This window comes from Apibacter muscae (assembly GCF_007845635.1).
In the GTDB taxonomy this organism is placed as follows: domain Bacteria; phylum Bacteroidota; class Bacteroidia; order Flavobacteriales; family Weeksellaceae; genus Apibacter; species Apibacter muscae.
On the sequence record NZ_SELG01000024.1, the window covers coordinates 57672 to 115342 of the forward strand.

A 57671-nucleotide genomic window follows, 5' to 3' on the forward strand; every position below is an offset into this window, starting at 1 on the left:
TCCAACTTATCTATCTCGATAACAGGAATTTCATTATCCCTTAAGTATTTAGCTGTACCTTTTGTTGCCATAATGGTATACCCAATATCATAGAATCTTTTAGCTATGGGTAGAGCTTCGGGCTTGTCTTTATCTGCAACTGTAAAAATTGCATTCCCTAGAATTGGAATGTTTATATGGCTTGCTAAAAGTGCTTTGTATAAAGCTCTTTCGTACGTTGTATCTTTCCCTATAACTTCTCCTGTTGATTTCATTTCTGGACCTAAGGTTATATCTACAGATCTCAATTTTGCAAATGAAAAAACAGGGGCTTTTACATAGATGTTTTTGGGTTCTGGATAGTATTCCATACTTAACCCTTGGTCTATTAGGGAGCTTCCTAGTACAGCTTTTGTTGCTACCTGCGCTAAAGGTATTCCTGTAACTTTACTCATAAATGGAATGGTACGACTGGAACGAGGATTCACTTCTAAAACATAAACTTTCCCTTTCATCAACACAAATTGGATATTCATCAAACCAACAATTTTAAATCCTTTAGCCAAGGCTTTCGTTTGTCTTATAATCTCCTCTTTTTCTTCTTGAGATATCGTTTGGGTAGGATATACAGCTATGGAATCTCCGGAATGAACTCCTGCTTTTTCTATATGTTCCATAACTCCAGGAATAAAAACGTTTGTACCGTCACAAATAGCATCAACCTCAATTTCTTTTCCGACCAAATATTTATCTATCAGAATCGGTTGCTTTTCATGAACATTAACCGCTTCTTTCATATATCTTTCCAACTCTCTATCGGAGTAGACGATCTGCATGGCTCTGCCCCCCAATACATAAGAAGGGCGAATCACTACCGGATATCCTATAGAGCTTGCAACTTTTAAGGCTTCATCTAAATTGAAAACCGTATCTCCTTTGGGGCGAGCTATGTCTAGTTCGTTTAACTGAGCTTCGAATTTTTTACGATCCTCGGCTCTATCAATATCTTCAATACTTGTTCCAAGAATTTTTACTCCTGCCTCCCTAGCTGCCTCAGCTAAATTAATTGCTGTTTGACCTCCAAATTGAACTAGAATTCCATCTGGCTTTTCTAAGTCTAAAATAGTGGTTATTGACTCTCGCGTAAGAGGTTCAAAATATAATTTATCTGAAATACTAAAATCAGTTGATACTGTTTCCGGATTGCTGTTGATAATTATTGCCTCATAACCGGATTGTTTTAATGCAAACACGCTATGCACAGTTGCATAATCAAACTCTACACCTTGTCCTATGCGTATAGGTCCTGAACCTAATACTACTATTTTCTTTTTGTCTGTTCTTAAGGATTCATTCTCTATTCCATAAGTACTATAAAAATAAGGGGTAGATGAGGTAAATTCAGCCGCACAAGTATCTACCATTTTAAATACGGGAACTATATTTTTTTCCTTCCTTAGTTTATAGATAGATTTTTCGTCTGCCTTCCAAAGTTGAGCAATTTCAAAATCTGAAAACCCATATTTTTTTGCCTTTTTAAGAATTTCAATATTCTCTGGCTGAGCTTCTAATTCTTTTTCTATTTCAATAATATGCTGCAATTTGGCTAAAAAGAATTTATCTATTTTACTAGCCTCTTGTATTCTTTCAATACTTTCCCCGTTTCTTAATGCATCTGCTATTAAAAATAAACGTTCATCATCTGCTTTTTTTAATTTCTCTTCTAAGGTTGAAGGATCATAAGGTTGAATATCTTTTTTTCTAATGTGTAAACAGCCTATTTCTAAGGATTGTACTGCTTTAAGTAAAGATTCTTCAATGGATGTTCCTATTGCCATAACTTCTCCTGTTGCCTTCATTTGAGTTCCTAATTGACGATTGGCACTTTGGAACTTATCAAATGGCCATCTCGGTATTTTGGCTACTACATAGTCTAAGGCTGGTTCAAAGCAGGCATATGTAGTGTTGGTAACTGGATTTTTCATTTCATCCAATGTTAATCCAATCGCAATTTTTGCTGCTAATTTAGCAATCGGATATCCGGTTGCTTTGGAAGCTAATGCAGATGATCGGCTTACCCTAGGATTTACTTCAATAACTATATAATCTCTACTATAAGGATCTAAAGCAAATTGAACATTACAACCTCCTTCAATTTCTAGGGCTCTGATTATTTTTAAAGCTGAATTTCTAAGTAACTGATATTCCTGATCTGCTAAGGTTTGACTTGGAGCAAACACTATGGAATCACCGGTATGTATTCCTACTGGATCAAAATTTTCCATGTTACATACCACAATGGCATTGTCGTTAGCATCTCGCATAACTTCATACTCAATTTCTTTGTAACCGGCGATACTTTTTTCAATTAAACATTGATGGACAGGACTGTATTTTAAGCCTGATTCTGTAATCTCTCGCAATTCAAGTTCATTTTCCGCAATTCCTCCTCCGGTTCCTCCTAATGTAAATGCTGGACGTACAATAATTGGGTAACCGATTTGATTGGCAAAATCAAGAGCTGCTTCAATGTCATTGACTATAACACTCTCTGCTATTGGCTCGTTAATGCTTTCCATTAACTGTTTAAACAAATCTCTATCTTCCGCTTGTTCAATGGAAGTTAACTTAGTACCTAGAACCTCTACATCGTACTGATTTAAAGTTCCTGACTTGGCCAATTCTACCGCTAAATTTAAACCTGTTTGTCCTCCTAAGGAAGGTAGCAGTGCATCCGGACGCTCCAAAGCTATAATTTGCTGGAGAAAATCTAAAGTTAAAGGTTCCATATAAACGGTATCCGCGATCTCCTTGTCCGTCATTATAGTGGCTGGATTGGAATTCACTAATACAACATGGTACCCTTCTTCTTTTAAAGCTAAACAGGCTTGTGTTCCTGCATAATCAAATTCTGCTGCCTGACCGATGATAATGGGTCCAGAACCGATTACTAATATTTTTTTTATATCTGTACGTTTTGGCATTTTTTAATTTTTAATTTTGATTAATGAGTATTTTTAAAATCTCTAATCAGGTTCATAAATTGATTAAACAAATATTCATTATCGTTAGGCCCTGGGCTTGATTCAGGATGATATTGAACGGTAAATGCATAATTTTCTTTGTGACATAACCCTTCAATAGTTCCATCGTTTAAGGCTCTATGGGTAATTTCTAAAGGTGTATTTTTTAGTGAGTCTTCCTCTACTGCATAACCATGATTTTGGGAAGTTATATGTACTCTATTGGTTTTTAGTTCCTTAACTGGATGATTGGCTCCTCTGTGACCAAATAACATTTTATAGGTTTTCGCTCCATGTGCTATTGCGAATAGTTGATGACCTAGACATATTCCAAAAATTGGAACTTTACCGCTTATTTGTTTTATTATTTCTATAGAATCGTTAAGTTCCTGTGGATCTCCAGGCCCATTGGAGAGCATTATACCATCTGGATTTAACTCTAAAATAGATCTAGCATTAGTATTATACGGAACTACGACTACATCACATTTACGTAAACATAGTTCTTTTAATATACTTTTTTTCATTCCGTAATCAATTAAAACAATTCGATATCCTTCTCCCGGAGCACTGTAAGCTCTAGGGGTTGAAACTTCCGGTACGTGATGTTCTAGTATTGTATTTTGTAATTTTTGGGCTACCTGAGCAGTATCTTCTGATAAATCACAAAATTTTCCTTTCATACTTCCCTTGGTCCTTATCATCTTTACTAAGGCTCTGGTATCAATACCGCTTAACCCAGGGATATTTTGTTTTTTAAGAAAGTAATCTATATTCATTTGACTTTGCCAATGAGATTCTGTATGGGCAAATTCATGAACAACAACTCCTCCTACAAATGGATTTAAGGATTCAAAATCACTGGGATTAATACCGTAATTACCAATTAATGGATAGGTGAAAACAATTATTTGTTTATGGAAGGAAGGATCAGACATAGTTTCTTGATAACCTGTCATACCAGTAGTGAAGACCACTTCTCCTACGGTAAACTGATCGCTCCCGAAACCTTCTCCAATAAATTCCATTCCGTTTTCTAATACTAATTTTCGTTTCAAGGTTATATGTTTATTTAAATTTTATGATTTTTATTTTAAATTTAATGAATTTCTATGAATTAAATACATAGTTAAGTACAGAAATTCGCGCAAAAACACCATTAGTCATTTGCGTAAAAATCCTTGATTTTGGAGATTCAATCAAATCTTCATCTATCTCAACTCCTCGATTAATAGGGGCAGGATGCATTATAATGGAATGTGCTTTCATATTACTTGCCCTCTCTTTGGTAAGACCATATAGGGAAAGAAAATTTCCTTCATCGTATTGCTGAGAATGTCTTTCATTTTGATTTCTTAATAACATTACAACATCTGCTTTTGGAATTGCCTCATCTATAGTTGTATATCTGCCCATTGTCATTGTTGAGTCTCTCCAAAATTCTGGCGTTGCAAAACTTATATTTGCTCCTAATCTTTGTAAAATTTTGGCATCTGAATGTGCTACTCTACTATGTACAACATCTCCTACTATCACTACGTTTAAATCCCTAAACTCTCCGAATTCTTCTTGTATGGTTATTAAGTCTAACAAAGATTGTGTGGGATGATCACCGCAACCATCTCCTGCATTAATTATTGGAACATCAAATTTTGAAATTAAATTTTCATAAAATCGATCTTCCCAATGTCTGATAACAAAACATTCTACACCAATGGAATTAAGCGTTTTCACCGTATCATACAGGGTTTCTCCTTTCTTAATACTTGAACTTTCTGCATCAAAATAAATAATTTCCATCCCTGTCTTTTTCTCAGCCATTTCAAAACTTAATTTTGTTCGTGTGCTATTTTCAAAAAATAAGTTGGATATATAATGATTGGATAGATTGGGATAAGCGTTTCTTTTTTTAAAGCTTATTGCATCTTCAATTAATTCTCTAATTACTTCAATGTTTAAATTTTCTAAAGAAATAAAATGTTGCATAAAATTATTTATATATAATTTTTGTTAAAGTCTAGTTCTACTAAAGCAAAAAAAAACATCTTAATTATTAAGATGTTTTTAAATATAATATTATTATTTTTTGAATCTCCCAATGGATGTTGTGTTTGATCTAAAACTAAAAAAAGAAATTTTATATTCTGAAAAGGTAAAATACTTTTCTGAGATAAAATCTTTTTTATACGAATAATTTTTTTCAAATCTTTATATATCCTTAACTATAAGGTCTAGCAAAGATAATAATTTTTTTTGAAAACTATGCTTTATTATAATTTATTATATTTTTTGCAGTATAACTATTCTAAGTTAGTATTTTTGCAATTGTATAAATATCTGCAGTTCAAAATGGAAAATTCTTTAACAACCAAGCCTAAATGGATTCGTGTAAAACTTCCAACTGGAAAAAATTACAAATCCCTTATCAATATTGTAGATAAGTACAAATTGAACACGATTTGCCAGAGTGGTAGTTGCCCTAATATGGGTGAATGTTGGGGAGAAGGAACTGCTACTTTTATGATATTGGGCAATATTTGCACTAGAAGCTGTGGATTTTGTGGAGTTAAAACCGGTCGACCTTCTGAGATTGATTGGGAGGAACCTGAAAAGGTTGCTCGCTCTATTAAATTAATGAAAATAAAACATGCCGTTCTAACTTCAGTTGATCGAGATGATTTAAAGGATATGGGTTCTATCCTTTGGGCTGAAACCATAAATGCTATAAGAAGAATATGTCCTGAAACTACTATGGAAACTTTAATCCCTGACTTTCAAGGAATCACCAAGCATTTAGATCGTTTAATAAACGCTTCACCGGAAGTGATTTCTCACAATATGGAAACTGTAAGCCGATTAACTCGTGAAGTTCGTATTCAAGCCAAATATTCCAGAAGTTTAGATGTATTAAGATACTTAAAGGAACAAGGACAAAGAAGAACTAAAACAGGAATTATGTTGGGGCTGGGTGAAAAAGTTTCTGAAGTTTATGAAACTATTAAAGATATTCATGATGCTAAGGTAGATATTATCACTATTGGACAATATTTACAACCGAGTAAAAAACATCTTCCTGTCAAAGAATATATTTCTTTGGAATTGTTTAAAGAATATGAGGATTTTGCTAAAAGCCTAGGCAATTTTCGTCATGTTGAATGTGGACCTTTAGTTAGATCATCTTATCATGCTGAAAAGCATATACATTAAATTAAAGTATTGGTTGCTTATATTTGTTTGATATTTTTATTTATTGTCCTCTTCTGAAGCGTTCCATATTTTGATTTTATCATTAATGTTTATTCCATGTACCTCTACGTATAAACCATCTGATAAGCCTAGAGTTATATCTTGTTTTTTGTATTCTCCATTGGGTTGCAAAATTTCTACAAATGGTTTGTTTTGTTCATCAAATTGGACTAATGCTTCTCTTACGGATAAGACGTCTTTTCTTTCATTTAAAACTATTTCTGCATTTGCACTGTAACCTGCTCGTATTAATACCCCGTTAGGAATTTTAAGATCTGCTTTTATATTATATTTAACTGCTCCATTTTCGTCGTAACCCTGTGGTGCTATAAATGATAAATTCCCTTGCAATTTTTCATCTTGTAAAGCTCCTATCACAATGTTCATGGGCATTCCAATTTTCATCATACCTGCATCTGATTCATCTACTTTACCTTCAAAAATCATCTTGTTTATATCTGCTATTGTTGCAATCGTAGTACCGGCATTAAAGGTATTAGCCTCAATTACTTGGTTTCCAACTTCAATAGGAAGTGCCAATATCATACCTTTGGTTGTAGAACGAATTTGTATACTTGCTAAATTTTCCAGACCACTGGCAACACCTTTAGTTGCAATATCATATTCTTTTTCTGCTTGATTTAGTGTTTGTTTTGCTAATTTATATTGAGTCTCCGCGTTTTCATATTCTTGTTTAGAGATTACTCCTTGTGTAAATAACAATTTTTCTCTTTCAAAGATTCTCTTTTGATTACTCAGCTGAATTTTTGCAGAATTGATGGATTGCATAGTTGAATTAACTGTTGCTACCACTGGAACTACTTTAATAGTTGCTATTAATTGCCCAACCTCCACTTGATCTCCTTCTTTGACGTAAATCTCTTTAATTATTCCCGATATATTAGGTTTTATCTCTATTTTTTCTTTTGGGTTTATCTTCCCCGTAGCTATAGATTTTATTTCAATGGTTTTAATTAGAGGTGTTTCCGTAAGAAATTTTTCGCTTTTATTTGAGTTTGCTTTAATTATATAACTTATGCAAAAAATTAGAAGTGCTATAAAAATAACTATTAATGATATTTTCAAAATTTTCTTCTTCATGTGTAATTTATAATTATATAATAACGTGGTTGAATGATTAGTGTAGCTTTAAACCTTTTTGTTACATTTATATAATGGATTTACAATTTAAAAATTCATTTTAGTTATCTTTGTATTATCATGGATATGTCTCTTCCTAATCAGGTATTGGAGTATTATTGGGGATACAAAGATTTTAGATATCCCCAAAAAGAAATTATTCTTTCAATTTTAAATAATAATGATACTGTTGCTTTACTTCCAACGGGTGCAGGAAAATCCATTTGCTATCAAGTTCCCGCTTTACTTAAAGAGGGGGTATGTATTATCATTTCACCTCTATTAGCTCTTATTAAAGATCAAGTTTTTCAACTTAAAAGGCGTTATATTCCTTCAGATTTTATTTCTTCCGAGCAAACAGCTGATCAACATCATATCATATACAATAAACTTAAAAATAATGAATTAAAATTACTGTATATTTCCCCTGAAAGACTTTTGAATAAACAGTTTTTAGAAATTATCTCTGATATTAAGGTTTCTTTTATTGCGATTGATGAAGCTCATTGTATTTCAGAGTGGGGAAACGATTTTCGCCCATCGTATCAGCAAATTCATTCATTTAGAGAATTTATAGGATCCCACATTCCTTGTATTGCTCTAACTGCCACAGCCACAGAGAAAGTTCTTTCTGAAATAATTATCAAACTTAAACTAAAAGATGTTGAAGTTTTTAAAAAATCATACAAAAGAGAAAATTTATCTCTTCAAGTTGTAAAAGCTGAGGATAAAATTTCTCAAATAGTTAGGATTCTTAACAAGTACAGGGGATCAGGCATCATATATTGTAGAACAAGGAGTGAAACTAAAAACTTATGCTCTATTTTAAGAGGTAAAGGGTATTTGGTTGATTTTTTTCATGCGGGTCTGTCTCCTAGTGAAAAAATTAAGAAACAAAAAAATTGGACTGAAAGTGATTCTTTAGTTCTTATATCCACCAATGCTTTTGGTATGGGTATTGACAAAGAAAATGTAAGATGTATCATTCATTTTTCACCTCCTTATTCATTAGAAAATTACTACCAAGAAGTAGGTAGAGCGGGTAGGGACGGAAATCTATCTCATGCCTTCTTATTATGGAACGATTATGAATTTTCTAATTTATCTTCTTTTTTATTACAAACCATTTGCTCTTACAATGATTATAATAAGATTATTAAATACTTATATACATTATATGGAATAGCCCCTTCAGAAACTCCTGAACATATATTTGACTTTGATCTTAACTATTTCCAAAAATATACTAAAATTCCTTCCACGAGAATCATACCTATTTTAGAGTTTCTTAATAATAGCTCAATTATTAACTGGAGATACGAACCTGGGGATAGTATTATACAATTAAAATTCCCAATTGAAAGACTTGATTATCAATCATTTGGTAAGGATACTTGGATTTTTGACGAAATTTCTAGAAAAATTACCGGTGTTTTTTCTTACCAAATTAAATTCAATGAATCTAAACTTGCAAACGTTTTAAGAATTTCTTTGGAAGAATTGCGTAAATTTTTAACTAAATATAGTCAAAGTGGTGATATTTTTTATGTAGATGGAAATAAGCAAAAAATACAATTTCTTACTGCTAGAAATGATTCTGATCTTTTAAATGAATTCTGGAAAAAATTTAATCAAATACAGAATAATAAATTATTAAAATATAAAGAATTAGAATTTTTTATTCAGAATAAAAAGTTTTGCCGTATGCGATTAATTCTAGGTTATTTTGGAGAAAAAGAAAAAGAATCTTGCGGTAAATGTGATATTTGTTTATCTAAACAAACTTATAATTCTCTAACAAATTCTGAAAATTTATTTCAATTTATAAAAGTTAGCCCTAGGACTAGACAGGATATTTATGATGAATTCTATTGTCATACTTCTGATGAAATTCATGATCTCTTACAAGAACTTATAGGTGAAAATAAAATAAAAGTATTAAATTACAATACTTATTGTGTAAATAACTAAATCATTAATCGCCTAGTTTTATTTATGGATATTAAAATTGAAAAATCTTGGAAAAAAGTATTAGATCAAGAATTTGAAAAACCATACTTCAAAAGTTTAATTGAATTTGTTAAAAGTGAATATAAAAACCATGTTTGTTTTCCTAAGGGCAAAGATATTTTCAAAGCTTTTGAATTAACCCCTTTCAATGATGTTAAAGTGGTTATTCTGGGACAAGATCCTTATCATAACTTTAATCAAGCTATGGGATTATGTTTCTCTGTACCTGAGGGCACGGTTTATCCTCCTTCTTTAAAAAATATTATAACTGAACTGAAAGATGACATGGGTACCGTTTTAAAATCTGGAGATTTATCTTATTGGGCAAACCAAGGTGTTTTTATGTTAAATGCTACTTTAACTGTTAGGGCACATATAGCAGGTTCTCATCAAAAAAAAGGTTGGGAAATTTTCACGGATAAAGTCATTGAGAAAATATCTGAATTAAAAAATAACGTTGTATTTATTTTATGGGGGAGTTATGCACAACAGAAAACTAGTTTAATAAACACAGATCAACATTGCATAATTAAATCTGTTCACCCTTCTCCTTTATCTGCATACAGAGGATTTTTTGGATCTAAACCATTCAGTAACGCAAATAAATATTTAGCATCTAAAAATTTATCCCCAATTCAGTGGTGAATCAGGGATGTGTCTTAATTATTTATATGAACTTTCTTTTTTTAAATCTTTCTCTAATTGTTTCTTAATCTTTTTCTGATTTTTTTCATATTGCTTTCTATCTTTCGGAGACATCGAATTTACATCTGGACTAAATAACTCGCTTATATCTTGGTCTTTTAAATCTTCTGCTGTTATTATGATATCGCCAGGTTGACTAACGGCAGTGGTCTCTGATAAATTTATTGTGCTTTTAAGTTCACTAGCATTGGTTTGATCTACGGGCTTAGTAATATTTGTTTGGGAAGAGATATCTGAATTTGTAGACTTTTCTAATTTTATATCTTTGTTATCCGTAAAACTTTCTTTTTTCTCTTGTTTGTTAGGTACTGCAGCCTCTTCAGTTACGTAGGATTCTTGTTTGTTTGAAATATTATCCTGTGTTACAATATTTTCCTGCTGTGATTCTAATTTTGGGATGACTACTTCTTCTAATTCAATATTTTTCGTTGTAGTAGTTATATTTTCTTCATAAACTTCTGAAGGTTTAGATATAGGTACGTTTTTAACCTTTACGCCTTCTTTAGAACGTAAAACTGACATGGGTTCTTTTGAATAGTTGGATTCTTGAGTAACATTTCTAACTACTACACCATTACTTAATACCCAAAGCTCATTACCGTTTGCATCTGTAGTTCTAAAAATTGTTGGATTGGCTGGGTTTTCTGCTTTCTTACCACTATTCTCTGCTAACAAAATTTGTTGCTGAGTCATTATTGCTTCCTTCTTTTCAACATCTATAACACTACCTTCTTGCTTAAGAATATATCCTTGCTGGGAACTAGTTTCTTCTTGTACTTCCTCAAGTTGTGCATAAGAAGTTATAGACAATAATATAATAGGAAGAGTATAAATTTTTTTCATAACCACCAATATCAATTACTTATATTTAATTTTACTAAATTACAATTTTTTATATTTAAATGAACAAATATAAATATAAAAAATTGTAATTTATCTTTATTCTTTATCTACTTCATTATTATACGGTAAAGTTCCTTTATTATTTTTAAGTTTAAAATTTTTAAAATCTTCAGTTGCTTCGATTCCGTTTGAAGATATATTTGTTGTCACTCCATCCGCTCTATATATTTTAACTGTATCGTCTGAATATATTTTCCTCAACTTCTTATCCCAAAATAGGTGATTTGTTTTTAAAGTATCTTTGTCCGAATTTATTACCACTACATTATTCTTAGCTTCATACCACCCTTCAGATTCAATAATTTTAGCATAGTTAGCCATTAAATATATGGGTTCATCTTTATCTCTTTCAATAAACTCTACTTTTAAACCTTTGGGAAATAAGGTGAAGGGTGTTTTTGTAAATTCATATTCTTCAATCAAAGGAGATTTAAGTTTAACTTTTATATATACTGAATCATGCAATGTTAAATTTGCGTTTAATATCTGCCTTGATGGAAATTCTAAATTCTTTTTTTCTAATTTTTTAGATTCATCGTCTGTGCAAGAGTTAAAATAAAATAGTAGGTAAATAATTAAAATTATAAATGATAATTTTCTACTAATTTTAAACATAATGTTTTTTAATTACAAAATCTTTTGACTTATTTCAAATTCATTTTATTTATAAATATACAATTAAAAAAGGTTATTCAAGAATTGAATAACCTTTTTTATTATATACTGAAAAATTTTATGAGATTTGTGTTAACCTTAAGGTATTGGTTAATCCATTTCCAAAAGAAGGCATAGCATTTAAATTAATTACATAATCTTTAGATTTGATTATACCCCTTTCTTTGACCATTCTATTTACTTCTACAACTGTTTCATCGGTACTTTTTAATCCTTCATACAAGAATGCTTGCACACCCCATAAAAGATTCAACATAGTAATGATTCTTTTATTACTTGTAAAAACGATGATATCAGCTAAAGGTCTATGGGAAGAAATTTGAAAAGCTGTATATCCTGATTGGGTCAACGTAATTATTGCTTTAGCATTCACTTGACCAACCATATCTGCAGCATTATAACAAATTGTATCCGTAATATATCTTTCAGAACCTTGAACTGGTTTATGTTGTGGAATTCTTATACATTCATCTTCTTCAACGCTGTTAATAATTTTTGACATGTTTTGTATTACTTCTACCGGATGTTTTCCTACAGATGTTTCTCCACTTAACATTACTGCATCTGCTCCATCTAATACTGAATTTGCAACGTCATTTACCTCAGCCCTGGTAGGGGTCAATCCGTCAATCATACTCTCCATCATCTGAGTTGCTATAATTACAGGTTTGCATGCAATTTTACATCTTTTAACTAGATTTTTTTGAATTAATGGGACTTGTTCCATTGGAATTTCAATTCCTAAATCACCTCTTGCGACCATAATACCATCTACTGCACTTACTATCTCTTCAATATTTTTTACAGCTTCTGGCTTTTCAATCTTAGCAATAATTGGAATTTTATGATTGCAATGCTTTTGTATTAATTTTTTTAGATCATTTACATCAACTTCATGCCTAACAAAAGAAAGTGCGATCCAGTCAAAATCTAATTTTATTGCAATTTCAGCATCTTTTATATCTTTTTCTGTTAAGGCTGGTAAAGATATTTTTGTATTTGGTAAGTTAACTCCTTTTTTAGATAATAATGGTCCACCTTGAATTACTCTTGCTTTAACTTTATCTATTAAATTGGTTTCAATTACTTCAAATATCAATTTACCATCATCTAATAATATTCGCTCACCGACCTTTACGTCCTTAGCGAATTCATTATAGCTCATATAGACTTGTTGAGCGTCTCCTTCTATTTTCTCATTGGTAAATGTGATAATGTCTCCTTGATTTACAACAACTCCAGGCTTAACTATTCCTAATCTAAGCTTGGGGCCTTGTAAATCTGCCAATAGAGCCACACTAAATCCATGCTCTTCATTGATTTCTCTTACTAACGTTACCCATTTCTCTGCTATAGATTCTTCTGCATGTGAAAAATTAACTCTAATCACATTTACACCAGACTTAAACATATTTATTAATGTTTCTTTGTCTTCTGATGCTGGTCCTATAGTTGCTACTATTTTTGTTTTTTTATTATATAAATTCATTCTTCTATTAATATCAAATTTTCAAGATTATTTTTTTTTATTCTATTTAAATCAACTACTTCATAATTACTTATAAAATTAAATTTCTTCAAAGTTACATAAAACTCTTCACTCAATAAGAAATCATATTTTAAGAAGTAGTTAAAAAATTTATATTCCGGCACTAATATTTCAATAATTTCTGAATGGTCAAACAATTCATTTTTTTCTTCTTTAAATAACGGATAAGATGCATTACTTATTAATTCAATGTTTTGTTTAGTTTTAATATCATAAAATTTATAGGCTGAAAAACTGTATTCATGTTCATCTTTATAGATTTTGTGATCTCTAATTCTCTTAAAACTAAATGAAAAAAATTCATTAAGTAAAAAAACAAACCTGTAGTCTTTACTTACATTTGTCTTTATACCTAGTAATTTAAAATCAAATATTGGATCATCATCCTCCCATGTAAGGGAATACAATTTCATAATTTATTTGATTTTATTACTTAATTTATAGTATGCTCTTTTTGAGGCTATTTCTTCTGCACTTTTTTTTGAACTAGCCCTACCTTTAGAAATGATTTGATCATTAAGCTTAATGACAGAATCAAAAATTAAAATATTTTCTGCATTATCCTCTTGAGAGGTTTCAAAAGTAATGTTAAATTTATTTTTTTGAGCCCACTCAAGTATATAACTTTTATAGCTGGTTATCTTGTTTTCTAAATTTATAAGATCATCATTATTAATTAATGTCCTTTCGATAAATTTTTTTGAGAAAATAAATCCTTTATCTACATAAATGGCTCCAACTAAAGATTCGTATAAATTTCCTTCAATATTTTTACCTAAATTTGTGTTTTTTCTTTTGCTTAAATATGTTGATAAATTTAATTTTTTCCCTAGCAGGTTTAATGCACTCCTATTAACCATTTTAGATCTCATTTGGGTTAAATAACCCTCATCTTTATTGGGAGCTTTATGGAATAAAAAATCAGAAACTACCGTTGAAATGATTGAATCACCTAAAAATTCAAGTCTTTCAAAATTTTTATCATCACTATTTAATGAAGTATGCGTAAAACATTCATGAAAAATTTCTATACTAATTGGTTTATAACCAATTAAAACTTCGATTTGCTTTTGAAATGTTTTTTCTTGGATTGAAAAGTTTTTCTTTTTAGATATTATGGAATGGAAAATATTTTTCTTCCAAAAATTCATTATTTAAAAAAATATTTTAAATCTTTTTAAATATCACACATGCATTGTGACCTCCAAATCCGAAAGTATTACTTAACGCATAGGTAATATTTTTTTTCTTTGCCTTATTAAAAGTCAAATCCAGTTTTTCATCTATTTCCTCATCATCTGTAAAATGATTAATTGTTGGAGGGACGATATCGTTACGAATTGCTCCTACACAAGCTAATGCTTCAATAGCCCCAGCCCCACCTAAAAGATGACCTGTCATAGATTTTGTAGAATTTATTTGAATATTATATGAATGCTCTCCAAATAATTTTTTTATCGCCTTTATTTCAGCTAAATCGCCTAAAGGAGTTGATGTGCCATGAAGATTTATATGATCTATATCTGTAATAGAAATATTTGCATCATCTAAAGCATTTTTCATTACATTATAAGCTCCTAGTCCTTCTGGATGTGGTGCTGTCATATGGTACGCATCGGCACTTAAACCACCAGCAACAAGTTCAGCGTATATAGTTGCGCCTCTTCTTATCGCATGTTCGTACTCTTCAAGAACTAAAGTCCCTGCTCCTTCCCCTAAAACAAAACCATCTCTATCTTTATCAAACGGCCTAGACGCTGTAGAAGGATCCTCATTTCTTGTAGACATTGCATGCAATGCATTGAAGCCACCAATACCACTTTCACAAATTGCAGCCTCTGATCCGCCAGTTACAATTACATCTGCCTTTCCTAAACGAATAAGCATTAAAGAATCAATAATTGCATTAGACGAAGAAGCACATGCTGACACTGTAGCATAATTAGGCCCCATAAACCTATATTCCATAGAAATAAGTCCAGGTGTCATATCAGCAATCATTTTAGGAATAAAAAAAGGATTAAATCTAGGCATACCATTTCCTAACGCAAATTCACTAACTTCATGTTGAAAAGTAAATAACCCTCCTATTCCTGAACCCCAAATCACCCCAACTTTAGCTTTATCCAAGTCAGAATATTCTAAAAGTCTACTATCTTCAATAGCTTCTCTTGAAGAAATTATTCCTAATTGTGCACATCGATCATACTTGCGAATGTCCTTTTTCCCGAAATAATCTTCAGGATTATAATTTTTTACTTCGCAGGCAAACCTTGTCTTAAAATTTGTTGCATCAAATAGAGTAATTGGACCTGCTCCACTAACACCATTAAGTAAAGCCTCCCAATATTCTTGAAAAGTGTTACCTAATGGGGTTATAGCACCAAGTCCAGTCACTACTACTCGCTTTAAAGCCATATTTTGATGTCTTTGTGTGAAATTATTGTTTGTTTACTTCTTCGATGTAAGAAATTGCTTGTCCTACAGTAGATATTTTTTCTGCTTGATCATCAGGGATTTGAATATCAAATTCCTTTTCAAATTCCATAATTAACTCCACTGTGTCTAATGAATCAGCCCCTAAGTCATTTGTAAAACTTGCTTCTGGAGTAACCTCGCTTTCATCTACTCCTAATTTATCAACAATGATAGCTTTTACTCTTGATGTAATGTCAGACATAACCTTTAAAATTTTATTTATTATAGTTCAGTTGGCAAATATAAAATTTTTTTTTCTAAAATAATATTTTTTCAGCTTTTTGAATTATCAATTTATTTAAATATTATCAATTAAACTTTTTAATAGAATATTGAAAAGTTAATATAAGGCATAAAGTAGATGTTTTATTGATTGGTCTTTAACTCCTTTTTATTAAACCATATAACATAATCATTATTTTCTTTATATATATTGTACAAATTTTTCTTAATGGTAGGGTTATCTTTAACTTTATCTATATATTTCTGCCCCTCGAAAATGGATGGAATATTTATGTTTAAATTATGAAATTCAAATAAACCTGCCGTCATAATGTTTGCTCCTGCATCATTCCCAAAAGAATTAAGAATAAAAGGTGCTTCCATAAATTTATTTTTTTCCGTGAACTGAATAACTTGACTTGGCATGGGAGCTCCGTTAAGCAAATATACATTATCATCATCTTTAATATTTAAGTTATTTAAATCATAACTTATCTGTGTGAATAGATATTCATTGTAGGTTTTCATTATGGACAATGAAGCTCCATAGGAATATGATAGTGAAAAAAAATATAAATATGGAAGTACTAAAAGAAATTTCCAATATCCTTTCAAAAATGCGTTAATATAGTAAAATAAGAAAACTATGAAAATAGATGTTGCTATTAACATTCTTGGCATGTAAGCTATATTTTTCATGAATAGCAAAATACCTGGAACACAAAGTGCAATCGCTAAAGGAGATAATATAAAAATGATCTTATTTAACTTGTTCTTATTTAATCTTATGTTTTTAAATATAAATATATACGAGATTAGGAATAGAACTATTAAAACTATTAAATATAAAAAACTAAAGTGAAAATAAAAATTAGCTAAAATTGTTATAATATTTTTGAAAAATAGGATTAATCCATCCAAATTAAATGGAATATTTTCTTTCATCCCTTTAATATAAAAATTCTCACCGCCGTTTAAGTATAATTTTATTACCAATACATAATATAAAATATAGGCAATTATGGCTATTAAAATGGATTGTAATAAATTTTTAGCTGAATTCGGGTGTGAGTTTTTATAATCTGAAATATAAAATAGAAAACATACTGAAAAATATATATTTATAGAGGCTTGATACATTCCTAAGGCTACAAAAACCATTAGAATTTTAATAACTATGTATTTCTTTCCTTTAATTTCGGAAGAAAGAATTGCTAAAAGAATTGAAAATGCCATAAAAACACTATCAAATCTATAGGATAAATTCTCTAAGAATAAAGGGCTACACAAAACTGGGAGTACAATTAAATATGAAATTATATTAAATTTCATATTCATCCTTTTTATAAGAATCATCAATGCTATTGTTATAAAAATGCATGACAAGATTGTCGTTAATGGAAACAAGTCAACCGGCGCTCCCAAAGATATAATTGTATACAAAACATCTGCAAAAGGTCTCCCTATGTAAGACCAGTATTGAAATTTATTGACTCTAGACATATCATCAATAAAATATACATTTGCTAATATTAGAGGAAAGACATAAAATATACTTAAACCTAATAATATGAAAAACGAATTTCTGTTTTTATAAAAAAATACCATATAAACATTAAATTTGCCCCTAAAATTAAAAAATTTATCATTATTTTTAATTAATCCATGATTTTTTTAATTCATTTACAAAAAATGTCATTTGTACAATTAAAAAAGATCTGATTAACAATACCTTAACCTTGTATTCATTTTTTTTAGAATTTTAACTATTAATATCAGATTATTTTTAAAAAAATATGACTTTTAACAATTTTTTATCCTTGATTTAATAATTCTATATTTTTGAAATAAAAAATATTCTTAATCCATGATATCTACTTTACCTTTAAAAAATATATTGTTCATTGATTTAGAAACGGTTCCAGAGCATGAAAATTGGAATGAATTGTCTGACAGAACTAAAAAGCTATGGGAAGTAAAAACTCAATTTCAAAGAAAGGAAGAAATCTCTGCTGAAGAATATTATTATGATCGTGCCGGTATACTTTCTGAATTTGGAAAAATCATTTGTTTAAGTTGTGGATTAATAACGGATGATAATAAAATAAAAATTAAAAGCTTTTACGGTTCAAACGAAAAAAATATCCTTAATAGCTTTAATGAAATGCTAAAGGCTAAATATTTTAAATCAACTTTATTATTATGCGCCCATAATGGGAAAGAATTTGACTTTCCTTTTATTGCAAGAAGAATGTTAATTCATCAAATTAAGCTTCCGAACATTCTGAAAATTCAAGGAAAAAAGCCTTGGGAAATCCCCCATTTAGACACGATGGAATTATGGAAATTTGGAGATTATAAACATTATACTTCGTTAGATTTACTAGCACATATATTCAATTTACCCTCCCCTAAAAATGAAATGGATGGTAGTGAAGTTTCAAATGTATTTTATAAAGAAAAAAATATTGATAAAATAAAAAATTATTGCGAAAACGATGTTGTAACATTAATTAATATTTTTAGAAAAATGAGGTATGAAACACCTTTAAATAGAGAATAAACTGAAAATACAATTTTATTTTTGATGTTTTTTTCTAAAATACATTTATCTATAGATAAATTTTGTTTAACACTTTTTGAAAAACATCTGTTAATTAAAATTTTATGTATTTAAAGTTACTCAACCAAAAATTAACTCAATGCATAATTCATATTTATTAACTTTGTTAAAATACCTAAAAATGACAATTTCTAAAGCAAGAGAATCAACCGATATAATTGAAAGACTATACATAACTATGCGCCATCTTTTTAATAGAGGCGGATTTAAACCCTCTGGAACTTCTGGAATTGAACTTAGAAATTATTTATTAAAATTAAATCCAGAAATCTATGGTACCCTTGCAGAACCTGAAAAAGTTGAGCTTAATGGATTGATTTATGTATTAGATCGTTTGCCCAAAGGAATTGAAGAATGTTCATATATATATCTTTCTTCCAACGAAGGCTTAGATAAATCTACTTTCGAACCTATTTATCCTAAAAAAAGAAGGAGAACTTGTTATAGAATTGATGATCATCAAATGAACATTGAAGTTTTATTAGGTCGTTCTGAAATATACGACATTTTAACACATTTAACTTTTTTATATAACGAAGCTGATAAAATCCGAAAAAAAACACATGACTTTAAAGGCAAAGCAGGAAGAATATGGAAATCCATTGAAAAAATTGCTTTAAACCAAGAACCACTTGAAAGAATTGAAAGAGAAATTGTATTAGCACATTTATCAACAATACTAGGAAGAAGCTTTAATGAAATCGTTCAAACTTACAATAGTTTTAGTGAAAATAATGATCCTGATCGTTTTATAAAAGTTATCTATCATTTGGGAAATGTTAGTAAAAATGATTTTAACAACACGCGTAAAAGAGAAATATTTTTTAGTTCAATTTTAAAGGAACGTGTAGGCCATCACCTTTTTGGTGAAAGATGGGCATTAAACCTAAAAAAAACGTTAATTAGCAATAATTTTATAAATAAAAAAATACATATTATAAGTTCAAATATGCATAGTGTATGCAATATGCTTTATGCACATGAGGCTTTAAACAAAAAATATGATCTTTCGAATGAATTGAAACTTTATGAAGAATTAAGCAAAAACTTTAATTTAGTTTCTAAAGTAAACGAACATGCCAAAGAGCATGGTATGATATATATACATGACGATAGTGGTTCTAATATTGATGTTCAAATCTTTGATTTATCAAAAATTAATTTAGATAACTCTCCTTTTAAAAATCTTAAAAATATAAATTCCGATGATCTACTCATCGTTTTTGATTATGCGTTCGGTGAACAAGCTTTTGAAATTATGGATGAGCTATTACGACCTTTAGAAATTAATAATGAAAAAAAGAATCTTAATGTAGAATCGATATCTATATTAGGAAAAGCAGGAATTTTAGTAGGAAATAAAGGAGATATAATGATTCCAAATGCTCATATTTTTGAAGGAACTGCTGATAATTATCCCCTTCATAATGAATTATCTATATCGGATTTTGACGGATACAACGTTCAAACTTACAAAGGTGCAATGATAACCGTTCTAGGTACATCTTTACAAAACAAAGACGTACTCACCTATTTTATGGATACATCTTGGAAAGCAATAGGTCTGGAAATGGAAGGAGCTCATTACCAAAAAGCCATTCAAGTAGCTTCTAAAATAAGGAATCACATCAATAAAAACGTTAAGCTGCGTTATGCTTATTATGCTTCTGACAATCCTTTAGAAACCGGGAGCACTCTAGCCTCCGGAGGATTGGGACTAACTGGAGTTAAACCTACTTATTTAATTACCCAAAAAATATTAGAACAGATATTCTCAGACAAAAACCAATAAGAATTGAATCACTGGCTAATCGTAAATGTTTTAAAAATAAAATAAATTTTTCTAATAATGAAATTATTATCGCAGCTAGGAATTATTCTATTCTTCTTTTTTATTGGAGAATTTATAGTTTTCATCTTAAAATTAAAAATTCCAGGAAGTATAGTAGGTATGTTGCTTTTGTTAATCTCTTTACAACTAAAGATAATTAAAGTAGAAAGTATAAAAGAAGTCTCAACCTTTTTCATTAACAATATGCTCATTTTATTTATTCCATTAGGCGTAGGCTTAGCAGCCCAATGGGATCTAATTTCTAAAGAATGGTTAACGATTATAGTCTCTATTTTTATCAGCACTTTTATAGTTTTATCCGTAGTTGCCCTAATAATAAACAAGAAAAAATGAATGAATTGCTAAATACCCCACTGTTTCATATTTTAATAACCCTTATAGTTTTTGGTTTATCAAATCTTTTGTATAATCAATTTAAGTACAAAATTTTACATCCGGGCATCATTTCTATATTATCCTTAATCATCTATCTTAAAATTTCTGAAACTTCTTTTGAAAATTATAATAAAAATACATACTTAATTAGCTTTTGGCTGGGTCCATCTGTGGTAGCTTTAGGTTTACCCTTATACTTATATATTAAACATTTAAAAGGCAGCTACTTAAGAGTATTATTAGCTATGTTGGCAGGTAGTATTTTAGGAATCGTTTCTGTGGTAATAATTTCAAAGCTGTTAGGTGCTTCCGATGTAATTGCTTACTCCCTTAGCCCAAAATCTGTTACCACTCCTATAGCCATGGAAATATCCAAAAGCTTAGGAGGAATACCTTCGTTAACCATTGCTATTGTTTTTATTACCGGTTTTACTGGGGCTTTATTTGGATGGAGTTTTCTACAATTTTTAGGCATAAAAGATCAAAAAGCTATTGGAATTGCAATGGGTACTGCCGCCCATGCCATAGGAACCGCTGAAGTTGTAAAAAAAGGACAAGAATTTGGAGCCTATGGAGCTATAGGAATTGCTTTAAACGGTATTTTTACTGCTATTTTTGCTCCTTTAATAATTCCTCCACTCTTACATCTTTTAAATTTTTTGTAAATCCTACCGTTTTCATTAGCAAAAATCTATTTTTAAAATTTAAAATAGTATCTTTATCTTTGAAAGATAAAAAAACTTTTATATGTTTTTTTATTGATTGAGATATTATGACGAATAAAAAGAAAAGAATCCCTGCCAAGCATCAGGAAAAGCTAAGGGATTTAAAAAAAGAAATACTTACACTCTTTACTAAAAATCCTAACAAACAATATAATTATAAGCAAGTTGCATCTTCTTTAGATAAAAAAAATCCTAGACAAAGAGAATTAGTAATACAAGCCCTACAACAACTTACCTCTGAAAAACAATTGCTGGAGATAAAATTGGGCAAATATCAAATAAATTTTAAGGAAGACACACTTGAAGGTAAGATTGATTTTAATAGTAGTGGCAATGCATATTTAATTGTTGAGGGTTTAGAGAAAGATTTGTTTATTCCGAAAGGAAAAACAGGAAAGGCCTTACAAAACGATCTTGTTAAAGTCATCGTTCACCAATTTAAAAATAAGAAATCTGAAGCCCAGGTTATAGAAGTTGTAGAACGCTATAAAAATCAGTTTGTAGGTAAACTTGAATATACAAAAGGTAAAAATTTTGGCTTTGTGATTGTAAACAAAAATGCAATTCACACTGACATTTTTGTTTCAAAAGATCAATTAAATCATGCCGAAAATGGACAAATTGTATTGGTTGAGTTACTTAGCTGGGATGAAAAATCTGAAAGTCCTTCTGGAAAAATTATTGATGTTTTAGGTGAACCGGGTGAAAATGAAACAGAGATGCATGCTATTCTCGCAGACTACGGATTGCCTTATGACTTTCCAGAGGAAATAGAAGAAGAAGCTAAAAAATTAGATCTAAGCATATCGGAAGTTGAAATTGCTAAACGCAGAGACATGCGTAAAATTACTACTTTTACCATAGATCCTGCGGACGCTAAGGATTTTGACGATGCTTTATCCATACAAAAACTTGACAATGGGAACTGGGAAATAGGTATTCATATTGCAGATGTATCACATTATGTGAAACCCGGAAGTCCCTTAGACCAAGAGGCATATTCAAGGGCTACTTCTGTTTATTTGGTTGATCGAGTTGTGCCCATGTTGCCTGAGATTTTAAGTAACAATGTATGTTCGCTTAGACCCCATGAAGATAAATATACTTTTTCCGCAGTGTTTGAGTTGGATGAAAATGCAGATATTAAACATCAATGGTTTGGAAGAACTGCTACCCATTCAGATCGGAGATTTTCTTATGAAGAAGCCCAACAAATTATTGAAGGGAAAGAAGGAGATTTTAAGGAAGAATTACTTGTATTAAATAAACTTGCTAAAACTTTAAGAGAAAAAAGACTTAAAGCTGGCGCTATTTCTTTTGATAAAGTAGAGGTGAAATTCAATTTAGATGAAGATAAAAACCCTACAGGTGTATTTTTTAAAGTTTCTAAGGATAGTAATCACCTTATAGAGGAGTTTATGCTCTTGGCAAATAAAAAGGTATCTGAATTTGTTAGCCTAAGAAAGGGCAAACCTACAGATCGCACATTCATTTATAGAATTCATGACGATCCTGATCCTACTAAGCTACTTACCTTTAAGCAATTTGTGAATACTTTAGGCTACGACATCAATATTACTGAGAAAAAGCAAACCTATTTATCCATTAATCAATTACTCATGGAAGTAAAAGGAAAAGGGGAAGCAAATATGATTGAAACCTTAGCTGTACGAACAATGTCTAAAGCTAAATATTCTACGGATAATGTGGGACATTATGGTTTGGCTTTTGATTATTATTCGCACTTTACTTCTCCTATACGAAGATATCCTGATATAATTGCTCATCGATTGCTACAAGATTTTCTAGATAAAAAACCCTCTGCTAAAAAAGAAGAAATTGAAGGTATGGCCAAACATTCCAGCGAGATGGAAAAACTCGCAGCCGATGCTGAAAGGGATAGCATTAAATACATGCAAGTAAAATTCATGGAACAACATGTGGGTGAATGTTTTGAAGGGGTTATTTCAGGAACTACTGATTTTGGAATTTATGTAGAAATCCGTGAATTTGGTGCAGAAGGGCTGATTCGTCTACGTGATATTCGTGATGATGACTATCGTTACGATGAAAAAACTTATTCAATCACTGGACAAAGAACTGGAAATCAGTATCGTTTAGGAGATACCATCCTTGTAAAAGTAATTAAAGCCAATTTAGAAAGAAAACAACTGGATTTTGAATTGGTTCAGGAATAATTTTATTCTTTAATACTAACTTTCCTTTAAAGTTTTTTTAAAGGAAAGTTAGTACGAATGATTATTAATTTTAAACCATAAGCTATAGCAAAGAGCTATATTATTTAAAAATATTCATCTGCTCATTATAAATCGGGCTTTCAATATTTAAAAAGTTTAAAACACTATGGAACACATGGTTTTGAGAAAGCATATCATTGGGTTTGAGTTGTCTATAATTGTCTGATGTCCATACGATAAAAGGGATTTCGTATTGCTCTTTAGGGGCTATACTCATTGGAACTCCATGCATATATAAGTTTTTTTCTCCTAATGATTCTCCATGATCTGAAACAAACAAAAGGGTACTATGATAATCCTTTAAATCTTTCAAATCATTGATAACAGATGCTAAAAGATAATCCGTATATACGATGGTATTGTCATACGCATTGATTAGTTCTTCTTGTGAACATTTACCTAGTTCCACACTGTTACAAACCGGTTTGAAAACTTCAAATTTAGAAGGATATTTTTTACTATACGTAGGTCCATGGCTTGTACTGGTATGCAAAACTACTAGTATTTTATTCTTATCGCTTGCTAAAATTTGTTCTTTTAATCCATTAAGCAAGATTTCATCGTATTGGCAGTTTTCACCTTCGCAGGTAGTCCTTAAAGCATCCTTATCTAAATAATTCTTGATATGTAAAGGCGGTTGCCCCCAGTTGGTTGATCTCCAAATTACCTCAACATTATTTCTATATAAGTAGTTAGGTAAAATTTCATATAATTTATTAGAATTTATATGTTCTAAAATACACTTTACTCCAGCAGTTGTATATGTTCCACAGGAATTTGCTTTAAAAGGATGTATATTTTCAATTTTAGATAGTAATGGATTGGTATTTTTTGTATATCCATACAAAGAAAAATTTTCTCTTCTCGCTGATTCACCAATCACTAAAACAAAAATAGATTTTTCATTATCTTTTATTTTAGCCTCTGGCAATAATATCTCTTTCTGATTCTCTTGGTTCTTATGTATAAAGTAAAGCGGTATATTAACGGAATAAGACCATGGCATAGCAAGCCCTCCTAATGTTTTTGAATTTTTATCTATCCATAACCAGTTACTTGCATTGGCAAAAGATAAAATTATGAGAAATAATAGAGAAAGAGATGATCTAACTAAAAACTTTTTTGTGGTTGCTTTTAGAATCTTAATTCTAGCTATATATATACTAGGTAGTATTCCTAATATAAGAATAAACAACAACAATTTTATGGAAAAAAAGCTACTGGATTCTTCGTAATTGGTATTAAAAATATTGCCTATCATACTTTCATCTATGATCACTCCGTATGTGAGTATAAAATAAACGGCAATAGAATTGATAATAAAAGTCAATATAATTAAAGTTTTTCCTATATACCTTGATAAAAAGGTTAGCAAATAGAAAACAAAATAATTAGCCACTAGCATAACGACTACTAAACTCGCAATAAGAATAATACCTGATAAGCTTTTATAGTCTATATTTTTAAAAACAAATTTAAAAAATGGTAAATGGTAGAGTAAAAAATTTAATAGACTAACTAATAAGGCAAAATTTGATATTTTAAGACTATTTTTTAACATATGCATTTATGATTGTATAAAGTGAGATGAGTAGACTAACTATAGAAATATAAAAAATTAATAATTGTGTATGATAAATTTTTACACCTAAGATAATAATTGAAATTAGAAATAATGATATAAAGATTGGGTAGTATTTTTTATTATTTATCCAATGCCAAAATTTATACTTTTGATAAGAAAGAATGCCTAGTATTCCACAGATAAAACCTAATATACTTCCTGAAATTACATCTAATGGATAATGAGCACCCACACCCACTCTAGTAAATGCTAATATATAAGCCATTAATAGTACACCCACACACCAAACAATTTTATTTATTGTTCTTTGAGGCATAAAAGCAATCATAATTACAGTCAATACCGTAAATATAGTAGTGGAATGCCCGGAGGGAAAACTATTATAACCTTTTAATGTTTTCCCAATTATTGTAAAATCACTAAGATCGTAAATAGCTGCAGGTCTCGGAACTTTAAAACAATTTTTAAACAATGGTGTTAGTATTCCAGAAATAAGTATTGACGGTATTAGCCCTTTCCATAATTCGGGAGCGTAAACTATAAAAACTGCTAAAAAGGATAGAATAATTAATACGTCTCCAAACTGTGTTAAATTATATATGAGATTTGGATAATTGGATAATTCTTTATTGATCCATTGAAAATAATCTTTTTGTATGAAGCTATAATAATTATCAATTAATAGATTTTCACTTATAAAGAAAACCGTCATTCCCAATAACAAAACAATGGGTATAAATAATATTTTAGAATTTAGAGAAGAAAAATTTTTGATTATGGTAAGATTCATCAAATTCAAATCTTTTTTACACATTAATATTTATATCTATCTTTCATAGATAAACACTTGGATAGATTTGTGGTTAAAATTAAGATTTTTTATTGATATTTAATGATTTTGAATAAATTGACTAAATAAATTTTCTTTTATGATTAATGGAATTTGAGGTATAAAAAACATCGATTAAAAAATCGATGTTTTATTTTTCTTACTTTAAAAATTCTTTAGCTATTTCTTTATAAATTTCAATACCTTCTAAATAATTTTCTATTTCGATGTATTCATCCGGCTGATGTGCCATTATAGGTTCACCCGGTCCTAATACTATAATTGGTAAATTCTTTTGAGCTTTCACAAACTGAGAACCATCTGTATAACCACTTACACCTAAGGGTTTAACTTCTTCTCCTTTCTTTTTGGACACTATGGAAGTTACTAATTTAACAATCTCGGTATTTTCATCGGTTTTAACTGGATCTAAATCATTAATTACTTCAATTTCTAAACAAAAGTTTTTAATTTTTTCAGACATTTCTTTATTAAGCTGTTCCAGTTCTTTTAAAAATTCTTGATGATCTTGGGATTCAATCGTACGAATATCTATTTCAACGATGCATTGATCGGGGATTACATTGGTAGCATTTCCTCCTTTAAAAACATTGATCGTTGATGTTGAAGGTCCGACCATATCATCTTTGTATTGAGAAAAGTTAAATTTCTTATTAAATGCTTCAATAAAATTTAACATATGCTCAACCGCATTAATTCCCTCTGATGGCGCTGAACCATGTGCGGTTTTTCCTTTTGTTTTTAAACGTAACCAAATCGCTCCTTTATGCGCTATAACTACATAATTTCTTGTAGGTTCACCAATTATTAATGCATCTAAATCTTTGGCATATCCTTTTTCCACTAATTGGCCAGCGCCTATGGCAGAAGTTTCTTCCCCAACAGTTGCTAGCAATTGTATATCTCCATTCAATTCTACATTATTTCTCTTCAATTCAATCATGGCAACTACCGCAGCCATTAATCCCCCTTTCATATCACTTGCACCACAGGCATAAATTTTTCCGTCTTTCTCATCAGCATCAAAAGGTTTATGTTCCCATTCCTGCTCTCCTACAGGAACAACATCCATATGTCCTGTAAAGCCAAGTATTTTGTCAGATTTTTTTCCTTTAAGAGTTGCAATCAACTGATTTCTACCTTCAGAATATTCAATTTGCTCAGTTTCAATCCCCTCTTCTTTAAAGAGCTTTTCTATATAATCAGCAACTTCTTTTTCATTGTCTAAAGTTGAATCAATTTTCAGGATATCTTTAAGCCAATCTATTTTTTCCTTTTCCATGATTTTTATTTTTCATGTTTTACAACATAATTTATACCAAATTAAAAAATAAATATAGTTAAATCTGAGCATTTATTATGCATTTGACATAATTTATTAACCTACAATCATTAACTAAATTAGACTAAAAAAATTTAAATCGATTTTAAAAACTTTATAAGTTCTTACTAAATTTTTATTTATATCTATGTAAAAACCTTAAATGATATTTATTCTTTTAAACCATTAATTAATTTTTGTATGGCTTTATCTATAGAATTAGTATCTTCTAACAACGAGATAAATTTACTTCCAATAATAGCTCCGTTAGAGTTTTTTTGTGCAGCATCTAAGGTTTCCTTGTTAGAAATTCCAAAGCCTATTAATCTTGGATTTTTCAAATTCATTGCATTAATTTTCTGAAAATATTCTTGTTTTTTTTCATCAAAACTTTTCTGTGCTCCGGTAGTGGAAGCGGAAGAAACCATGTAGATAAATCCATCCGTATGTTCATCTATAAGGCGAATTCGTTCTTCTGAAGTTTCCGGAGTAATTAGCATTATTATTTTTATATCGTATTGATCTGCAATGGGCTTGTATTCTTTAATATAATCATCAAAAGGCAAATCGGGAATAATTGCTCCATCCAACCCTATTTCTTTACATTTTTTACAGAAATTTCCGAAACCGTATTGCATAATCGGGTTTAAATAGCCCATCATAATTAAGGGTAAATTGGCTTCTTTTCTTATATTTTCCAATTGCTCAAATAGGATTTTCAGTGTCATTCCATTCTTTAAAGCTTGGGTTCCACTGGCTTGTATAGTAGGTCCGTCTGCCATAGGATCAGAAAAAGGAATTCCTATTTCTATTAAATCAATTCCATTGGATTCTAATTTTTTTATTATCTCCACCGTACTATCCAGATTAGGATAACCTGCTGTAAAATAAATGGATAGTATGTTTTTAGGTTTATTTTTAAAAAGTTGATTGATTCTGTTCATATTCTTAGTATACTACTGATTATACCTTTTTATTTTGTTTAAAAATTTATCTAGCTGTTTTATGTCTTTTAAACCTGGCTTTAATTCAAACTTGCTATTTAAATCTAAAGCATATAATTTTTTATGTTGAATTTTTTGTATTTCTTCTGTATCCTCTAATGAAATTCCTCCACTAAGAAAAAAAGGTGTTTCTCCCTTATAGTTATTTAATATAGTCCAGTCAAATTTTTTTCCGGAACCTCCATGTTGTGGCGTTTTCGTATCAAAAAGTAAATAATCGCAAACCTCTTCGTATTCTTCTGTTTTTTCTATATCTTCAATTTCTGCAATACTAAAGGCTTTAATAATTCTTAGGTTTGGAATTTTAATTCTAAGTTCTTTTATATATTCTACGGTTTCTTTTCCGTGTAGTTGTACATAATCTAAGAAATATTCTTTTACTCTATTCTCTACCTCTTGTAATTCTGCATTTACAAAAACACCTACTTTTTTTATATTGGATGGTAGATTAGATAGATGTTTTGGATTTAATTCTACAACATATCTGGGAGATTTGGAATAAAATATCAACCCCATAAAATCAATAGGTAACTGTATTAATTGTTGTATGTTTTCAGGATGCTTCATCCCGCATACTTTAATTTTCATCTTCTATCGTAATTCTTTTATAAACTGTTCTAAGGCTTCTCCCGGGTTGGAAGTTTTCATAAAGTTTTCTCCCATTAAAAAACCTTGATATCCTACCTGTTGTAATTCTTTTACAGTTTGTGAGGAAGAAATTCCACTTTCTGAAATTTTCACAAACTCATTTGGTATTTTTTCTACTAACTGAAAGGATACTTGCACATCGGTAACAAAGGTTTTTAAATTGCGATTGTTCACTCCTACTACATCCACATATTCATTTATATGATCCAATTCCTGTTCATTATGTATTTCCAGTAATACATCCAACCCTAATTCTTTCGCTTTTTTTGCTAAATTTTTGGTTTCTTCTATGGTTAAAGCTGCTGCAATTAATAAAATAGCACTAGCTCCATAAAGTTTTGCCTGATAAATTTGATACTCATCTACCATAAAATCTTTGCGAAGAAGGGGTGTATTCGTCAATAAAGATGCCTCTTTTAAGTCGTTTAAATTTCCTCCAAAAAAATCAAAATCCGTCAATACAGAAATTGCACTTGCTCCTCCTTTAGAATAATAGGGAATTACTTCTTCAATTTTTGCCTCTTTAAATATCCAATCTTTAGAGGGGGATCTTCTCTTAAATTCGGATATAATTCCGGTAGATGATTTTTGTAAAGATTCTTTAAAAGAAAATTTTTGGGTTACTTCTTTTACTTTATTTTCCAGTTCCTGCAAGGATATTTCTTCTTTGTGTTTGGATATTTCTATTTTCTTATTGGCTATAATTTTATCTAGTATGGTAGACATATTTGCGTTATATTAATTATTCAATTCCAAAAATTTCTGAAATGTTTTTTTAGTTTTTCCACTCTCTAAAGCTTCCTTTGCTTGAGCTAAACAATCTTCCAATCTAAGATTGGGTTTAACCGTTTGAATTGCAAATGCTGAATTGGCTATAACTACGTTTTTTTGTGCAAGTGTTGCCGTATTATTTAGGACATTATCAAAAATACGAGAGGCTTCCTCAGCGGTTTGTCCACCGTCTAAATCCATAGGTTTATAGAAATCAAAACCTAAATCCTCAGGAGAATAGAGATATTCTCCTAATTTGCTTATCGTTTTAAATTTATCCGTTAGAGAGATTTCGTCGTACCCATCCAAACTATGCACTATAGTATAATCACAATCCATATTTTGGTAAATATAGTAGTACAAACGCGCCATCTTAAGGTTGAATACTCCTAATACATTTCTTTTAGGTCTTATAGGGTTTACCACCGGACCTAACATATTAAAAAAAGTACGTACGCCTAAAGATTTTCTTATGGGTGCCACCACTTTTAAAGCATCATTAAAAAGTGGGGCATGAAGATAGGCTATATTTGCTTCTTCTAACGATCTTTCCAATCTATCCAAATCCGAAGTAAACTTTACACCGTGTTGTTCCATAACATTAGACGCTCCGCTTACAGATGTAGCTCCATAATTTCCATGTTTAGCTACTTTATATCCGGCACTGGCTACCACAAAACTAGATAGGGTAGAAATATTAAAGGTGTTTTTATTATCTCCTCCAGTACCTACAATATCTATGGTATTATATTTTTGTAAGGGTGAAACATCTTTGCATAGATTTAATAAGGCATCTCTAAATCCTAAAAATTCTTCAATGCTGATGTTCCTCATTAAAAAAACACTGATAAAGGCTGCAATTTGGGATTCATTATATATTCCTTCTGCCATTTGCGTTAATATTCGGCTTGCCTCTTCTCTATTTAGATACTGATGTTCAAATAACCGATTTAAAATATCTTTCATACTTTGATTTCTAATCATAATTATAACTTAGGAATTCACCCTTCTAAAAAGTTTTTGATCATAATTTTTCCATGGGGTGTAAGTATAGACTCCGGATGAAACTGTAAACCATGCACATCGTACAAACGGTGTTTTAAAGCCATTATTTGGTTGTTTTCATCCACAGCTGTGATGATCATATTTTCATGCGGGAAATCTTCTTGACTTACAATCCAGGAATGATATCTCCCTATTTCAAATGAAGAATTTAATCCTTCAAAAATATAATCTTTTTCTATAATTTTTGCTTGGGTAGCTACCCCATGATAGACTTCTTCCAAATTCTTTAATTGGGCTCCAAAGGCTTCTCCAATGGCTTGCTCTCCTAAACATATACCTAAAATTGGTTTGGTAGACGCATACTCTTTAATTAAAGGCAGTAATATTCCTGATTCGGAGGGAATCCCTGGGCCAGGTGAAAGTATAATTTTATCATACTTTTCAATTTCTGAAATTGAAATTTTATCATTTCTAATCACATCAAGTTCAGCGTATCCTAAATCTTTAACTAAATAAGCTAAGTTATAGGTAAAAGAATCATAATTATCAAATAATAAAATTTTCATCTATTTATTATTAGCTTGTAAATACTCTTCTGTTGTTTTTATCTCTGCATAATAATAGGACAATGCAGATAAAAATGCGGTTTGGACTTCTTGTGCAGTTGCTTTTTTTCCTGAAAATTCTAATTCTCGGGTGGCACATGCATCTTCAATTAAAGTACATTGATAACCAAAATCTTTAGCGGCTCTTACAGTAGCATCCACGCACATATGGGTCATCATACCACATATCACCAATTCATTTACTTCATATTTTTGCAAATGTTTTTGTAAATTAGTTTTGATAAAGCTATTAGGACTGTATTTGGTAATAACAATCTCTCCGTCTATAGGCTTTACATTTGGATGAATTTCAGCTCCTTCTGTATATGGCTTAAAAAAGATGGCTTCTTCTTGAAGAGATATATGTTGTATATGAATTACCGGCAAATGCAAAGATCTAAAATTTTCCAAAATCTTTTTGGTTTGTTCACTCGCTTGCAATGCTCCTTCCAAAGGAAAATTCCCATTTTCAAAATAATCTTTTTGTACGTCTATAACAATTAGTGCTTTCATTTATTTAATTTTTTAAGGTTTCTGCTAAATTTACAGCTCTTTTTAGAGCTCCTAGTTTGTTATTCACTTCTTGTAACTCTTCCTCTGGATTGGATTTAGAGACTACGCCGGCTCCTGCTTGATAGTAAAGTGTATTGTTCCTACTCATAAAGGAACGAATAGTTATGGCTTGGTTTAAATCTCCGTTTATACCTATATATCCTATGCATCCTCCATACGCTCCTCTTGTATGTTTTTCAATATCATAGATCAATTGCATTGCTCTTACTTTAGGAGCTCCTGATAAAGTTCCAGCCGGAAAAGTATCTGCAAAAACTGCTATATTATTTTTTCCTTCTTCTACTTTACCACTTACTCTAGACACTAAATGAATCACATGTGAAAAATATTGTACATTTTTATAAAAGTCTACCCGAACTTGAGAACAATTTCTACTTAAATCATTCCTTGCTAAATCGACCAGCATTACATGCTCTGCATTTTCTTTTTCATCTTTAAGCAACTTTTCGGAAAGAATCTTATCTTTTTCATCCTCACCGGTTCTTTTATACGTTCCTGCAATAGGATCTATATATGCATGTCCTTGGGTTATTTTGCAATGGGTTTCTGGAGATGATCCAAATATGCGAAAGACTCCAAAATCAAAATAAAACAAATAAGGAGAAGGATTTACTGAACGTAAAGCTCGATATACTTTAAAGTCATCCCCTGCAAAGGCTTGGGAAAAACAACGAGACAAAACAATCTGGAAAACATCTCCTCTTTTACAATGGGCAATCCCTTTTTTTACGGCATCTAAATATTCCTCACCGGTGGTAAAAGAATTTTCATCTCCAATTTGCTTAAAATTGTAAGAAGCATAATTGTTGTTTTGCAACAACGCTTCTAATTGCTCCATTTTTGAGTTTTCTCCTTCAGGAATATTTTCTACAATTATTAGCTCATTTTTTAAATGATTGATAACAAATATAAATCGATAGAATATATAATAAAACTCAGGTATATCTGCGTTATTCAGTTTTTGGTTTTTAGGTTGTACAGTTTCAAAATACCGAATACTATCGTAAGAAGTATACCCAAAAAAACCATTAACATTGGTAGGATTATCTCCCTCTATCTTAAAACTTTTCATAAAGTTATCAAAAGCTATTGGCAATGAGATCTCTAACTTTTGTTTATTTTCAACGCCATTAATTTCTGTTATAACTTCATGATCTTGCACCTTAAATTTTGCTAGGGGTTCTAAAGCTATAAATGAAGAACTATCTTCACCTCCATGAAAATCTGAACTTTCCAATAATGCTGATTCCGGGAATAAGTCTCTTATTTTTAAGTATAACCCGACTGGGGTTTGCAAATCTGCAAGTAATTTTTTTGTGATTAGTCGTATATTCATTCGTTCTAATATTTTTTATTTGAGAATAAGATCTTTTTCTAATTCTTTTCTCTATAACTTACATAGGTTTCCATATCTTTATCTCCTCTACCAGATAAACACAATACAACAATATCCTCAGGTTTGAATTTTTTTTGTTCTAAAACTCCTAAGGCATGGGCTGATTCTATAGCGGGAATAATTCCTTCCATACGAGTGAGTTCAAAGGCAGCTTTCATTGCTTCTTCATCCGTAACCGCTAATACTTCCGATCTCCCTACGGTCGCTAAATGCGCATGCATAGGACCTATGCCTGGATAATCCAAACCCGCAGATATGGAATATGGTTCTTGAATCTGACCATCATCGGTTTGCATCAAAAGGGTTTTACTGCCGTGTACAATCCCTAGCTTACCTAAATGTATGGTTGCTGCAGATTCTCCTGAATTCACTCCTTTTCCAGCGGCTTCTGCTAAAATAATGTTAACTTTCTCATCATCTAAATAATGATAGATAGTTCCAGCGGCATTACTCCCTCCTCCAATACAAGCTATTAAATAATCTGGTGCTTCTCTTCCTTCTTTTTCTAATAATTGTTTTTTTATTTCTTCACTAATTACTGACTGTAATCTTGCTACCATATCAGGATATGGATGCGGACCTACGGTGGAACCTATAATATAATAGGTATTGGAAGGGTTTGAACACCAATCTCTAATCGCTTCATTGGTAGCATCTTTCAACGTTTTGTTTCCACTTTCAACCGGAACTACTGTTGCTCCTAACATATGCATTTTTTCAACGTTTAATCTTTGTCTTTCAACGTCAGTAGCCCCCATGTATACGATACATTCCATATTCATTAATGCACATACCGTAGCTGTAGCCACCCCGTGTTGCCCTGCTCCGGTTTCGGCTATAATTCGAGTTTTACCCATTTTTTTTGCCAACAAAATCTGCCCAATGGTATTATTAATCTTATGCGCGCCGGTGTGGTTTAAATCTTCCCTTTTTAAATATATTTTGCAACCATACTTTTTGGATAAACGCTTTGCTAAATACAAGGGAGAAGGACGACCTACATAATCTTTTAACAAATCATAATATTCTTTTTTAAAATCTGGGCTTTCTAAAAATTGTAAATAATTTTTTTTAAGTTCCTCTACATTATCATATAAAATTTCAGGAATATAGGCTCCTCCAAATTCCCCATAAAAACCTTTTTGATCTACGTTATACTTTTGCATTCATTTATTTTTTATACAAAAAAGCCTATCGTGAGTACGATAGGCTTCTGTTATTTATAATTATCAACATAGCAAGATTCACTCACAATTTTTGAAATTGAAAGCACCACCACCATGATATGTTTAATATAGTTTTCACTTTTAAATCTTAATGATAACAAAATTATTATTTTTTTTTTAATCTCAATAACATTTACTTAGAAAAATTTTAAATTCTGTTTTTCTCTTTTTAACAGGAAATTAAACTTACACTATTTAATTATTTACCTAACTAATAAGTAAAAAAATTTTTAAATATAATTGGCTCTTCCTATATTTAAAAATTTGTATTTTTAACCGATTAATACCTTGCAATTATGCAAACCTATGATGAAATTTTAGAATGGTTATATTCACAAGTTTCTAACTTTCAAAATGTCGGCCAGTCTGCTTATAAACCTGGATTTGATAATATTTTAAAATTATGTGAAATTTTAGATAATCCACATAAAAAAATTAAAACCATCCATATTGCTGGGACAAATGGTAAGGGCAGCACTTCTAACATGGTCGCTTCCATTTTAAAAGAGGCTGGATATTCGGTTGGTTTATTTACTTCCCCTCATTTAAAAAATTTTACTGAAAGAATTAGAGTAAATGGAGAAGAATGTGAAAATGATTATGTTTTCAATTTCCTTACAAATATTAGAACGTATTTTACTAAAGACTTCAATCCTTCATTCTTTGAATTGACTACTGCTATGGCTTTTGATTATTTTACTAAAAAAAAGGTAGATATTGCAGTTATTGAAGTTGGTTTAGGAGGTCGACTGGATTCCACCAATATAATTAGCCCCCAAGTTTGTGCTATCACTAGTATTTCTTTAGATCATACAGAACTTTTGGGTGACACTCTTGAAAAAATTGCTTGGGAAAAAGCTGGAATAATTAAAACTAAAATCCCTGTTGTCATTGGAGAGGAAAAGGAAAATATAAAAAATTATCTTATTGACATCTGTAAGGAAAGAAATGCCCCTTATATAGACGCAACTTCTATAAATAAAGAATATATTTCTGACATTACGGGAATTTATCAAAGCCAAAACAAGAGAACGGTTTTAGGTATTATTCATTTTTTAAATGAGCAAGGTTGCTCTATTAAGGAGGAACATATAAAAAATGGATTCCTTAGTGTGAAAAAAAATATGCATCTGCGTGGACGATGGGATATTTTACAAGAAAAAAATCCATTAATTATTTGCGATACAGCCCATAATGAAGACGGTTTTAAAAAAGTTACTGATCAACTCTCCAAAATGAGTTTTAATGAACTCCATATGGTTCTAGGATTTGTTAAAGGTAAAAATTTAGATAAAGTATTCCCATTATTGCCTGAAAATGCAAATTATTATTTTGTAAAACCTTCCATTGCTCGAGGTCTTCCACCCAATGAATATGAAGAAAAAATCAAAAAATTTTTCTCTAAGTATAAAATTTTAAGTTCTGCACATGATGGATTAAATTACTCTAAATCAATTGCTAATGAAAATGATTTAATATTTATTGGTGGTAGTAATTTTATTATTTCTGAAATTATTTAAAAAAATATTTGCAAGTCTAAAAAATAGGCGTATATTTGCAATCCAATTACGAAACAAAATAAATTAAAAACAAAAGTTCTTAAATATAATTGTTTTGAAATGGGCGATTAGCTCAGCTGGTTCAGAGCACCTGCCTTACAAGCAGGGGGTCGCAGGTTCGAACCCTGCATCGCCCACAATAAAAGCCTTTTCTTTTTAGTAGAGGTTTTTTTATTGGTGAAGACCTATGGTGTAACGGTAGCACACCGGTTTTTGGTACCGTTTGTCGGGGTTCGAATCCCTGTAGGTCTACAAACGTTAAGTTATAAAAAACGTTTGCCTGTTAAGTTTAAATGTTTTACATTTGCTCGCGGTAAACAAAAATGAATAGAAAGATTTTAAAAAATGGCAAATCATAAGTCAGCATTAAAAAGAGTAAGACAAGCTCAGGTAAAAAGATTGCGTAATAGATATTACCATAAGTCTGCAAGAACAGCTATTAAAGAATTGAGAGCTGAGACTGAGAAATCTGTTGCTTCAGAAAAGTTACCTACTGTTTTTTCTAAAATAGACAAGTTAGCAAAAAGAAATATTATTCATAAGAATAAGGCTTCTAACTTAAAATCTAAATTAAATAAGTTTGTAAACACTTTAGCGTAAGCATCTATATAAGATTATGGCCCGTTCGTCTATCGGTTAGGACTTCAGATTTTCATTCTGGCAAGAGGGGTTCGACTCCCCTACGGGCTACTTTAAACCACTAATTATAATTTAATTAGTGGTTTTTTATATTCTAATTCTATCACAATCTTAACCATTTAACTTTTCTATACAACATTTACATTAATATTTGAAAATCAAATTTTTATATAATTTTTTGCTAAATAAATATGGGTTGAGATTAATTAAAAAAATAATTTCAGTGATTTTAAAGTCTAGATATCCAAATCAATAATTTCACTTTTATATTTCTACTAAATATTACTTATTTACTCAAAATTTAGTTTAATCCAAAACATAATTTAAATTTAATTAAAATATACTATTATATATATTCTTATTTAGATTTTATATTAATAGCGCATTTATGATAATTATTAGTTTTTATTTTTAATAAAATAAATATTTTTATATCCTATAATCATATTTATAATACTAAATATAAAAAATAAAACTTTTATTATGTTAAAAAAAATATACCGCTGCTTTATTGGATTATTTATGATTACAAATTGTATCTTATGTCATAAAAACAATCCAGGTTCTTCATTATCCAATACCTTAAAATCCGAAGAAATAGAAACCCAAGGAAGCGTAGAAGAAGCTGAAATTACTTCTCCTCCAAATGTCCCTAAGCCTACCGGGAATAGAGCTGCAAAAAAAATAATTGTCAGACTGGAAACTATTGAAACTGTAAAGGAACTTGCCCATGGAGTAACCTATGATTTTTGGACTTTTGATGGTACAGTGCCAGGTTCATTTGTAAGAGCAAAGGTTGGCGACGAAATAGAACTTCATTTAAAAAATAATGAAAATAGCACCTTCCCTCACAACATTGATTTACATGCTGTCAATGGTCCCGGAGGAGGGGCTGCTGCTACTTTGGTACCCCCCGGCAAGGAAGCTACCTTTACTTTTAAAGCATTGAACCCAGGTTTATATGTTTATCATTGTGCAACCGCGCCCGTGGGTATGCATATCGCCAATGGAATGTATGGATTAATACTTATAGAACCCGAAGAGGGTTTACCTAAGGTAGATAAAGAATTCTATATCATGCAGGGAGATTTTTATACTAGCGGTAGCTTTGGAGAAAAAGGTTTTCAAAAATTTGACATTAACAAAGCCATTGCTGAACATCCAGATTATGTTGTTTTTAACGGGCATACCAATTCATTGATTGGTGAAAATGAATTAAAAGTAAATGTCGGAGAAACTGTACGAATTTTTGTCGGTAATGGTGGTCCAAATTTAACTTCGTCTTTTCATATTATTGGAGAAATTTTCGACAAAGTATATATGGAAGGTGGTAATCAAATTAATGAAAATGTTCAAACCACTCTTATCCCTCCGGGTGGTTCTGCAATTGTAGAATTTAAAGCTACCGTTCCTGGAGAATATGTAATTGTAGATCATGCAATTTTTAGAGCTTTTAATAAAGGTGCCTTAGGAAAAATTAAAGTATCTGGAAAAGAAAATCCTAAAGTATTTTCTGCTAATTGAGAATTATATCTCTAAAAATTTTAGCTCATGAATATTCAAGGTTCAAGTATTTTAATCGTTTTTTTTATAATTATTTCGTGCTTTCCAAATTCCAATCATGAAAGTTTAAAGGAAAATAAACAATTAGTACCTAATAAAACTTTTTCTTCTAAAAAAATGAAAATAATTGAAGAAGGATATTTACATTCATTTTTTAGCAAAGATTCTACGAATAAAATATATATCCAAAGCTTTCTTCTAGATGAGGCCCCTGTAACTTTAAAAGAATATTTAAGGTTTGTTAAAGAAAATCCTGCTTGGGCTAGAAGCCGAGTTATAGAACTATATGCAGATAAGGATTATTTAAAAAACTGGAAATCTGATTTTGAACTTCCTGAACATATCAGCCCTGAAGCTCCAGTCACCTATGTTTCTTGGTTTGCTGCTAAAGCTTATGCTAAAAGTTTAGATCAAAGATTGCCTACTACCGATGAGTGGGAGTATGTTTCTTCTGCCGATGAGTATACAGCTAATGCAACTGATAAAGAAGAATTCACCAACTACATATTAGCTTCCTACCAAAAAAAGTTTAGAAATAAACTTCCTGTAAAGCAAAACCATCCAAACTTTTATGGAATTTATGATCTATATGGTGTTGTCTGGGAATGGACGGAAGATTTTAACTCTGTAATGATTTCCGGAGAATCAAGAAACGATAATACAATTAATAATGAGAATTTATTTTGCGCAGGGGCTGCATTGACCACTTCTGATCTTAAAAATTATGCAGCATTTATCAGGTATGCAATGAGAGGGGGAACAAAAGCAAATTATTGTATTCAGAACATGGGCTTTAGATGTGCAAAAAATCTTTAAAACATTTTACTAATGAAAAAAATTATATATGTAATTCTGTCCCTTTTAACTTTTTTTTCTTGTACAAAAGAAAATAATCTAGCGATTCTTCCCAACTCCATTTATAATTTAACTTCTAAATGGGAAAATCAAAACGGAGATACTATTGCTCTTTCGGATTTAAAGGGTAAAGTAGTTGTATTAACAATGATTTATACTTCATGTAAAACAGCTTGCCCTAGATTAACTGCTGAGATGAGGGAAATATACAAAAATGTAAATATTAAAAACTCTCAAGATATACGGTATGTCCTTGTCTCCATAGACCCAGAAAATGACAACCCTCAAATCATGATGGAATATTTATCAAACAACAAATTCAACGATATTGAATGGTTATTTCTACGTAGTGACGAAGAGAGCACCAAAGAATTGGCGAACACTCTTTCCGTTAAATACAAGCAAATAGACCCGGTTGAATTCTCACATTCAAATATAATCAGTGTTTTATCAAAACAAGGTGAATTAGTCCATCAAAAAAATGGATTGAATACAGATATCGATCCAATTGTTATGAAAATAAAAAATGAATTAAAAAAATAGAGATTATGAAAAAAGTGTTAATAGTTATTTTTAATGTACTCCTTATGGTTAGTTGTTCTAATGATGAAGAATCTAAAATCCTAACCTCTTCCTCTTCACAGGTAAACCATGAAGTAAAAGCTGTAGAAAATACTCCCCCAGAGCATAAAGGTAAATTAGCCATTGAAAATTCTGATTGTTTATCCTGCCATAAAGAAAATGCAAAACTTATAGGGCCATCATTTAAAGAAATTGCAGATAGATATTCCAATAAAGATATAGATGTTCTTTCAGACAGAATTATCAATGGTGGTAAAGGAAATTGGGGAGATATACCTATGCAAGAACATCCTAATTTAAGCAAAGAAGAAGCAAAAATTATGATTGAATATATTTTATCTTTAAAAAAGATATAAGATAAACCTTGTAAGAATTATTAAATAATCACATACCATACATTTACAAATCTTTCTATATTTGTATTAATCTATTATTCTCCGTAATAGAGAATCAATTAATAACTTTAATATGAAATATAAAAGAATCCTTCTAAAATTAAGTGGAGAAGCTTTAATGGGAGATCAACAATATGGAATTGATCCCAGTATTCTTCAAAATTATTCACAACAAATCAAAGAATTGGTGGATATGAGAGTTGAAGTTGCCATTGTTATTGGAGGAGGAAATATTTTTAGAGGAGTTTCTGGGGCCGCCACTGGAATAGACCGTGTACAAGGTGACTATATGGGAATGCTAGCAACTGTGATTAATGGCATGGCTTTACAAAGTGCTTTAGAATCCGCTGGTGTCAAAACTAGGTTGCAAACGGCTATTCGAATGGAACAGGTAGCAGAACCTTTTATTAAAAGAAAGGCAGATAGACATCTTGAAAAAGGTAGAGTTGTTATTTTTGGTGCAGGCACTGGAAATCCTTATTTTACAACAGATACAGCAGCAACACTAAAAGCTATTGAAATTAATGCTGAAGTTATATTAAAGGGTACTCGTGTAGATGGTATTTATAATTCAGATCCTGAAAAAGATAAAAATGCTGTTAAGTTTAATAGTATTTCCTTTGAAGAAGTTTACAAAAAAGGACTTAAAATTATGGATATGACTGCCTTTACTTTAAGCCAAGAAAATAAACTTCCTATTATTGTTTTTGATATGAACAAAAAAGGCAACTTAAAAAAAATTATTGAAGGAGAAGATGTTGGTACGCTAGTAACCATATAATCATTTAATATTTTATCTTTGCAATCACATTAAGTGTATCTTGAAAATTATGGAAGAACTATCATTAATCGTTGATACGACTAAAGAAAGTATGGAATCTGCAATAAATCATTTGCAAATTTCTTTCAATAAAATTAGAGCGGGTAGAGCGAATCCTGCCATGTTACAATCTATTATGGTGGAATACTATGGAGCCCCAACTCCTCTATCTCAAGTCGCCAATATTTCAGTACCTGACGGTATGACCTTAAGTATACAACCCTGGGAGAAATCTGTTTTAGGAGCTATAGAAAAAGCAATTTTTCAATCTAATTTAGGCTTTACACCTAATAACAATGGAGAAACGATTATCATAAATATTCCTCCATTAACAGAAGAGAGAAGAAGAGATTTGGTTAAGCAAGCAAAAGCAGAAACTGAAAATTCAAAAATTGGAATTAGAAAAGCTCGTCAAGAAGCGAATGCGGATATAAAAAAGATAGAAAATTTATCTGAAGATCTAAAAAAGGATGGTGAAGACCAAATACAAACTTTAACTGATAATTATATTAAAATAGCGGAGGACTATCTAAGTCAAAAAGAGAAAGAAATTATGACTGTTTAAAATAATTTAAAAGGATTAGAGGTCGGTTTCTTTCAAGTAAACCGACCTTTTTTTATTAATCAAAATTTATGTCAAAAAATATTACTATTATAGGATTAGGTTTAATTGGGGGATCAATTGCTCTCGATTTAAAAAAAGTTGGTTTTGCCAAACAAATTACAGGAGTTGATCAATCAAAAGAACATGAAAATGAAGCTCTAGAGCTAGGGATCACAGATAAAATTGAATCACTTGAAAATGCTGTAATGTTTGCTGATATTGTTATTTTAGCGACTCCCGTAAATGTAAGCATTGCCTTACTACCTAAAATTTTAGACTTAATAAATCCTAATACAGTAGTTATGGATGTAGGTTCTACAAAGACTTCTATCATTGAAGCTATTAAAGATCATCCTAAAAGAAAATCTTTTGTTCCTACCCACCCTATGGCTGGTACTGAATACAGTGGGCCTTCAGCCGCTTTTCATGGCTTATTTAAAGATCGCGTTGGGATTATATGCAACTCTGAAGAATCTTCTCCTACTGCTGTTCAATTAATTTCAGAGCTATATTTTCATTTGGGATCTCGGTTGATATTGATGAATGCAGAATCTCACGATGAGCATGTAGGATACGTTTCTCATCTTTCTCATGCAATTTCTTATGCTCTTGCCGTTACAGTTTTAGAAAAAGAACAAAACGATGCTGCTATATTTAATTTAGCAGCCGGAGGATTTAGCTCTACTGCACGTCTTGCAAAAAGTTCTGTAGATATGTGGTTGCCTATTTTTGAGGAAAATTCTAAATATGTACTTCCAATTCTCGATTTATATTTAGAGAATTTGAATAAGTTTAAATCATACTTAGAGAATAAAGACTCTCAAAAATTATTTGATTTTATTAAAACTGCTAATGCAATTAAAGATAAACTTCAAAAATAAAAAAGTAGAAATGGTTTCTACTTTTTTATTTTTAAATAATACGTCTGATTTTTTTAACTTTCCCTTTCCAATATTTTTCTTCTAAAGAACTTATCATCACTCCCTTGGAGGTAGAGGCATGAATGAAAAATATTTCTCCTGATTTGGAAACGTTTTGCACTATTCCTACATGATTTATTGCTCCTCCTCCTGTAGCAAAGAATATAAGATCTCCTTCTTTAACATTAGATATTCTTATCTCTTTACCCTCCTTAGACATATCAATAGACCTTCTGGGTAACTTAACATCTATTTTTTGGTAAGCATTACATACCAACCCCGAACAATCAATACCGCTAGAAGTATTCCCACCAAATTTATAAGGAGTTCCTTTATACTTCTCTGCTTCTTTAATTACAGTTTTAACCTCTTTATTAGATGCTGATGAGTTTTTAGAGCTTAAAATTGATCCTTTTGTTTCTTTCTTTTTATTATTTACTACTTTGGGTAAAGCTGAACTATTCTTATTGCTCTGATTTGAAGTATATATATGGCTAGAACTTGGTTTTCTATTCTTGGTGGATCTTGTTGTTTCGTAGGAAACACAAGAAGTTATAAATGTTAAACCAAAAATAATTGTTAATATATTAAAAAATGAAGTATATCTCATTGGATCAGTTGTTCTTGAATGTTAGGCTAATTTAAAAATATTTTGATAATAACTCCTTTGCACTAGTTTACATTTTATAATAAACCCTCTGAGTGAGTAGTTCTTTCGTATTCTGAATCTATCTTTAAATGATCTTTTTTTATTGCCGATGTTGCTAAAAAATCTACTCTTTCATTTTCTGGATGCCCATTATGCCCTTTAACCCAAATAAAATTTACTTTGTGCTTCCTATAAACTTTTAAAAATCTAAGCCATAAATCTGAATTTTTAACTTTTGAAAAACTCTTTTTTTCCCATCCAAAAATCCATTTCAAGTTGATTGCATCTACCACATACTTTGAGTCTGAATAAATTATTACTTGTTGATTGGGCTTAGTAATATTTTCTAAAGCTACAATTACAGCTAATAATTCCATGCGATTGTTAGTAGTGAGACGAAATCCTTCTGAAAATGTTTTTTCATATGAAGTACCCTTTAAACGCATTAGAATTCCATATCCTCCTTTTCCTGGATTTCCGGAGGAAGCCCCATCTGTAAAAACTTCAATCATTGTTTTATTAAAGAATACTTATTAATTCGTTTAATTTTTGAATTACTTGGAAACCCTTATTTAGGTTTTCATTTTTATGATTATAATCAAAGTAGATTGCTTGCATTCCAATCTTGGAACTTCCAATAATATCAGACTCCCAATCATCTCCAATAAAAACGGATTCTTCCGCTTTTGCATTGGCTTTGGATAATCCTAAATGAAATACTTCGGGGGCTGGCTTTCTTTTATTTATTTCTTCCCCACTAGTGATTGTACTTACAAAGTTTTTTATTGCTGTATCATTAACTTTTCTATAGGTTTGTTCCTTAAAACCGTTGGATACTATATGCAAAGAATAATTTTTTTCTTTTAAGTATTTAAGCGTTTCTTCAGCACCATCAATCAAATAATTATTTTCGGTCATTTTTTTTAAAAAATTCTCATTAAAATAATCTTGGATGTCTCTATCTTCAATTCCATACTCTTTAAAAGTTAGCGTAAATCTTCTATCTAAAATATTTTGTTTTGTTATCTTATTTTCTCTATATAATGCCCAAAGATTTTCATTTCTATGGTAATAATTACGGTAAAAATCTGAAAAATTTAATGAATACTTTTCTTCAATATTTTTTTCATGATACATTTTCTGAAGGGTTAACTTAGAATTTCTATCTGTATCCCATAATGTATTGTCTAAATCAAAAAAAAGATGTTTAATTTCTTTTAACATTTTTTTACTTTTAAAGGCTTAAACCCATCCCAAATAAAACTGAAAATAGAAGTGCTATAAATGCCACCGGTTTCATATATAAATCCAATTTTTGGGGTTCTTTAGTGTATAATATTTTTCTTCTAATTATAGTGGTTGGTATAAATAAAAGAAAAAATATAAAGGGTTTTAATGATTCTAAATTTTCTAATTGAATAGAAATTGTTTCCTTGTTTATTAATAAGAATACTAAACAAAGAATAAAAGGTAAATTCATTAAAAGTAATTGATAATATTTGGCATTTTGAAATCCTATTCTTAAAGCAAATGTATTCTTTCCACTCATTCGGTCGGATTCAATATCCCTCATATTATTAAGATTTAAAACCGCTACACTAAATAATCCAACGGCGGATGCGGGTAATAAAATGCTCCAATTCAAGGTGTGTGTATAAAGATATTCACTTCCCAAAACAGCAACCCAACCAAAGAATATAAATACGAACAAGTCCCCTAAGCCCATATAACCGTAAGGTTTTTTACCCATGGTATAAAAAATAGCTGCCAATATACAAGCTATTCCTAAACCAATAAATATAAAAAAGTCTTTCCAATCTCCAGGTATAAAAGCATACCATAATAAAGCAATTGCTGAAATTAGGGAAAGAATTGTAGTTATTATAATTCCTCTAAACATCGTTTTACGGGAAATTGCTCCACTTTGTATGGCTCGTTGCGGGCCTATTCTATGCTCGTTATCCGTTCCTTTTACCCCATCTCCATAATCATTGGCAAAGTTAGAAAGAACTTGAAATAAAATTGTTGTTGAGCAAGATAAGATAAAGATTATTCCATTAAAATCTCCTTTCCATTTTGCTAATAATCCTCCCAAAATAATTCCACTTAAAGAAAGTGGTAAGGTTCTTGGTCTAGCTGCTTCAATCCATGCTTTCATGTATTTATTTATTTTAGTAATATGAAGTTTATATAAATTATTCCTTCATAATAGTTTATATTAAAATTCGAAGGTTTCTAAAAGTTCTATCTCTGACGTAAAAAATAGAACTTTAGCTCCAAATTTTTTAAAAATTAATTGATGTATTCTATCTGAATATTGGGTTTGAAATAAACTTAAATTTTCTTTTTCATTCGTAAAACATTGTATGGAATAGGTATTTCCAGACTCATCTTGGTGAGATAGAACTTTACAAAAAATTGCTTTGGTGAATAAATTAGTTTGATGCAGTTCTGCAATAAAATTTTCTTTAACCCAATGGATCCAATCATTTTCAATTGAGAATTCAACATGAAAACTCTCTGCGTAAATATACATTATCTTTAAATATTATTTTAATCTTCTTGAAAAACCAAACATCCCCCTTTCTTTAATCATTTCAGCTACTTCTTTTGGTACTTGGTTTTCCCAATCTGGTTCTCCCATTATAATTTGTGCTAATATCTGTTTTCCGTATATTTTTAAATAGGATTCATCGTATTCTAACATATCTACAATCCAATTATTCTTCTTAAAATATTTGTATAAATCTTTAAGTTCTTCACTTACTCTTAATGTATCTGAGGTTAAAATCTTATTGGTTTCCTGATCTATATATGGATATAAATAGATTTTTAGTTGTTTTTTAAATAATTTACCAAAAGCTTCCATTATACCTCCGCTTAAATTAGTATAATATTCTTCTTGAAAAACATCCAATAAATTATTTACTCCCATAGAAATCCTTATCTTTTCTGAAGTAAATCTACTAAAGTAATCAACCAAACGATAGTATTCCGAAAAGTTAGAAATTAATACCGTATGTCCTAATTTCCCAAGTATATCAGCCCTATCTAAAAAATCCCTTTCATTAATTTCTCCTTTTGCTCTTAGATTAGAAAGTGTGATTTCAAATAATATTTTAGTATTTTGTTCAGTAACTTGATCTTCTTCCATAAACATTTTTAAACCTCTTTTATAAATATCTATGTTTACATTGGTTACGGGTCTAAAACTACCTCTAAGTGCTAAAATATTTTTTTTATATAACTCGTCTGCTGCTAATACATTTTTGCCATTGGGCTCAAAAACTACCGCATCAGTCATTCCATTTTTCACCAATTGTAGACTCATTAATCGATTATCTAAATACGCATAACGGGGTCCACTAAAATTGATCATGTCAATTTCTATCTGGTCTGTGTTTAGCTCATCGTATAATGACTCAATAATGACTTTTGGATTTTCTGCATAATAAAAGGCTCCGTAAATTAAATTTACTCCTAATATGCCTAAAGTTTCTTGTTGCAATTTAGCATCATTCTCATGAAACCGAACATGTAAGATAATTTCATTGTAAGGTTCTAATTCATTTAATTGAAATCTTATACCTACCCAACCATGACCTTTAGATGTTTTATCAAAGTTTATAGTTGTAACTGTATTTGCATAGGAAAAAAATTTTCTTCCCGGGCAACTTTCTCGACTAATTCTATCCTCGATAACCTTAATTTCATAATCTAGAATTTTTAGTAATCTTGACTGTGAAACATATCTATTATTGGGTTCTTTTCCATACAAAGCATCACTAAAATCTTTATCATAGGCGGATATAGCCTTAGCTATGGTATTAGAGGCTGCTCCTACCCTAAAAAAATATCGCACCGTTTCTTGCCCTGCGCCTATTTCTGAAAAGGTTCCATAAATATCTTTATCTAAATTGATTTGAAGAGCCTTTTGCTTAGGGGCTAACACGGGTCTTGTATTAAACATTTATTTTAAACTTTAGTTTGTAAATTTACAAAAATTATGAAGCCAAATTATAACAGTATTACCTTCTTAGGCACGGGCACATCTCAAGGAATTCCAATTATTGGCTGCACAGATCCTGTATGCTTATCTAATAATCCTAAAGACAAGAGATTACGTTGTTCTGCACTAATCAATTATAATGGCTTAGATATATTATTGGATTGTGGTACCGATTTTAGAACACAAATGCTAAGGGAAAATAAAGCGAATGTAGACGCTGTACTATTAACTCATGAGCATACGGATCATGTGGGTGGTTTGGATGATTTAAGACCTATTAATTTTATTAAAAAACAAGATATTCCTATTTATGGATTAAATAGAACTCTTGATGATATTAAAATACGTTATTCTTATGCTTTTTCTAAGAATAAATATCCTGGCGCTCCTGGATTCCAACTCTTTCCTGTTAAAGATGTATTTAATATTAAAAATATAAAGATAACCCCTATACATGTTTTACATGGGAAACTCCCCATACTTGGATATAAAATCGGAAATCTTTCATACATTACTGATGCTTCTTTTATAGATGAAAAGGAGATGGATAAAATTTTTAATTCTGAAATTTTAGTTTTAAATTCTTTAAGGCTTGAGGAACATCATTCTCATTTTAATTTAGACCAAGCTTTACAAGTAATTGATAAAGTAAAACCTAAAAAATCATATTTAACTCATATTAGCTATCAATTAGGTTTTCATGAAGAAATTGAAAAAAATCTACCTTCCAATGTATTTCTTGCCTATGATGGTTTAGAATTAAATTTTTAATTTATTTTAAAGAATTTAATTTCTTAAGAAGCTCGTTATAATTTTCAATTCGTAAATTTGAAAAAACTTAATCAAATTAAATGAACCGATCAGTTTATGTAACTACTACAAGCACTAATAGTGGTAAGTCTTTAGTTAGTTTAGGAATTATGCAAATGGTGATAAGAAGAACGCCTAATGTTGCTTATTTCCGTCCTATTATTGATAATTTAGATGAAGGTGCTAAGGACAACCATATAGCTACAATGATTTCATATTTTAATTTAGATCAAAATTATGATGAAGCTTATGCTTTTACCAAAAATGAAATCATTGATTATCAAAATAACTGTAAATTGGACGATGCTTACGATTTAATCATTCAAAAATATAAGAATTTAGAAAGTAAATTTGATTTTGTACTAATTGATGGTACTGATCTATCGTCTGAAAGTAATAGCCTTGATTATGATTTAAACGTTGTAATTGCAAAATCTCTTAATATCCCTGTTGTACTCGTAATTAAAGATTCTTTTAAAAGTACTCACGATCTTTGTAAAAACATACGTTTAGAAGTAAATAATCTTTTAAGCAAAGACAATAAAATTATTTCTGTAATAGTAAATAAGACTTCTAAATCTATAGAAGATATTACTTCTGAATATAAGAAAACAGTTCTCAATAATAACTCTATTGTATTTTCTGCAATCCCTAAAGATCAGTACTTAGGTTTTCCTACTTTAAAAGAAGTAGCAGATTCCTTAAGAGCTAAAGTTTTATATGGGAATGAAAATTTGGATAGACCTATTAAAAAATTTATTGTTGGTGGTATGCTACTTTCCAACTTCATGAATCATGTTGAAGAAGATTGTGTGGCTGTAATTCCAGGAGATAGAGCAGATTTAGTTGCTGGGGTTTTGCTTTCTAATCTTTCTAATTTTAAAAGAGTATCGGGACTTATTTTAACGGCTGGTATTTCTTTAGATCCTATGATTGAGAAGTTAATCGGCAATTCTAATTTAAATATACCAACAATGGTAGTTGAAGCTGGAACTTTTGAAACAGCATCTGCAACTGCAAATATTCGCTCCCGAATATATCCTGAAGCCACTGCAAAAATTAAAAGAAATTTAGATTTATTTGAAGAATATGTAAATATTTCTGAGTTAGATAAGCAAATTTCTTCATTCAAAATTGAAGGTATCACACCAAGGATGTTTCTATACAACCTATTTAAATCTGCGAAACAAGCACAAAAGCATATTGTGTTACCTGAGGGTGGGGACGACCGAATTTTACAAGCCGCCTCAATGTTAGCGGAGGATGAAATTGTTAAAGTAACTATACTAGGGAAAAATGAGGATATTAAACAAAGAGCTAATCAACTAGGACTTTCCTGGAACGATAATTATATTTCAGTTTTAGACAATACTGTTTCAGATAAAATAGAAGATTACGCACAAACTCTTTTTGAATTGAGGAAAAGTAAAGGAATGGAGTTTGCTCAGGCTAAAGATTTGATTCTGGATCCTTCTTATTTTGGAACGATGATGGTTTATAAAGGCGATGCTGATGGAATGGTTTCTGGAGCTCAGAATACAACAGCTCATACCATTCGTCCAGCATTACAATTTGTTAAAACGAAACCTGGAATTAAGACAGTCTCTTCTGTTTTTTTTATGCTCCTTAAGGATCATGTATTGGTCTATGGGGATTGCGCGGTAGTCCCTAGTCCTACTTCTGAACAACTTGCAGATATAGCCATTTCCTCAGCCCAAACCGCTAAAGCATTTGGCATTGAACCCAAAGTAGCCATGCTATCTTATTCTTCTGGTAATTCTGGTTCCGGTGAAGAAGTAGACAAGGTTCGTCTAGCTACAGAACTTGTAAAAAAAGCAGAGCCAAACTTATTAATTGAAGGTCCAATACAGTACGACGCTGCTGTTGTCCCTAGTGTTGGAAACAGTAAAATGCCTGGATCTTTAGTTGCAGGACAAGCCAATGTATTAATTTTCCCTGATTTAAATACTGGAAATAATACTTACAAAGCAGTTCAGAGAGAATCTGGTGGACTTGCTTTAGGTCCTGTATTGCAAGGGCTAAAGAAACCGATTAATGATTTGAGTAGAGGTGCAAAAATTGAAGATATTTACAATACCGTAGTTATTACTGCTATACAGGCTGCAAATAATTTTTAACTGAATAGTATTAAAATATAAAAAGGGTTGTATAAAATAACAACCCTTTTCTATTTATGTTATTATATTTCAAACACTAATTATAAAAAAGAAAAGCATTCATAAATGAATGCTTTTTCTTTTTATTGTAATGAAATAATTATTAGAAAACTAGATTCTAATAAATTCTGTGATTTTAACTTCAGGATCTATAGACTTAACATAGTCTTCAACTGAAATTTTTTCACCCATTATATAATCTTGCTTAACCAAGGTATTGTCTTTAAAGAACTTGTTTAGTTTACCTTTAGCTATATTTTCAAGCATATTTTCAGGTTTACCTTCTTGTCTTAGTTGGTCTTTAGCTATTTCAAGTTCCTTTTCAATCACAGAAGAATCTACTTTTGATTCGTCCAATGCAATTGGATTCATAGCAGCTACCTGCATGGATACATTTTTAGCTACTTCAGCTGCATTATCTATAACTTTTGAAAGTCCAACAGCTGCAGCTATTTTATTACCTGCATGTATATAAGCTCCAACAAATGGGGCTTCTATTATTTTAAATTCTGAGATTTCAATTTTTTCTCCAATAACTCCTGTTTGCTCAATTAACTTTTCGCTAACTGGAATCCCGTGGAAATCAGAAGCCAATAAATCTTCTTTGTTTGAAAAGTTTAATGCTAAGTTTGCGAATTCAGTAGCCAATTTAACAAAGTCTTCATTTTTAGCTACAAAATCTGTTTCACAACTTAATTTTATAATCGCTGCTTTTGTATTATCAGAATTTACAGCGGCAATGGCTGCACCTTCAAGATTTTCTCTATCTGCTCTATTGGCTGCAACTTTTTGACCTTTTTTTCTAAGTAATTCTACCGCTTTATCAAAATCTCCTTCAGCCTCAACTAAAGCTTTTTTTGAATCCATCATTCCTGCCCCAGTGGCATTTCTTAATTTGGCAACATCTGCAGCTTTTGGTGAATATGACATTATTTAAATTTTTTTAAATTATACTTAATTAGTCTTCTTTAGTATTTTCTTCAGTGTTTTCTAAAACCACTTCCTCCTCAACTATAAAATCATCATCAGAATCCTCAGAATTTTCTTCTTTTGCTTTTACTTTCTCAGCTTTTCTTACACTTAAACCATCTTTAATAGAATTTGTTACAGTTTCTAAGATTAAATCTACTGATTTAGAAGCATCGTCATTTCCTGGAATTGGAAAATCAACCAATTGTGGATTTGAATTTGTATCTACGATAGCAAAAACTGGAATTCCTAATTTTTTTGCTTCTGTAACTGCAATATGTTCTCTTAAAATATCAACTACAAATAATGCAGAAGGTAAGCGTGTCATATCAGCTATAGATCCAAGGTTTTTTTCTAATTTAGCTCTTAAACGATCTATTTGTAACTTTTCTTTTTTAGATAGGGTTTCAAAAGTACCATCTTTTTTCATACGGTCAATGGAATTCATTTTTTTAACCGCTTTTCTTATAGTAACAAAGTTGGTTAGCATTCCTCCTGGCCATCTTTCAGTAATATATGGCATATTAACTGCTTCTGCATGTTTAGCCACTATATCCTTAGCTTGCTTTTTAGTTGCAACAAACAAGATTTTTCTACCAGAAGTTGCAATTTTTTCTAATGCTCTTGATGCTTCGTCTAATTTTACAGATGTCTTATGAAGATCTATTATATGGATCCCATTTTTTTCCATAAAAATGTAGGGAGCCATCTGTGGATTCCATTTTCTTGTTAAGTGTCCGAAGTGAACACCTGCGTCTAATAGTTGTTTTACGTCTACTTTTGCCATGTTTTCTTTTAGTTTACGTTCCGCAGTTTGTGCAAACAACCCATTCAATAATTAATAGGTTTAGATGCTAAACTAATCGGCAAGTTTGTTATTATTAAGTTATTGATTATTTTAAGTATATAAAAATAACCACTACATAAATAGTGGTTAAGTTTTTTTTCAGAATAAAGATTAACGTTTAGAGAATTGAAATCTTTTACGTGCTTTTTTCTGTCCAAATTTCTTTCTTTCAACCATTCTTGGATCTCTAGTTAGTAATCCTTCTGGTTTTAAATGAGCTCTATTCTCAGCATCAATGGAAACTAACGCTCTTGAAATAGCCAATCTTACAGCTTCTACTTGACCTGTAACTCCTCCTCCATAAACGTTGACTTTAACATTGTATTGATTTAAAGTTTCTGTTAATTGAAAAGGCTGTAAAACTTTATATTGTAAAACTTCCGTTGGGAAGTATGTTTTATAATCTTTTCCATTTATAAGAATTTCTCCATTACCTTCAGTAAGATAAATTCTTGCAACAGATGTTTTTCTTCTTCCTATTTTGTGTGTAACTGCCATTATAATTTTATATGAAAGCGTTTATATCTAGTGTTTTAGGTTTTTGAGCTTCTTGTTTATGTTCTACTCCTTCATAAAGATACAAGTTTTTAAGAACTGCTCTTCCTAATTTATTTTTAGGCAACATCCCTTTAACTGCATATTCCAATATTCTTTTAGGATCTTTTTCTTTTACATCATCAACAGATGAAAATTTCTGACCTCCAGGGTAGCCGGTATGTCTCACATATTCTTTCTGCTCTGCTTTAGCTCCAGATAAAATAACCTTTTCTGCATTTACAACAATAACATTATCACCACAATCTGCATGTGGAGTAAAATTTGTTTTATGCTTACCACGTAATATTTTAGCTAACTTAGAAGCTAATCTTCCTAATTTTTGTCCTTCTGCATCTACGAGCAACCACTCCTTGTTTGAAGTTTCTTTATTTGCTGATATGGTTTTGTAACTTAGTGTATTCACCTTAATTGTTTTACCTTGTTTAAAAAAATATGTCCTAAATAGGGTTGCAAATTTATAATATTTTTTTTATATAACAAAAATATTATGCTTTTTTAGATTTATTAATTTTATTTTCTATCTATGTTCACATTTAAATCAATTTGAAAATGATTTATTTAGTGTTTATAATTTCTGGTTTTAAATATATGAATTTATAAATACTTTTACCTAAATTTATTTTTATGATCGAAAGCACTAAAGCTTTAATTTTATCTCATCTTAAGTATAGTGATAATTCTTTAATTATTAAATGTTTTACTGATTCGTTTGGTTTTAAAACGTTTATTTTAAAAGGAGCTTTTTCTAAGGGTAAGAAAAAAAACAATAAAGTTTTCTTGTTAAATGAAGTTGAAATAAGTTTTTATAAAAAACTTAACAATAATTCTTCTACTTTAGAACTTATTAAAGACATGCATCAGGGATATGTTTTTCAAAGTTTACATACCAATGTTGTTAAATCATCCATGATTACATTTATAGGTGAAATTTTAAATCAAGTTTTAAAGAATGAAGATGCCTATAATTTGAGTTTGTATTTTTTTTTAAAAAATAAATTAATTGAACTAGATAATAGAAAAGCAAGCTTTGCTGATTTTCATCTTTACTTTTTACTTGAATTAACTAAATATTTAGGAATTACTCCACTCGCGGTTAATTCTAACTTCCCTTATTTTAATTTAAGAGAGGGAATTTTTTCTTTAAAAAGCCATAATTTATCCAAATCTGAAAATGGCAATCTTTGGAATCAATTGTTAACCTACGATTTTAATAATGAAATTAATTGTTTTAATTCTTCACAAAGGAAAATGATGATTGAAGAAATTATTTCCTACTATGAATTTCATATTGACAATTTTAAAAAGCCAATTTCCTTAGAAATTTTAAAAGAAATTTTTAACTAAGAAATAACACCGCTACCTACCAATTCATCATTGATGTACCATGCCGCAAATTGCCCTCTACTTATTGCTGATTGTGCTTGATTAAATTCTATAAATATTCCTTCTTCGTATTGATATATTTTCGCCATTTGTAAAGCTTGTCTATATCTTATCCTTACTTGAGCTTCTAAAGAATCTCCTATTTTTAATTTTAAATCTTCTCTTACCCAGTGTGATTCATTTTCTTTAATAAATAAAGCTCTTTTAAATAAGCCGGGATGATTCTTTCCCTCACCTACGAAAATTATATTATTACGTACATTTGTATCTATAACAAAACACGGTTCAACATGTCCTCCTATTCCCAATCCTTTTCTTTGACCAATGGTATAAAAGTGCGCTCCATTGTGTTCTCCTATTATTTTTCCGTCTTGTTCATTATAGGTAATTGACTTTGACAGATGTATTAATTCTTCTTTTTTTGAATTAAAAGGGATTGAATTTTTTAATTTTTTAAAACCTTTAAATTCAGAAGATATTTCAATAATTTTTCCTTTTTGGGGTTTTAATTGTTGTTGTAAAAAGTCTGGCAAACTTACTTTTCCAATGAAACACAAGCCTTGAGAATCTTTTTTTTCTGCAGTAATTAATTTTAGACTTCTAGCTATTTCTCTAACTTCTGGCTTTGTTAAACCTCCAAGAGGTAACAAAGATTTGGAAAGTTGATACTGATTTAATTGACATAAAAAATAAGATTGATCTTTATTTTTATCTTTTCCTTCTAAAAGTCTATAAATTGTTTCCTTACCTTTTTGAAAAGAATCTATTCTTGCATAATGCCCGGTAGCCACTTTATCTGCACCTAAGGATAAAGCTGCTTTTAAAAAAATATCAAACTTAATTTCTCTATTGCATAAAACATCTGGATTTGGCGTTCTACCATTTTCATACTCGTAGAACATATAGTCAACGATTTTTTCTTTATATATAGCAGATAAGTCAATGACTTGATAGGGAATATCTAATTTTTGAGAAACCAATAACGCATCATTGCTATCTTCAATCCAAGGACATTCATCTTCTAATGTATATTCTGCATCATTCCAATTCCTCATAAAAAGCCCAATAACTTCATGCCCTTGTTGTTTGAGTAAATAAGCCGCTACACTTGAATCTACTCCTCCGGAGAGTCCAACTACTACTTTCATACTGTTAATAAAATAAAAAAAGCATATTCTAAAGAATAGAATATGCTTTTTTATGGGTTAATTTTTCTATTCTATTATTTTTTTTCAGGAGCATTTTCTGGATATCTCGCCATAGTTAACTCTCTGGATATAGCTGATTTTTCAAATTTAATTTTCCCAGCCATGGTTTCAATTACTACACCATCATCTGTTACTTCTAAAATTCTTCCGTGTATACCAGAAGTAGTAACCACTCTTGTTCCTTTTCCTATTTCTTGTTGAAAAGTTTTTTCTTGTTTTTGCCTTTTGGTTTGAGGTCTAATGAAGAAAAAATAAAAAACTATAAACAGAAGTACTATTGGAGCAAATCCTCCTATTTGTTCCATTAAACCTCCCTTCGAATCTAAAATTATCGTTAACATATTATTCATTTGCTTAGTGTATATATATTTATCTTTTTATTTAACATTGGCCTGGAATTGTAGATCCTTTTTTTCAAAATTCCCTGAAACAATTACATTTTTTTTCACTGGACCTTCAAAATTACTTGAATTAAAAGTTACTGTAATTGAGCCTTTTTGTCCCGGTGCAACAGGAGTATTCGTATACTCTGGAGTTGTACAGCCACATGCAGGTTTTACTTCTGTAATAATTAATGGCTTACTACCTACATTTGTAAAAGAAAAAATATGAGTGGCATTCTCGCCTTTTTTTATATCTTTAAAATCATACATTTCTTCCTCGAATTTTATTTCAGTCTCGGAAGTATCTACCACAGGATTTTGATGTTGATCTATAGCATTCAAATTTTTATCACTGCTATTTTCTGTATCTTTTTTTGAACAATTTATAAAAGATAAAGAAATTATAGTACTATATAGTATTATTTTTTTCATTATTTCAAATTTAATTAAACTTTATTAATATCTCTTGCATACTTATCTAAAATCCCATTAATAAATATATTGCTTTTATTACTTGAATATACTTTTGCTAATTCTATACATTCATTTATAACCACTTTTGCAGGGATTTGATGCGAATGATTTAACTCAGTAAATCCCATGGATAATATTATCTTATCAATTTCAGCTATCCTATCTAATTCCCAATTGTTGGATCTTTCTTTAATCAAATTCATGCATTCTGGGTAGTAAGAAATTGTTGTTCTTAATAAGTTTTTTGCAAAAGGTATGCTGTCGTCTGGCTTTAAAACCTGTATTAAATTATTTAGCGGTTTATTTTCCTCTAATGATTTTAGAGTTTTCAATGTCATGTTATTTGCAACATGAATATCATCTGCCCAAAATAACTTAATCTCTTCAAACCATTCATAAAGGGTTGGATTGTCAGCAATGAAATTAAAAAATAATTTTAAAATTATTTTTTTATCTTTTTCAAAATCCAAGGTTTCATCTTTCATATAATCTAGATAAGCCGTAGAATTTTGAAATTTTTTAAAAATCATTGCAGGATAGTTAGTATCTAAATACCATAAAAGTTCTGAATGTTTATCCGATAATTCTTTTCTTGCCTTACAATTTTCAATTATTTGAAAAATTTTATTATTTACAAATTTGAGGTTAGGATTTTTTTCTTCTTCCGTTGCAAAGCGTTTATTTCTTTTTTTTTCAATCACTTCTTGCGCATAATCTCGAACGGCTAATAGTAAATTTAACTCATAAATATATAAATGGTAAATTTCATCAATGGCCTGAAACATTTTTTGTTCTACAAAACTTAAATCGTTCCCTCCTATGTTATAGGCATAAAGTGCTTGTAGTATTTTTTCTCTTAACTGTCTTCTTCCTAACACAAATTTTAATTTATTAACGTTTATTTAGTGATTGTTCGGGATTATATCTACTTGGCAGGTGCAGAATTGGTTGCTGGTGTTTGTGATGAAGTTTCAGAAGAAGCATTTATGGGTTCTTGCTGAATTGCTTTCTCTTCTACTGGAAGATTACTATTTGAAGGTGTTGGATAAACTTTTGGTTTTGCAATTAAAACGGATGCCAATATTGTTAAAATAACAATAACAGAAGCTAACGTCCAAGTTGCCTTCTCCATAAAATCGTTGGTTTTTTGAACTCCAAACATTTGTGTTCCTCCTCCACCAAAAGTTGAGCTTAGACCTCCACCCTTAGGGTTCTGCAATAATACTACACAAACCATTAATACACATGCAATAATTATAAAGATCATTATAATGCTGAAGATAACCATACTATTTTATGTTTTTTAATTTTTTAATTTTTTTTATTTCTGATACAAAATAACTACTTTTTTCTGGATATTTCAAACTTAAAATTTTAAAGGCTGTAATTGCTGTATCGTACTTTCCTTGCTCTACATACAATTGAGCCAAGGTAATTGTCATCAAATTTGCAATATCCTTAATTTCTTCATTTTTAAATTCAAAGGATTTTATGTTTTTATCTGCCTTTTTAGGGGGTGT

The 57671-nt window shown here is 30.3% G+C and carries 58 protein-coding genes, 3 tRNA genes and 1 pseudogene (2 of these 62 cut by a window edge); 23 read left to right on the top strand and 39 right to left on the bottom strand.

The features are described from left to right. The 3 genes in view from carB to ETU08_RS01070 are tightly spaced (at most 52 nt apart) and all read right to left on the bottom strand, a layout consistent with a single transcriptional unit that may run on beyond the window. Positions 1–2963: the 5' portion of a carbamoyl-phosphate synthase large subunit gene (carB, locus tag ETU08_RS01060; RefSeq protein ID WP_146261161.1), read on the bottom strand. Its footprint begins 214 nt before the window's first position; only the first 2963 of its 3177 coding nucleotides appear in the window; it begins with the start codon at positions 2961–2963; the stop codon falls past the left edge of the window. A gap of 20 nt (positions 2964–2983) precedes the next feature. Further along, complete coding sequence (locus ETU08_RS01065) at positions 2984–4060, bottom strand: carbamoyl phosphate synthase small subunit (RefSeq protein ID WP_146261162.1); 1077 nt, start codon at positions 4058–4060, stop codon at positions 2984–2986. 52 nt (positions 4061–4112) lie between these two features. Further along, entirely contained in the window at positions 4113–4988 is an 876-nt protein-coding gene (locus ETU08_RS01070; RefSeq protein ID WP_146261163.1) for an aspartate carbamoyltransferase catalytic subunit, read from the bottom strand. 363 nt (positions 4989–5351) lie between these two features. On the opposite strand from ETU08_RS01070, the gene lipA reads away from it, so the two are divergent. Continuing rightward, complete coding sequence (gene lipA / locus ETU08_RS01075; protein ID WP_185145027.1) at positions 5352–6209, top strand: lipoyl synthase; 858 nt, start codon at positions 5352–5354, stop codon at positions 6207–6209. A gap of 36 nt (positions 6210–6245) precedes the next feature. Here lipA and ETU08_RS01080 read toward each other — a convergent pair whose 3' ends face one another. Continuing rightward, a complete protein-coding gene (locus ETU08_RS01080) occupies positions 6246–7349 on the bottom strand; it encodes an efflux RND transporter periplasmic adaptor subunit (protein WP_146261164.1) in 1104 nt (367 codons plus the stop codon). A 126-nt stretch (positions 7350–7475) separates the two neighbouring features. Here ETU08_RS01080 and ETU08_RS01085 point away from each other — a divergent pair, with 126 nt between their 5' ends. Both ETU08_RS01085 and ETU08_RS01090 read left to right on the top strand, forming a co-directional pair. Continuing rightward, complete coding sequence (locus ETU08_RS01085; protein ID WP_221410529.1) at positions 7476–9359, top strand: RecQ family ATP-dependent DNA helicase; 1884 nt, start codon at positions 7476–7478, stop codon at positions 9357–9359. A gap of 24 nt (positions 9360–9383) precedes the next feature. Then, entirely contained in the window at positions 9384–10043 is a 660-nt protein-coding gene (locus ETU08_RS01090) for a uracil-DNA glycosylase (protein WP_146261166.1), read from the top strand. A gap of 18 nt (positions 10044–10061) precedes the next feature. Here ETU08_RS01090 and ETU08_RS01095 read toward each other — a convergent pair whose 3' ends face one another. The 8 genes from ETU08_RS01095 to ETU08_RS01130 form a co-directional block, all read right to left on the bottom strand. Further along, the gene (locus ETU08_RS01095) at positions 10062–10946 is read right to left on the bottom strand and encodes a hypothetical protein (RefSeq protein WP_146261167.1); all 885 of its coding nucleotides are present in this window, start codon (positions 10944–10946) and stop codon (positions 10062–10064) included. A 96-nt stretch (positions 10947–11042) separates the two neighbouring features. Then, the gene (gene lptC, locus ETU08_RS01100) at positions 11043–11621 is read right to left on the bottom strand and encodes an LPS export ABC transporter periplasmic protein LptC (protein ID WP_146261168.1); all 579 of its coding nucleotides are present in this window, start codon (positions 11619–11621) and stop codon (positions 11043–11045) included. A gap of 118 nt (positions 11622–11739) precedes the next feature. Further along, entirely contained in the window at positions 11740–13170 is a 1431-nt protein-coding gene (pyk, locus tag ETU08_RS01105) for a pyruvate kinase (protein WP_146261169.1), read from the bottom strand. After that, positions 13167–13643: an IPExxxVDY family protein gene (locus ETU08_RS01110; protein WP_146261170.1), complete on the bottom strand. Its 477-nt coding sequence runs from the start codon at positions 13641–13643 to the stop codon at positions 13167–13169. The genes pyk and ETU08_RS01110 overlap by 4 nt, the downstream gene beginning before the upstream one ends. Positions 13644–13646: 3 nt before the next feature. Then, the gene (locus ETU08_RS01115) at positions 13647–14381 is read right to left on the bottom strand and encodes a ribonuclease III domain-containing protein (RefSeq protein WP_146261171.1); all 735 of its coding nucleotides are present in this window, start codon (positions 14379–14381) and stop codon (positions 13647–13649) included. Between the two features lie 16 nt (positions 14382–14397). Continuing rightward, positions 14398–15648: a beta-ketoacyl-ACP synthase II gene (fabF, locus tag ETU08_RS01120; protein WP_146261172.1), complete on the bottom strand. Its 1251-nt coding sequence runs from the start codon at positions 15646–15648 to the stop codon at positions 14398–14400. Between the two features lie 22 nt (positions 15649–15670). Continuing rightward, positions 15671–15910 carry an acyl carrier protein gene (locus ETU08_RS01125; RefSeq protein ID WP_055424989.1) on the bottom strand — a complete coding sequence of 80 codons (240 nt, stop codon included), beginning with the start codon at positions 15908–15910 and terminating at the stop codon, positions 15671–15673. 164 nt (positions 15911–16074) lie between these two features. Next, positions 16075–17538, bottom strand: coding sequence for a glucosyltransferase domain-containing protein (locus tag ETU08_RS01130; protein ID WP_146261173.1), 1464 nt, complete (start codon positions 17536–17538; stop codon positions 16075–16077). A gap of 259 nt (positions 17539–17797) precedes the next feature. Here ETU08_RS01130 and ETU08_RS01135 point away from each other — a divergent pair, with 259 nt between their 5' ends. From ETU08_RS01135 to rnr, 5 genes are all read left to right on the top strand, one after another. Further along, on the top strand, positions 17798–18493 hold the full coding sequence (locus ETU08_RS01135) for a 3'-5' exonuclease (RefSeq protein WP_146261174.1): 696 nt from the start codon (positions 17798–17800) through the stop codon (positions 18491–18493). Positions 18494–18674: 181 nt separating this feature from the next. Then, positions 18675–20345, top strand: a complete 1671-nt coding sequence (locus tag ETU08_RS01140; RefSeq protein WP_146261175.1) for a DUF6909 family protein — start codon at positions 18675–18677, stop codon at positions 20343–20345. Between the two features lie 57 nt (positions 20346–20402). Further along, positions 20403–20738, top strand: a complete 336-nt coding sequence (locus ETU08_RS01145; protein ID WP_146261176.1) for a CidA/LrgA family protein — start codon at positions 20403–20405, stop codon at positions 20736–20738. After that, entirely contained in the window at positions 20735–21445 is a 711-nt protein-coding gene (locus tag ETU08_RS01150) for an LrgB family protein (RefSeq protein ID WP_185145253.1), read from the top strand. The genes ETU08_RS01145 and ETU08_RS01150 overlap by 4 nt, the downstream gene beginning before the upstream one ends. A 107-nt stretch (positions 21446–21552) precedes the next feature. After that, complete coding sequence (gene rnr, locus ETU08_RS01155) at positions 21553–23703, top strand: ribonuclease R (protein WP_146261178.1); 2151 nt, start codon at positions 21553–21555, stop codon at positions 23701–23703. 100 nt (positions 23704–23803) lie between these two features. Here the strand turns inward: rnr and eptA are convergent, their stop codons facing one another. The 11 genes from eptA to trpB form a co-directional block, all read right to left on the bottom strand. Next, on the bottom strand, positions 23804–25324 hold the full coding sequence (gene eptA / locus ETU08_RS01160) for a phosphoethanolamine--lipid A transferase EptA (protein ID WP_146261179.1): 1521 nt from the start codon (positions 25322–25324) through the stop codon (positions 23804–23806). Continuing rightward, positions 25311–26138, bottom strand: a complete 828-nt coding sequence (locus tag ETU08_RS01165; RefSeq protein WP_146261180.1) for a phosphatase PAP2 family protein — start codon at positions 26136–26138, stop codon at positions 25311–25313. Before ETU08_RS01165 ends, eptA begins: the two co-directional genes overlap by 14 nt. 199 nt (positions 26139–26337) lie before the next feature. Further along, positions 26338–27480: an ArgE/DapE family deacylase gene (locus tag ETU08_RS01170; protein ID WP_221410530.1), complete on the bottom strand. Its 1143-nt coding sequence runs from the start codon at positions 27478–27480 to the stop codon at positions 26338–26340. Between the two features lie 209 nt (positions 27481–27689). Next, positions 27690–28463: a tryptophan synthase subunit alpha gene (gene trpA, locus ETU08_RS01175; protein WP_146261182.1), complete on the bottom strand. Its 774-nt coding sequence runs from the start codon at positions 28461–28463 to the stop codon at positions 27690–27692. Positions 28464–28475: 12 nt separating this feature from the next. After that, positions 28476–29111: a phosphoribosylanthranilate isomerase gene (locus ETU08_RS01180; RefSeq protein WP_146261183.1), complete on the bottom strand. Its 636-nt coding sequence runs from the start codon at positions 29109–29111 to the stop codon at positions 28476–28478. 3 nt (positions 29112–29114) lie between these two features. Next, positions 29115–29897, bottom strand: a complete 783-nt coding sequence (gene trpC / locus ETU08_RS01185) for an indole-3-glycerol phosphate synthase TrpC (RefSeq protein WP_146261184.1) — start codon at positions 29895–29897, stop codon at positions 29115–29117. A gap of 12 nt (positions 29898–29909) precedes the next feature. Further along, entirely contained in the window at positions 29910–30908 is a 999-nt protein-coding gene (gene trpD / locus ETU08_RS01190) for an anthranilate phosphoribosyltransferase (RefSeq protein WP_146261185.1), read from the bottom strand. A 35-nt stretch (positions 30909–30943) separates the two neighbouring features. Then, positions 30944–31513 carry an anthranilate synthase component II gene (locus ETU08_RS01195; protein WP_146261186.1) on the bottom strand — a complete coding sequence of 190 codons (570 nt, stop codon included), beginning with the start codon at positions 31511–31513 and terminating at the stop codon, positions 30944–30946. Next, entirely contained in the window at positions 31514–32065 is a 552-nt protein-coding gene (locus ETU08_RS01200) for a cysteine hydrolase family protein (RefSeq protein ID WP_146261187.1), read from the bottom strand. 4 nt (positions 32066–32069) lie between these two features. Further along, on the bottom strand, positions 32070–33461 hold the full coding sequence (locus ETU08_RS01205; protein WP_146261188.1) for an anthranilate synthase component I family protein: 1392 nt from the start codon (positions 33459–33461) through the stop codon (positions 32070–32072). 38 nt (positions 33462–33499) lie between these two features. Next, positions 33500–34687, bottom strand: coding sequence for a tryptophan synthase subunit beta (gene trpB / locus ETU08_RS01210; protein WP_146261189.1), 1188 nt, complete (start codon positions 34685–34687; stop codon positions 33500–33502). Positions 34688–35043: 356 nt separating this feature from the next. Between trpB and ETU08_RS01215 the strand changes: the two genes are divergently transcribed. The 12 genes and pseudogenes from ETU08_RS01215 to ETU08_RS01270 all read left to right on the top strand — a co-directional run bounded on the left by ETU08_RS01215 (position 35044) and on the right by ETU08_RS01270 (position 42645). After that, a complete protein-coding gene (locus ETU08_RS01215) occupies positions 35044–36267 on the top strand; it encodes a bifunctional folylpolyglutamate synthase/dihydrofolate synthase (protein WP_146261190.1) in 1224 nt (407 codons plus the stop codon). Between the two features lie 101 nt (positions 36268–36368). After that, positions 36369–36443, top strand: a tRNA-Val gene (locus ETU08_RS01220). A gap of 44 nt (positions 36444–36487) precedes the next feature. Next, positions 36488–36558: transfer RNA gene (locus ETU08_RS01225), tRNA-Gln, on the top strand. A 93-nt stretch (positions 36559–36651) separates the two neighbouring features. Further along, positions 36652–36906 (top strand): 30S ribosomal protein S20, encoded by a 255-nt coding sequence (gene rpsT / locus ETU08_RS01230; RefSeq protein WP_146261191.1) that lies wholly within the window; start codon positions 36652–36654, stop codon positions 36904–36906. An 18-nt stretch (positions 36907–36924) separates the two neighbouring features. After that, positions 36925–36996 (top strand) — tRNA-Glu (locus ETU08_RS01235). Between the two features lie 471 nt (positions 36997–37467). Continuing rightward, positions 37468–38460 (top strand): annotated as a pseudogene (nirK, locus tag ETU08_RS01240) (copper-containing nitrite reductase); the annotation flags it as partial. A 36-nt stretch (positions 38461–38496) separates the two neighbouring features. Beyond that, on the top strand, positions 38497–39324 hold the full coding sequence (locus tag ETU08_RS01245) for a formylglycine-generating enzyme family protein (protein ID WP_146261192.1): 828 nt from the start codon (positions 38497–38499) through the stop codon (positions 39322–39324). Between the two features lie 12 nt (positions 39325–39336). Beyond that, a complete protein-coding gene (locus ETU08_RS01250; RefSeq protein ID WP_146261193.1) occupies positions 39337–39906 on the top strand; it encodes an SCO family protein in 570 nt (189 codons plus the stop codon). A gap of 5 nt (positions 39907–39911) precedes the next feature. After that, the gene (locus ETU08_RS01255; RefSeq protein WP_146261194.1) at positions 39912–40301 is read left to right on the top strand and encodes a c-type cytochrome; all 390 of its coding nucleotides are present in this window, start codon (positions 39912–39914) and stop codon (positions 40299–40301) included. Between the two features lie 112 nt (positions 40302–40413). Continuing rightward, positions 40414–41121, top strand: coding sequence for a UMP kinase (gene pyrH / locus ETU08_RS01260; RefSeq protein WP_146261195.1), 708 nt, complete (start codon positions 40414–40416; stop codon positions 41119–41121). Between the two features lie 49 nt (positions 41122–41170). Next, complete coding sequence (frr, locus tag ETU08_RS01265; RefSeq protein ID WP_146261196.1) at positions 41171–41725, top strand: ribosome recycling factor; 555 nt, start codon at positions 41171–41173, stop codon at positions 41723–41725. 68 nt (positions 41726–41793) lie between these two features. Then, the gene (locus ETU08_RS01270; protein ID WP_146261197.1) at positions 41794–42645 is read left to right on the top strand and encodes a prephenate dehydrogenase; all 852 of its coding nucleotides are present in this window, start codon (positions 41794–41796) and stop codon (positions 42643–42645) included. A gap of 31 nt (positions 42646–42676) precedes the next feature. Here ETU08_RS01270 and ETU08_RS01275 read toward each other — a convergent pair whose 3' ends face one another. The 6 genes from ETU08_RS01275 to ETU08_RS01300 all read right to left on the bottom strand — a co-directional run bounded on the left by ETU08_RS01275 (position 42677) and on the right by ETU08_RS01300 (position 47303). Continuing rightward, complete coding sequence (locus ETU08_RS01275) at positions 42677–43294, bottom strand: C40 family peptidase (RefSeq protein ID WP_146261198.1); 618 nt, start codon at positions 43292–43294, stop codon at positions 42677–42679. Between the two features lie 74 nt (positions 43295–43368). Continuing rightward, a complete protein-coding gene (rnhA, locus tag ETU08_RS01280; protein ID WP_146261199.1) occupies positions 43369–43845 on the bottom strand; it encodes a ribonuclease HI in 477 nt (158 codons plus the stop codon). 7 nt (positions 43846–43852) lie between these two features. Next, entirely contained in the window at positions 43853–44557 is a 705-nt protein-coding gene (locus ETU08_RS01285; protein WP_146261200.1) for a YjjG family noncanonical pyrimidine nucleotidase, read from the bottom strand. Between the two features lie 10 nt (positions 44558–44567). Then, the gene (locus ETU08_RS01290; RefSeq protein ID WP_146261201.1) at positions 44568–45491 is read right to left on the bottom strand and encodes a 1,4-dihydroxy-2-naphthoate polyprenyltransferase; all 924 of its coding nucleotides are present in this window, start codon (positions 45489–45491) and stop codon (positions 44568–44570) included. 60 nt (positions 45492–45551) lie between these two features. Continuing rightward, complete coding sequence (locus tag ETU08_RS01295; protein WP_146261202.1) at positions 45552–45869, bottom strand: DUF4286 family protein; 318 nt, start codon at positions 45867–45869, stop codon at positions 45552–45554. Positions 45870–45881: 12 nt separating this feature from the next. Next, positions 45882–47303 carry a TonB-dependent receptor gene (locus ETU08_RS01300; protein WP_146261203.1) on the bottom strand — a complete coding sequence of 474 codons (1422 nt, stop codon included), beginning with the start codon at positions 47301–47303 and terminating at the stop codon, positions 45882–45884. A 36-nt stretch (positions 47304–47339) separates the two neighbouring features. On the opposite strand from ETU08_RS01300, the gene ETU08_RS01305 reads away from it, so the two are divergent. Both ETU08_RS01305 and pta read left to right on the top strand, forming a co-directional pair. Then, positions 47340–48113, top strand: coding sequence for an MBL fold metallo-hydrolase (locus ETU08_RS01305; protein ID WP_146261204.1), 774 nt, complete (start codon positions 47340–47342; stop codon positions 48111–48113). A gap of 80 nt (positions 48114–48193) precedes the next feature. After that, a complete protein-coding gene (gene pta, locus ETU08_RS01310) occupies positions 48194–50290 on the top strand; it encodes a phosphate acetyltransferase (protein ID WP_146261205.1) in 2097 nt (698 codons plus the stop codon). 150 nt (positions 50291–50440) lie between these two features. Here the strand turns inward: pta and tsf are convergent, their stop codons facing one another. From tsf to rplM, 4 genes are all read right to left on the bottom strand, one after another. Further along, complete coding sequence (tsf, locus tag ETU08_RS01315; protein ID WP_146261206.1) at positions 50441–51259, bottom strand: translation elongation factor Ts; 819 nt, start codon at positions 51257–51259, stop codon at positions 50441–50443. A 28-nt stretch (positions 51260–51287) separates the two neighbouring features. Beyond that, complete coding sequence (gene rpsB / locus ETU08_RS01320; RefSeq protein WP_146261226.1) at positions 51288–52085, bottom strand: 30S ribosomal protein S2; 798 nt, start codon at positions 52083–52085, stop codon at positions 51288–51290. A 171-nt stretch (positions 52086–52256) separates the two neighbouring features. Next, the gene (gene rpsI, locus ETU08_RS01325) at positions 52257–52643 is read right to left on the bottom strand and encodes a 30S ribosomal protein S9 (RefSeq protein WP_146261207.1); all 387 of its coding nucleotides are present in this window, start codon (positions 52641–52643) and stop codon (positions 52257–52259) included. Positions 52644–52650: 7 nt separating this feature from the next. After that, entirely contained in the window at positions 52651–53106 is a 456-nt protein-coding gene (rplM, locus tag ETU08_RS01330; RefSeq protein WP_146261208.1) for a 50S ribosomal protein L13, read from the bottom strand. A 221-nt stretch (positions 53107–53327) separates the two neighbouring features. On the opposite strand from rplM, the gene recO reads away from it, so the two are divergent. Next, entirely contained in the window at positions 53328–54047 is a 720-nt protein-coding gene (recO, locus tag ETU08_RS01335; RefSeq protein WP_146261209.1) for a DNA repair protein RecO, read from the top strand. Here the strand turns inward: recO and mnmA are convergent. The 6 genes from mnmA to ETU08_RS01365 all read right to left on the bottom strand — a co-directional run. Beyond that, on the bottom strand, positions 54044–55234 hold the full coding sequence (gene mnmA, locus ETU08_RS01340) for a tRNA 2-thiouridine(34) synthase MnmA (RefSeq protein ID WP_146261210.1): 1191 nt from the start codon (positions 55232–55234) through the stop codon (positions 54044–54046). The two genes, recO and mnmA, sit on opposite strands and share 4 nt — an antisense overlap. Positions 55235–55308: 74 nt before the next feature. Next, positions 55309–55635, bottom strand: a complete 327-nt coding sequence (gene yajC, locus ETU08_RS01345; protein WP_375762804.1) for a preprotein translocase subunit YajC — start codon at positions 55633–55635, stop codon at positions 55309–55311. Between the two features lie 36 nt (positions 55636–55671). After that, entirely contained in the window at positions 55672–56109 is a 438-nt protein-coding gene (locus ETU08_RS01350; RefSeq protein WP_146261211.1) for a DUF1573 domain-containing protein, read from the bottom strand. A gap of 14 nt (positions 56110–56123) precedes the next feature. Further along, positions 56124–57029, bottom strand: a complete 906-nt coding sequence (gene nusB, locus ETU08_RS01355) for a transcription antitermination factor NusB (protein ID WP_146261212.1) — start codon at positions 57027–57029, stop codon at positions 56124–56126. 47 nt (positions 57030–57076) lie between these two features. Then, positions 57077–57418 carry a preprotein translocase subunit SecG gene (secG, locus tag ETU08_RS01360; RefSeq protein ID WP_260390898.1) on the bottom strand — a complete coding sequence of 114 codons (342 nt, stop codon included), beginning with the start codon at positions 57416–57418 and terminating at the stop codon, positions 57077–57079. A gap of 22 nt (positions 57419–57440) precedes the next feature. Beyond that, a protein-coding gene (locus tag ETU08_RS01365; protein WP_146261214.1) for a DUF8458 domain-containing protein crosses the window boundary here: on the bottom strand, positions 57441–57671 show its final stretch. Its footprint extends 717 nt past the window's final position; only the last 231 of its 948 coding nucleotides appear in the window; the start codon falls outside the window, past its right edge; the stop codon is at positions 57441–57443.

Coding starts and splice junctions, on each gene's coding strand:
- mnmA (WP_146261210.1), bottom strand. CDS start 55,234: ATGAAAGTAGTAGTTGGACTCTCCGGAGGAGTAGATTCAAGTGTAGCG.
- rpsI (WP_146261207.1), bottom strand. CDS start 52,643: ATGGCAGTTACACACAAAATAGGAAGAAGAAAAACATCTGTTGCAAGA.
- trpD (WP_146261185.1), bottom strand. CDS start 30,908: ATGAAAGATATTTTAAATCGGTTATTTGAACATCAGTATCTAAATAGA.
- yajC (WP_375762804.1), bottom strand. CDS start 55,635: ATGTTAACGATAATTTTAGATTCGAAGGGAGGTTTAATGGAACAAATA.
- ETU08_RS01150 (WP_185145253.1), top strand. CDS start 20,735: ATGAATGAATTGCTAAATACCCCACTGTTTCATATTTTAATAACCCTT.
- rpsB (WP_146261226.1), bottom strand. CDS start 52,085: ATGGCAAAAGTAGACGTAAAACAACTATTAGACGCAGGTGTTCACTTC.
- ETU08_RS01200 (WP_146261187.1), bottom strand. CDS start 32,065: ATGAAAGCACTAATTGTTATAGACGTACAAAAAGATTATTTTGAAAAT.
- ETU08_RS01275 (WP_146261198.1), bottom strand. CDS start 43,294: ATGAGATATACTTCATTTTTTAATATATTAACAATTATTTTTGGTTTA.
- ETU08_RS01300 (WP_146261203.1), bottom strand. CDS start 47,303: ATGTTTAATACAAGACCCGTGTTAGCCCCTAAGCAAAAGGCTCTTCAA.
- ETU08_RS01245 (WP_146261192.1), top strand. CDS start 38,497: ATGAATATTCAAGGTTCAAGTATTTTAATCGTTTTTTTTATAATTATT.
- lptC (WP_146261168.1), bottom strand. CDS start 11,621: ATGTTTAAAATTAGTAGAAAATTATCATTTATAATTTTAATTATTTAC.
- ETU08_RS01180 (WP_146261183.1), bottom strand. CDS start 29,111: ATGAAAATTAAAGTATGCGGGATGAAGCATCCTGAAAACATACAACAA.
- trpC (WP_146261184.1), bottom strand. CDS start 29,897: ATGTCTACCATACTAGATAAAATTATAGCCAATAAGAAAATAGAAATA.
- secG (WP_260390898.1), bottom strand. CDS start 57,418: ATGATCTTTATAATTATTGCATGTGTATTAATGGTTTGTGTAGTATTA.
- rnr (WP_146261178.1), top strand. CDS start 21,553: ATGACGAATAAAAAGAAAAGAATCCCTGCCAAGCATCAGGAAAAGCTA.
- ETU08_RS01135 (WP_146261174.1), top strand. CDS start 17,798: ATGATATCTACTTTACCTTTAAAAAATATATTGTTCATTGATTTAGAA.
- recO (WP_146261209.1), top strand. CDS start 53,328: ATGATCGAAAGCACTAAAGCTTTAATTTTATCTCATCTTAAGTATAGT.
- rpsT (WP_146261191.1), top strand. CDS start 36,652: ATGGCAAATCATAAGTCAGCATTAAAAAGAGTAAGACAAGCTCAGGTA.
- lipA (WP_185145027.1), top strand. CDS start 5,352: ATGGAAAATTCTTTAACAACCAAGCCTAAATGGATTCGTGTAAAACTT.
- ETU08_RS01090 (WP_146261166.1), top strand. CDS start 9,384: ATGGATATTAAAATTGAAAAATCTTGGAAAAAAGTATTAGATCAAGAA.
- ETU08_RS01110 (WP_146261170.1), bottom strand. CDS start 13,643: ATGAAATTGTATTCCCTTACATGGGAGGATGATGATCCAATATTTGAT.
- tsf (WP_146261206.1), bottom strand. CDS start 51,259: ATGTCATATTCACCAAAAGCTGCAGATGTTGCCAAATTAAGAAATGCC.
- pyk (WP_146261169.1), bottom strand. CDS start 13,170: ATGAATTTATATAATAAAAAAACAAAAATAGTAGCAACTATAGGACCA.
- trpA (WP_146261182.1), bottom strand. CDS start 28,463: ATGAACAGAATCAATCAACTTTTTAAAAATAAACCTAAAAACATACTA.
- ETU08_RS01170 (WP_221410530.1), bottom strand. CDS start 27,480: ATGGAAAAGGAAAAAATAGATTGGCTTAAAGATATCCTGAAAATTGAT.
- trpB (WP_146261189.1), bottom strand. CDS start 34,687: ATGCAAAAGTATAACGTAGATCAAAAAGGTTTTTATGGGGAATTTGGA.
- rnhA (WP_146261199.1), bottom strand. CDS start 43,845: ATGATTGAAGTTTTTACAGATGGGGCTTCCTCCGGAAATCCAGGAAAA.
- frr (WP_146261196.1), top strand. CDS start 41,171: ATGGAAGAACTATCATTAATCGTTGATACGACTAAAGAAAGTATGGAA.
- ETU08_RS01215 (WP_146261190.1), top strand. CDS start 35,044: ATGCAAACCTATGATGAAATTTTAGAATGGTTATATTCACAAGTTTCT.
- ETU08_RS01115 (WP_146261171.1), bottom strand. CDS start 14,381: ATGAATTTTTGGAAGAAAAATATTTTCCATTCCATAATATCTAAAAAG.
- ETU08_RS01085 (WP_221410529.1), top strand. CDS start 7,476: ATGTCTCTTCCTAATCAGGTATTGGAGTATTATTGGGGATACAAAGAT.
- ETU08_RS01285 (WP_146261200.1), bottom strand. CDS start 44,557: ATGTTAAAAGAAATTAAACATCTTTTTTTTGATTTAGACAATACATTA.
- ETU08_RS01250 (WP_146261193.1), top strand. CDS start 39,337: ATGAAAAAAATTATATATGTAATTCTGTCCCTTTTAACTTTTTTTTCT.
- ETU08_RS01095 (WP_146261167.1), bottom strand. CDS start 10,946: ATGAAAAAAATTTATACTCTTCCTATTATATTATTGTCTATAACTTCT.
- ETU08_RS01270 (WP_146261197.1), top strand. CDS start 41,794: ATGTCAAAAAATATTACTATTATAGGATTAGGTTTAATTGGGGGATCA.
- ETU08_RS01165 (WP_146261180.1), bottom strand. CDS start 26,138: ATGAATCTTACCATAATCAAAAATTTTTCTTCTCTAAATTCTAAAATA.
- fabF (WP_146261172.1), bottom strand. CDS start 15,648: ATGGCTTTAAAGCGAGTAGTAGTGACTGGACTTGGTGCTATAACCCCA.
- ETU08_RS01255 (WP_146261194.1), top strand. CDS start 39,912: ATGAAAAAAGTGTTAATAGTTATTTTTAATGTACTCCTTATGGTTAGT.
- pta (WP_146261205.1), top strand. CDS start 48,194: ATGAACCGATCAGTTTATGTAACTACTACAAGCACTAATAGTGGTAAG.
- ETU08_RS01305 (WP_146261204.1), top strand. CDS start 47,340: ATGAAGCCAAATTATAACAGTATTACCTTCTTAGGCACGGGCACATCT.
- ETU08_RS01195 (WP_146261186.1), bottom strand. CDS start 31,513: ATGAAAATTTTATTATTTGATAATTATGATTCTTTTACCTATAACTTA.
- ETU08_RS01145 (WP_146261176.1), top strand. CDS start 20,403: ATGAAATTATTATCGCAGCTAGGAATTATTCTATTCTTCTTTTTTATT.
- ETU08_RS01350 (WP_146261211.1), bottom strand. CDS start 56,109: ATGAAAAAAATAATACTATATAGTACTATAATTTCTTTATCTTTTATA.
- ETU08_RS01205 (WP_146261188.1), bottom strand. CDS start 33,461: ATGAATATACGACTAATCACAAAAAAATTACTTGCAGATTTGCAAACC.
- ETU08_RS01290 (WP_146261201.1), bottom strand. CDS start 45,491: ATGAAAGCATGGATTGAAGCAGCTAGACCAAGAACCTTACCACTTTCT.
- ETU08_RS01130 (WP_146261173.1), bottom strand. CDS start 17,538: ATGGTATTTTTTTATAAAAACAGAAATTCGTTTTTCATATTATTAGGT.
- ETU08_RS01070 (WP_146261163.1), bottom strand. CDS start 4,988: ATGCAACATTTTATTTCTTTAGAAAATTTAAACATTGAAGTAATTAGA.
- ETU08_RS01140 (WP_146261175.1), top strand. CDS start 18,675: ATGACAATTTCTAAAGCAAGAGAATCAACCGATATAATTGAAAGACTA.
- pyrH (WP_146261195.1), top strand. CDS start 40,414: ATGAAATATAAAAGAATCCTTCTAAAATTAAGTGGAGAAGCTTTAATG.
- eptA (WP_146261179.1), bottom strand. CDS start 25,324: ATGTTAAAAAATAGTCTTAAAATATCAAATTTTGCCTTATTAGTTAGT.
- ETU08_RS01080 (WP_146261164.1), bottom strand. CDS start 7,349: ATGAAGAAGAAAATTTTGAAAATATCATTAATAGTTATTTTTATAGCA.
- ETU08_RS01295 (WP_146261202.1), bottom strand. CDS start 45,869: ATGTATATTTACGCAGAGAGTTTTCATGTTGAATTCTCAATTGAAAAT.
- ETU08_RS01125 (WP_055424989.1), bottom strand. CDS start 15,910: ATGTCTGACATTACATCAAGAGTAAAAGCTATCATTGTTGATAAATTA.